Annotated in this window: 52 protein-coding genes and 1 tRNA gene (1 of these 53 running past the window's edge); 19 read left to right on the top strand and 34 right to left on the bottom strand. The window is 65.3% G+C overall.

Going from position 1 to position 56,684, the window contains the following annotated elements; all coding sequences use genetic code 11:
* The 7 genes from ACQR07_RS17310 to ACQR07_RS17280 all read right to left on the bottom strand — a co-directional run.
* A protein-coding gene (locus ACQR07_RS17310) for a TonB family protein (RefSeq protein ID WP_434903445.1) crosses the window boundary here: on the bottom strand, nt 1-123 show its 5' portion. The gene continues 672 nt to the left of window position 1, outside the view; the window shows 123 of its 795 coding nt (coding positions 1-123); the start codon lies at nt 121-123; its stop codon lies off the left edge, out of view.
* A gap of 29 nt (nt 124-152) precedes the next feature.
* Nucleotides 153-617, bottom strand: a complete 465-nt coding sequence (locus tag ACQR07_RS17305) for a biopolymer transporter ExbD (protein ID WP_434864517.1) — start codon at nt 615-617, stop codon at nt 153-155.
* Between the two features lie 6 nt (nt 618-623).
* The gene (gene exbB, locus ACQR07_RS17300) at nt 624-1,559 is read right to left on the bottom strand and encodes a tonB-system energizer ExbB (protein ID WP_434903444.1); all 936 of its coding nucleotides are present in this window, start codon (nt 1,557-1,559) and stop codon (nt 624-626) included.
* A gap of 11 nt (nt 1,560-1,570) precedes the next feature.
* Nucleotides 1,571-2,260 (bottom strand): Fe2+-dependent dioxygenase, encoded by a 690-nt coding sequence (locus tag ACQR07_RS17295; RefSeq protein ID WP_434903443.1) that lies wholly within the window; start codon nt 2,258-2,260, stop codon nt 1,571-1,573.
* Nucleotides 2,261-2,262: 2 nt separating this feature from the next.
* Nucleotides 2,263-4,677 carry a TonB-dependent receptor gene (locus tag ACQR07_RS17290; RefSeq protein WP_434903442.1) on the bottom strand — a complete coding sequence of 805 codons (2,415 nt, stop codon included), beginning with the start codon at nt 4,675-4,677 and terminating at the stop codon, nt 2,263-2,265.
* Nucleotides 4,678-4,925: 248 nt separating this feature from the next.
* Entirely contained in the window at nt 4,926-5,186 is a 261-nt protein-coding gene (locus ACQR07_RS17285) for a hypothetical protein (protein WP_434864521.1), read from the bottom strand.
* Nucleotides 5,187-5,567: 381 nt separating this feature from the next.
* Nucleotides 5,568-6,029, bottom strand: coding sequence for a MarR family winged helix-turn-helix transcriptional regulator (locus ACQR07_RS17280; protein WP_434903441.1), 462 nt, complete (start codon nt 6,027-6,029; stop codon nt 5,568-5,570).
* Between the two features lie 155 nt (nt 6,030-6,184).
* Here ACQR07_RS17280 and ACQR07_RS17275 point away from each other — a divergent pair, with 155 nt between their 5' ends.
* Complete coding sequence (locus ACQR07_RS17275) at nt 6,185-7,354, top strand: efflux RND transporter periplasmic adaptor subunit (RefSeq protein ID WP_434903440.1); 1,170 nt, start codon at nt 6,185-6,187, stop codon at nt 7,352-7,354.
* Nucleotides 7,351-10,497 carry an efflux RND transporter permease subunit gene (locus tag ACQR07_RS17270; RefSeq protein ID WP_434903439.1) on the top strand — a complete coding sequence of 1,049 codons (3,147 nt, stop codon included), beginning with the start codon at nt 7,351-7,353 and terminating at the stop codon, nt 10,495-10,497. Before ACQR07_RS17275 ends, ACQR07_RS17270 begins: the two co-directional genes overlap by 4 nt.
* 21 nt (nt 10,498-10,518) lie before the next feature.
* On the opposite strand, the gene ACQR07_RS17265 is transcribed toward ACQR07_RS17270, so the two are convergent.
* Complete coding sequence (locus ACQR07_RS17265) at nt 10,519-12,795, bottom strand: arylsulfatase (RefSeq protein ID WP_434903438.1); 2,277 nt, start codon at nt 12,793-12,795, stop codon at nt 10,519-10,521.
* A gap of 157 nt (nt 12,796-12,952) precedes the next feature.
* On the opposite strand from ACQR07_RS17265, the gene ACQR07_RS17260 reads away from it, so the two are divergent.
* From ACQR07_RS17260 to ACQR07_RS17245, 4 genes are all read left to right on the top strand, one after another.
* Nucleotides 12,953-13,660, top strand: a complete 708-nt coding sequence (locus tag ACQR07_RS17260) for a TetR/AcrR family transcriptional regulator (protein ID WP_434903437.1) — start codon at nt 12,953-12,955, stop codon at nt 13,658-13,660.
* 224 nt (nt 13,661-13,884) lie between these two features.
* Nucleotides 13,885-13,958 (top strand) — tRNA-Gln (locus ACQR07_RS17255).
* Between the two features lie 206 nt (nt 13,959-14,164).
* A complete protein-coding gene (locus ACQR07_RS17250) occupies nt 14,165-16,396 on the top strand; it encodes a tetratricopeptide repeat protein (protein ID WP_434903436.1) in 2,232 nt (743 codons plus the stop codon).
* 189 nt (nt 16,397-16,585) lie between these two features.
* Nucleotides 16,586-16,744 (top strand): hypothetical protein, encoded by a 159-nt coding sequence (locus ACQR07_RS17245; RefSeq protein ID WP_434903435.1) that lies wholly within the window; start codon nt 16,586-16,588, stop codon nt 16,742-16,744.
* Nucleotides 16,745-16,789: 45 nt separating this feature from the next.
* Here the strand turns inward: ACQR07_RS17245 and ACQR07_RS17240 are convergent, their stop codons facing one another.
* Nucleotides 16,790-17,299: a hypothetical protein gene (locus ACQR07_RS17240; protein ID WP_434903434.1), complete on the bottom strand. Its 510-nt coding sequence runs from the start codon at nt 17,297-17,299 to the stop codon at nt 16,790-16,792.
* 473 nt (nt 17,300-17,772) lie between these two features.
* On the opposite strand from ACQR07_RS17240, the gene ACQR07_RS17235 reads away from it, so the two are divergent.
* Entirely contained in the window at nt 17,773-18,222 is a 450-nt protein-coding gene (locus ACQR07_RS17235) for an NUDIX hydrolase (RefSeq protein ID WP_434903433.1), read from the top strand.
* Nucleotides 18,223-18,234: 12 nt separating this feature from the next.
* Here the strand turns inward: ACQR07_RS17235 and hpaD are convergent, their stop codons facing one another.
* Together hpaD and ACQR07_RS17225 are read right to left on the bottom strand one after the other, a co-directional pair.
* Complete coding sequence (hpaD, locus tag ACQR07_RS17230; protein ID WP_434903432.1) at nt 18,235-19,152, bottom strand: 3,4-dihydroxyphenylacetate 2,3-dioxygenase; 918 nt, start codon at nt 19,150-19,152, stop codon at nt 18,235-18,237.
* A gap of 162 nt (nt 19,153-19,314) precedes the next feature.
* The gene (locus ACQR07_RS17225; protein WP_434903431.1) at nt 19,315-19,836 is read right to left on the bottom strand and encodes an Hsp20/alpha crystallin family protein; all 522 of its coding nucleotides are present in this window, start codon (nt 19,834-19,836) and stop codon (nt 19,315-19,317) included.
* A 462-nt stretch (nt 19,837-20,298) separates the two neighbouring features.
* Between ACQR07_RS17225 and ACQR07_RS17220 the strand changes: the two genes are divergently transcribed.
* Together ACQR07_RS17220 and ACQR07_RS17215 are read left to right on the top strand one after the other, a co-directional pair.
* Complete coding sequence (locus ACQR07_RS17220; protein ID WP_434903430.1) at nt 20,299-22,071, top strand: ATP-binding protein; 1,773 nt, start codon at nt 20,299-20,301, stop codon at nt 22,069-22,071.
* 138 nt (nt 22,072-22,209) lie between these two features.
* On the top strand, nt 22,210-22,794 hold the full coding sequence (locus ACQR07_RS17215) for a peroxidase-related enzyme (protein WP_434903429.1): 585 nt from the start codon (nt 22,210-22,212) through the stop codon (nt 22,792-22,794).
* Between the two features lie 5 nt (nt 22,795-22,799).
* Here ACQR07_RS17215 and ACQR07_RS17210 read toward each other — a convergent pair whose 3' ends face one another.
* Nucleotides 22,800-23,423: a ParB-like protein gene (locus ACQR07_RS17210; protein WP_434903428.1), complete on the bottom strand. Its 624-nt coding sequence runs from the start codon at nt 23,421-23,423 to the stop codon at nt 22,800-22,802.
* Nucleotides 23,424-23,617: 194 nt separating this feature from the next.
* Between ACQR07_RS17210 and ACQR07_RS17205 the strand changes: the two genes are divergently transcribed.
* The 7 genes from ACQR07_RS17205 (at nt 23,618) to ACQR07_RS17175 (ending at nt 28,942) form a co-directional block, all read left to right on the top strand.
* Nucleotides 23,618-23,968, top strand: coding sequence for a hypothetical protein (locus ACQR07_RS17205; RefSeq protein ID WP_434903427.1), 351 nt, complete (start codon nt 23,618-23,620; stop codon nt 23,966-23,968).
* A 216-nt stretch (nt 23,969-24,184) separates the two neighbouring features.
* Nucleotides 24,185-24,466 (top strand): acyl carrier protein, encoded by a 282-nt coding sequence (locus tag ACQR07_RS17200; RefSeq protein WP_006609130.1) that lies wholly within the window; start codon nt 24,185-24,187, stop codon nt 24,464-24,466.
* A 9-nt stretch (nt 24,467-24,475) separates the two neighbouring features.
* Nucleotides 24,476-24,946: a 3-hydroxyacyl-ACP dehydratase FabZ family protein gene (locus ACQR07_RS17195; RefSeq protein WP_434864537.1), complete on the top strand. Its 471-nt coding sequence runs from the start codon at nt 24,476-24,478 to the stop codon at nt 24,944-24,946.
* A complete protein-coding gene (locus tag ACQR07_RS17190; protein WP_434903426.1) occupies nt 24,943-26,145 on the top strand; it encodes a beta-ketoacyl-ACP synthase in 1,203 nt (400 codons plus the stop codon). Before ACQR07_RS17195 ends, ACQR07_RS17190 begins: the two co-directional genes overlap by 4 nt.
* 39 nt (nt 26,146-26,184) lie before the next feature.
* On the top strand, nt 26,185-27,459 hold the full coding sequence (locus tag ACQR07_RS17185) for a beta-ketoacyl-ACP synthase (protein ID WP_434903425.1): 1,275 nt from the start codon (nt 26,185-26,187) through the stop codon (nt 27,457-27,459).
* A 16-nt stretch (nt 27,460-27,475) separates the two neighbouring features.
* Nucleotides 27,476-28,408, top strand: a complete 933-nt coding sequence (locus ACQR07_RS17180) for a lipid A biosynthesis lauroyl acyltransferase (RefSeq protein ID WP_434903424.1) — start codon at nt 27,476-27,478, stop codon at nt 28,406-28,408.
* Between the two features lie 156 nt (nt 28,409-28,564).
* Entirely contained in the window at nt 28,565-28,942 is a 378-nt protein-coding gene (locus tag ACQR07_RS17175; protein ID WP_434903423.1) for a VOC family protein, read from the top strand.
* 103 nt (nt 28,943-29,045) lie between these two features.
* Here the strand turns inward: ACQR07_RS17175 and ACQR07_RS17170 are convergent, their stop codons facing one another.
* The 14 genes from ACQR07_RS17170 to ACQR07_RS17105 form a co-directional block, all read right to left on the bottom strand.
* Nucleotides 29,046-30,152 carry a polyamine ABC transporter substrate-binding protein gene (locus ACQR07_RS17170; RefSeq protein ID WP_434903422.1) on the bottom strand — a complete coding sequence of 369 codons (1,107 nt, stop codon included), beginning with the start codon at nt 30,150-30,152 and terminating at the stop codon, nt 29,046-29,048.
* A 12-nt stretch (nt 30,153-30,164) separates the two neighbouring features.
* A complete protein-coding gene (locus ACQR07_RS17165) occupies nt 30,165-31,328 on the bottom strand; it encodes an aminotransferase (protein WP_434903421.1) in 1,164 nt (387 codons plus the stop codon).
* Nucleotides 31,329-31,337: 9 nt separating this feature from the next.
* A complete protein-coding gene (locus ACQR07_RS17160; RefSeq protein ID WP_434903420.1) occupies nt 31,338-31,667 on the bottom strand; it encodes a rhodanese-like domain-containing protein in 330 nt (109 codons plus the stop codon).
* A gap of 109 nt (nt 31,668-31,776) precedes the next feature.
* Nucleotides 31,777-33,699 (bottom strand): potassium transporter Kup, encoded by a 1,923-nt coding sequence (locus ACQR07_RS17155; protein ID WP_434903419.1) that lies wholly within the window; start codon nt 33,697-33,699, stop codon nt 31,777-31,779.
* Between the two features lie 156 nt (nt 33,700-33,855).
* Nucleotides 33,856-35,754: a potassium transporter Kup gene (locus ACQR07_RS17150; protein ID WP_434903418.1), complete on the bottom strand. Its 1,899-nt coding sequence runs from the start codon at nt 35,752-35,754 to the stop codon at nt 33,856-33,858.
* A gap of 279 nt (nt 35,755-36,033) precedes the next feature.
* On the bottom strand, nt 36,034-36,864 hold the full coding sequence (locus ACQR07_RS17145) for a flagellar motor protein MotB (protein WP_434903417.1): 831 nt from the start codon (nt 36,862-36,864) through the stop codon (nt 36,034-36,036).
* A 38-nt stretch (nt 36,865-36,902) separates the two neighbouring features.
* Nucleotides 36,903-37,676: a motility protein A gene (locus tag ACQR07_RS17140; protein ID WP_434864548.1), complete on the bottom strand. Its 774-nt coding sequence runs from the start codon at nt 37,674-37,676 to the stop codon at nt 36,903-36,905.
* A 176-nt stretch (nt 37,677-37,852) separates the two neighbouring features.
* Complete coding sequence (locus ACQR07_RS17135; protein ID WP_434903416.1) at nt 37,853-38,215, bottom strand: Hpt domain-containing protein; 363 nt, start codon at nt 38,213-38,215, stop codon at nt 37,853-37,855.
* Entirely contained in the window at nt 38,212-40,407 is a 2,196-nt protein-coding gene (locus tag ACQR07_RS17130; RefSeq protein WP_434903415.1) for an ATP-binding protein, read from the bottom strand. Before ACQR07_RS17130 ends, ACQR07_RS17135 begins: the two co-directional genes overlap by 4 nt.
* Before the next feature lie 192 nt (nt 40,408-40,599).
* Nucleotides 40,600-41,316 carry a hypothetical protein gene (locus tag ACQR07_RS17125; RefSeq protein ID WP_434903414.1) on the bottom strand — a complete coding sequence of 239 codons (717 nt, stop codon included), beginning with the start codon at nt 41,314-41,316 and terminating at the stop codon, nt 40,600-40,602.
* An 82-nt stretch (nt 41,317-41,398) separates the two neighbouring features.
* The gene (locus tag ACQR07_RS17120) at nt 41,399-42,118 is read right to left on the bottom strand and encodes an RraA family protein (protein WP_434864553.1); all 720 of its coding nucleotides are present in this window, start codon (nt 42,116-42,118) and stop codon (nt 41,399-41,401) included.
* Between the two features lie 108 nt (nt 42,119-42,226).
* Complete coding sequence (gene pssA, locus ACQR07_RS17115) at nt 42,227-43,114, bottom strand: CDP-diacylglycerol--serine O-phosphatidyltransferase (RefSeq protein ID WP_434903413.1); 888 nt, start codon at nt 43,112-43,114, stop codon at nt 42,227-42,229.
* A gap of 87 nt (nt 43,115-43,201) precedes the next feature.
* Nucleotides 43,202-43,918 (bottom strand): phosphatidylserine decarboxylase, encoded by a 717-nt coding sequence (locus tag ACQR07_RS17110; RefSeq protein ID WP_434865119.1) that lies wholly within the window; start codon nt 43,916-43,918, stop codon nt 43,202-43,204.
* A 102-nt stretch (nt 43,919-44,020) separates the two neighbouring features.
* A complete protein-coding gene (locus ACQR07_RS17105) occupies nt 44,021-45,964 on the bottom strand; it encodes an ABCB family ABC transporter ATP-binding protein/permease (protein WP_434903412.1) in 1,944 nt (647 codons plus the stop codon).
* Nucleotides 45,965-46,190: 226 nt separating this feature from the next.
* On the opposite strand from ACQR07_RS17105, the gene ACQR07_RS17100 reads away from it, so the two are divergent.
* Nucleotides 46,191-46,793, top strand: coding sequence for a TIGR00730 family Rossman fold protein (locus ACQR07_RS17100; protein ID WP_434903411.1), 603 nt, complete (start codon nt 46,191-46,193; stop codon nt 46,791-46,793).
* Between the two features lie 3 nt (nt 46,794-46,796).
* Here the strand turns inward: ACQR07_RS17100 and ACQR07_RS17095 are convergent, their stop codons facing one another.
* The 5 genes from ACQR07_RS17095 to ACQR07_RS17075 form a co-directional block, all read right to left on the bottom strand.
* A complete protein-coding gene (locus ACQR07_RS17095) occupies nt 46,797-47,174 on the bottom strand; it encodes a VOC family protein (protein ID WP_434903410.1) in 378 nt (125 codons plus the stop codon).
* 37 nt (nt 47,175-47,211) lie between these two features.
* Complete coding sequence (gene cimA, locus ACQR07_RS17090; protein WP_434903409.1) at nt 47,212-48,810, bottom strand: citramalate synthase; 1,599 nt, start codon at nt 48,808-48,810, stop codon at nt 47,212-47,214.
* A complete protein-coding gene (locus ACQR07_RS17085) occupies nt 48,807-49,307 on the bottom strand; it encodes a GNAT family N-acetyltransferase (RefSeq protein ID WP_434903408.1) in 501 nt (166 codons plus the stop codon). Before ACQR07_RS17085 ends, cimA begins: the two co-directional genes overlap by 4 nt.
* A gap of 114 nt (nt 49,308-49,421) precedes the next feature.
* Nucleotides 49,422-50,918: a cysteine--tRNA ligase gene (cysS, locus tag ACQR07_RS17080; protein WP_434903407.1), complete on the bottom strand. Its 1,497-nt coding sequence runs from the start codon at nt 50,916-50,918 to the stop codon at nt 49,422-49,424.
* A gap of 42 nt (nt 50,919-50,960) precedes the next feature.
* Nucleotides 50,961-51,248 (bottom strand): hypothetical protein, encoded by a 288-nt coding sequence (locus ACQR07_RS17075; RefSeq protein ID WP_434903406.1) that lies wholly within the window; start codon nt 51,246-51,248, stop codon nt 50,961-50,963.
* Between the two features lie 53 nt (nt 51,249-51,301).
* On the opposite strand from ACQR07_RS17075, the gene ACQR07_RS17070 reads away from it, so the two are divergent.
* Both ACQR07_RS17070 and ACQR07_RS17065 read left to right on the top strand, forming a co-directional pair.
* Nucleotides 51,302-51,610 (top strand): hypothetical protein, encoded by a 309-nt coding sequence (locus ACQR07_RS17070; protein WP_434903405.1) that lies wholly within the window; start codon nt 51,302-51,304, stop codon nt 51,608-51,610.
* A 152-nt stretch (nt 51,611-51,762) separates the two neighbouring features.
* Nucleotides 51,763-52,914 carry a DUF2865 domain-containing protein gene (locus ACQR07_RS17065; protein ID WP_434903404.1) on the top strand — a complete coding sequence of 384 codons (1,152 nt, stop codon included), beginning with the start codon at nt 51,763-51,765 and terminating at the stop codon, nt 52,912-52,914.
* Between the two features lie 16 nt (nt 52,915-52,930).
* On the opposite strand, the gene ACQR07_RS17060 is transcribed toward ACQR07_RS17065, so the two are convergent.
* Genes ACQR07_RS17060 through ACQR07_RS17050 form a run of 3 tightly spaced genes read right to left on the bottom strand, consistent with a single transcriptional unit; the run spans nt 52,931 to nt 56,031 of the window.
* Entirely contained in the window at nt 52,931-54,277 is a 1,347-nt protein-coding gene (locus ACQR07_RS17060) for a nitrilase-related carbon-nitrogen hydrolase (protein WP_434903403.1), read from the bottom strand.
* A gap of 12 nt (nt 54,278-54,289) precedes the next feature.
* On the bottom strand, nt 54,290-54,643 hold the full coding sequence (locus ACQR07_RS17055; protein ID WP_434903402.1) for a diacylglycerol kinase: 354 nt from the start codon (nt 54,641-54,643) through the stop codon (nt 54,290-54,292).
* A complete protein-coding gene (locus tag ACQR07_RS17050) occupies nt 54,643-56,031 on the bottom strand; it encodes a class II 3-deoxy-7-phosphoheptulonate synthase (protein WP_434903401.1) in 1,389 nt (462 codons plus the stop codon). Before ACQR07_RS17050 ends, ACQR07_RS17055 begins: the two co-directional genes overlap by 1 nt.
* Nucleotides 56,032-56,684: the final 653 nt, after the last annotated feature.

Raw genomic sequence — 56,684 nt, 5'->3', positions numbered from 1 at the left:
CTCCTCCACGCTTGCCCTGGTCAGGGCGAACGCCACGCCGCAGACGTGCAGAACGACGGCGACCAGGGCTGCGATCAGCCAGGCCGCGCGCGACGTGGTTGGTGATTGGTCGAGGTCGCTCATCCCGGGTACATCGAATTCGGTGATATCGATCAGGGTTGTGCCGCCGGAGCGGCGTCGCCGGTGGTGCCCGGCACACGTTCCAGCGCCACCAGCTTGAACTTGTAGCCCGCCCCGCGCAGCAGCTCCAGCACCTCCATCACCTCGCCATAGGGCGCGGCGCGATCGCCACGCAGGAACACCGTGCGATCGTCGGCGGCGTGGTCAGCCATCGCCTTGTTCAGCTCCGCCAGCAGATCGACCCGCTTCACCGGCGTCTCGCCGATCGCGAGCGTGAGGTCCGGCTTGATCGACACGTAGGTCGGCTTGTCCGGCTTCTTCTGCGGCGTGGCGCTGGAGGACGGCAGATCGATCGGCAGGTCCACGGTCGACAGCGGCGCCGCCACCATGAAGATGATCAGAAGCACCAGGATGACGTCGATGAACGGCGTCACGTTGATGTCGTGGGTCTCGTCGAAATCATCGTCGAGATCGGCTTCGGAGAGCGAGACGGCCATTGCCTGCTACTCCGCCGCGCGCGCGTGAACGCTGCCGTGGCTGCGGTCGAGATCGCGCGACAGCAGCCGGCCGGCCGCGCCAGAGGCGCGGTTGACCTGCTCGAGATAGCCCTTCGTGACGCGCGAGAAGTGGTTGTAGATGATGACCGCCGGGATCGCGGCAGCCAGTCCGATCGCGGTCGCCAGCAGCGCTTCCGCAATGCCCGGCGCGACCACCGCGAGGTTGGTGGTCTGCGATTTCGAAATGCCGATGAAGCTGTTCATGATGCCCCAGACGGTGCCGAACAGTCCGACGAAGGGCGAGATCGCGCCGACGGTCGCCAGCAGGCCCATGCCGACGCGGACGCGGCGCGCCTCGGCGCGGACGATTTCGCTGAAGCTCGATGCCGCGCGCTCCTTGATGCCCTCGTCGCTGGCGAGCCCTGCCGACAGCCGCGCTTCGGCAATCGCAGCCTGCAACAGCACGGCCGCGACGTTGCCGGATTGTTTCCTGCCCTGCCCGAGCGCGACCTGCGCTTCGGCCAGCGATTTCGCGGCCGTCAGCTTGCGCAGCGCGCCGCCGAGCTTGCGGCGCAGGACCGAGAATTCGATGCTCTTGGCGATCAGGATCGTCCAGCTCGCCACCGAGGCCAGCGCCAGCGCGATCATGACGGCTTTGACGATAATGTCGGCCTTGAGAAACATGCCCAGCGGCGACAGCTCGTCGAGCCCGGTGGTAATCGACTTTCCGGTGCGGGCGCCGTTCTCCGTCCCCGGTTGCGATGCCGTCGCAACAGCCTGATTTGCCGGGGCCGCCTTGGCATCGCCCGGCGCCTGCACGGAGACGTCGGTCGAAATTGCCGGGGCTGACTGCGCAATCTGCTGGGCGGCCGCGGGCGCCACGGTCGATGCCGCCAGATACGACAGGACGATGAGCCGAACGAGGAACGATGTCATGTCCATATCTCGGCCCACTATACCTCGGCCCATTGCCGGATCAGATTGTGATAGATGCCGGTCAGCTTGACAGCATCGGGATCATCCCTCCCGAGACGGTCCGTCAGACTCTGGATCGCCGTGTCCAGATCGAAGATCATGCTCCGGATATGGGCATCCCGTACCATGCTCTGCATCCAGAAAAAAGAGGCGACCCGGGCGCCCCTGGTCACCGGCGTGACCATGTGAAGGCTCGACGACGGGTACAGCACCGCATGCCCCGCCGGCAACTTGACTTCGTGTGAGCCATAGGTGTCCTCGATCACAAGCTCGCCACCGTCATAGGTGTCCGGCTCGGCCAGGAACAGCGTCATCGAGATGTCGGTGCGGATGCGCAGGCCCGTGCGCTGGTCGCCCCGCACGGCGTTGTCGACATGGATGCCGAAATGATCGCCGCGCGAGGCGGTGTAGCGGTTGAACAGCGGCGGAAAGATCTGCAGCGGGATCGCCGCGGAGAGAAAGCGCGGGTTCTTGGTCAGCGCGGTGATGATTCGCTGACCCAGCATCCGCGCCGCCTCGCCGTCCGGCGGCAACTGCTCGTTGCGCTTGACCATGGCCGATTGCGCCCCGGCCGTGGAACGGCCATCCTCCCAGTCCGCCGCATCCATGATGCGGCGGAATTCGGCGACTTCGTCTTTGGACAGCACGTCCGGGATGCAGATCAGCATGTTCAGAACTTCGCAGTGGTGATGATGTAGAAGGCGCGACCCGGGGCGACGGCGACGAACGGCACCGCGCTCCGATACAGCGTGTCGTAATAGAGCTTGTTGGTCAGGTTCTGCGCATAGAGCTTCATCGTCCAGTTCTTGTCGATCTGCTTCTCGACGAAGGCGTCGAACCGCCAGTAGCTCGGCAGTTCGTTGCCGGTGTTGGCCGCGAAGGTGCCGCCATAGACCTTGGAGCGGTACACCGCCGTGCCGCCGATCTCCCAGCCATTGTCGAGCTTGTACTTCGACAGCATGCTGAAGGACTGGTGGGCGATGTTGGCGAGCTGCAGGCCGATGTTGGAGGCAATGCCGCTCTGCGTCACCTTGGACTGCATCAGCACCAGGCCGCCGAAGATGCTCCAGCGGTCGGTCAGCTTGCCTTCCGCCTCGATGTCGATGCCCTGGATGCGGTAGGCCGCGCCGGAGGTGAGCAGGTTGTTGACCGTCTCGCGCGCATTGTCCTTGGTGGTCTGGAACAGCGCGGCCGAGACCAGCAGGTGACGATCGACCAGCTCCCATTTCGTGCCTAGCTCGGCCGCCTTGTTGCGCTCCGGCCCAAGCAGGATGAGGCTGTTGGCGGGCACGCCGCCGTAATCGGTGCCGGTGGCGTCGAGCTCGGAGCCGAACGGATTGGCCGACGTCGCATAGGCGGCGTAGATGCTGCCGATCGGCATCGGCTTGTAGACCACGCCGACATTGTAGTTCACCAGGTCGGCGTTCATCTTCAGATAGCTGGTGTTGTTCGACGAGCCCATGTTGTAGCCGTCGTAACGCACGCCGCCGTTGACGATGATCGTATCCCGCCAGTTGGCGGTATCCATCACATAGACACTGTTGGTGTTGACGCCGTAGCGCGTCGGATTGCCCGTCAGCGAGGGTAGCGTCGTGTACTGCCTGTAGGTGTACTGCGGCGAATAGAGATTGACGCCAGTGACAGCGGAGGTACTCGTCGAGCCGGCGCCGAACAGCTCCGCCGCCAGACCGGTGTAACGGTCGATCGAGATGTTCTCGTTGGAAAACTCGGTGCCGACCACCGCGGTGTGCTTCACGCCCCACGTATCGAGCTTGAAAGTGGCGTCGTTCTGGTTGGCCCACACGTCGACGGTCTGAAAGCGGCTCTGCGTGCTCGCCGTCGTGGTCCAGAGCAGCGGATTGGAGCTGGTCGTGTTCGGGTTCTGCGGCAGCGTGCCGATGTAGTTCAGCACCGAGTTTTCGCCGCGGAACTTGCTCGTGAGCGTGATCGCCTCGTTGACCTTGTACTCGGCCGTGGCCGTGCCGAAATCCTGCCGCGCCGTCTGGAAGTCGCGGTTGAGGAAGCCGTACCAGGTCCCGCGCGGTATGCCCGCCGAGGTCACCGGCACATTGCCCTGCTTGTAGTAGGGCACGCCGAAATCTGGATAGCCGGAGAGATCGGTGTGGACGTAGTTGGTCGTGATCTTGAGATCCTCGAGCGGCGTCCACTTGGTCGAGAGGAAGGCGCCCCAGCGGTCGTCGGTGACGAAGTTGCGCCCGGCGACGTTGGAATCCTGAAACAGGCCGCCGGTGCGCACCGCAAAGGTCGGCGAGATCGTCTGATTGACGTCCAGCGTCACGCGCTTCTGCTGGTCGGTGCCGAACTCGGTGTCCATCCGCTTGAAGTTGGTGTCGCCGGCCTGCTTGGTGACGATGTTGATGGCGCCGCCGGCGGTGCCGCGGCCGGCGTAGGACGAGGCTGGACCGCGCAGGATCTCGATCTGCTCGGTGAAGAAGTTCTCGCGGATCGACACGGCGGGATCGCGGATGCCGTCGATGAACACGTCGTTGCGGGCATCGAAGCCGCGGATGAAGAAGCGGTCGCCGAAGGCGTTGCCGCCCTCGCCCGAGCCCAGCGTGACGCCGGCGGTCGAGCGGCCGATCTCCTTCAGCGCCGTGACGTGCTTGTCGGCAAGCACCTCCTTGCTCATCACCGTGATCGTCTTCGGCGTGTTCAGCAGCGGCTCGGGAAACTTGCCGGACGCCTGGACACGGTTGACCTTGTACGGCTCGGCGGCGTCGGCATAGGGGTTGGCGTCGGGAGCCGCGAGCCCGCCCGCGTTCGGGAAGGCCACGGCAGCCTGCTGTGCGCCCTGCTGGCGTGCCGCGCGGCGCAAAGCATTGCGGGCCCGGACCTGATCGGCGGTCGGCTTGGAGGACGTCGGCTTGGCGCGCGCGATCGGCGCATCCACGTTGACCGGCGGCAGGTCGGATGCGGGCTGCGCTTCCGCAGACGACACCGAGGCCACGGCCATCAGGCCGGCGACTGCCGATACTTTGGTGACGAGGGCCCCTTCTCCTCGTCCGTCAACGACCTTCATCGCTGCGCCCTCGCGCAGCGAACGCGGTGCTCTCACATGTCCCATCGAATTCACACGCCCCAGATTTTTCATTCCACATCGCGAACGCGGATCATTCGCGTTGCAACGATGCGTCGTTGGTATCGGGCGTGTTTCAGGAGTGCAATTTGAGGAGCCCTAATTTGGCCTTGAATAGTTCCAGATCAAAACAATTCTAAATACGATCAACTAACAACAGACGGAACTTGAAATCGTTCTAAACAGCGCGAGCCGACTCGCGCTGCCGAACAATCGCTCATCATCGTGCAACCGCATCACTTCGACGCATCGGCCGCATCGTCGCTGCTCGGCGGCTTCATCAGCGAGAACAGCTCGTCGACGGTCTGCACGGCGATCTGACGCACGCGATCGGAATCATCGATGCCGGCAATCCGTACGCCCTTCACCACGGCCCTGATCTCGTCGCGGAAATCGGTCAGGAACCGCAGCGGATCACGCTGCTCGTTGGCGACGCGCGCGATCAATCCTGTCACCAGGATCTGGCACGCGAGCATCTTTCCATTCAACTCTTCCATCGTCCGCTCCACGTCTCGTTGCCATCGCACGCCGAATCATCCGCGTGTCGGACGATGCAGCTGTGCTCGGTTGAATTCTGCCGATTGCCGACGCGCCGTCACGGCCGCCGGAGTCATCCGCTTCTAATCAGCTCTCATCGGCCGCGACAAGACGGCGACAATAGGTCGAAGCATCACCTGGTGACGGAATCGAACAGCGGTGATCGCCTGCGAGACCATCGCGTCTCCCAGGTTGTGCATCGGACTGGAGCCGCGCGTCGCCAGCGAAGCGGGCGTCGAGCCTGGCGCTGACCCCGCAAGCGCCCGTCTCGCACAAAGGATGTTGTTTAACTCAATAGCAACCAAAGATCAGCGTGCGTGACCAACGCGGCGCCGAGCAGGCTACTTGGCCACCACGCCGGTGTCGGCGTCGGACAGCGCCTTGATGCGCTCCTTGATCTCGCGGAGCGTGGCAAGGCTGGTTGCAACCACGTCGTCCGGAATGCCCCGCAGAACGTCGCCCGCGATGGCATCACGCAGCTCGTCGAGATCGTCGACGAGCTTGCGGCCCGCCGCGGTGAGGTAGACGCGATTCGCGCGCCGATCCCGGGGATCATGCCGGCGCTCGAGGAGGCCCTGCTCCACCAGCCGGTCCAACAGGCGAACCAGCGAAATCGGCTGCAATTCCAGCACTTCTGCGAGATCGACCTGTGACAACCCCTCCTGCGCGCGGAGCCGAAACAGCACCACCCATTGCGCGCGCGTCGTGCCGCGTTGTTTGGCACGATGATCGATATAGTTGCGCAGAATGCGCGAGCTTTCGACAAGCTGCGTGACGAGCTGCCGTCGTTGATCCAGCGACATGGCCGTGCAGTCCTCGGGTCCTCGAAGCTTGCGAATTGTTTAGGTTTGTCCACGCGCTCGTGTGTTTACACATTAATTGCGTGCGTACTATATCTGGGCGGCTGGGAATGGTTTTAAAGACCGGTTATCTTGTTCGTCTCAGCATACGGGCCAGCATGAAAACATCTCGAACCATCACATGGATCCTGCTGGTCGCGGCTCTCGGCGGCGCCGGCTATTACGGCTGGCAGCGTTATCAGGACGCAGACGCAGCGAAGAAGACCGCCGCACAAAAATCGGGGCGGCCGCCTGCCGTTCGGGTATCGACCGCGCCGGTCGAGAAGACCGATTTCCCGGTGTTCCTGACCGGCCTCGGCACCGTGCAGGGCTTCAATACCGTGCAGGTGCGCAGCCGCGTCGACGGCCAGATCAACCGGATCGCCTTCACCGAAGGCCAGCTGGTGAACGAAGGCGACCTGCTGGTCGAGATCGATCCGCGGCCCTATCAGGCGGCACTCGACCAGGCCAAGGCGAAGCGGGCGCAGGACGAGGCCAACCTCAACAACGCCACGCTCGACCTGCAGCGCTACACCAAGCTCGGCGAGTTCGCGACCCGGAAGCAGGAAGACACCCAGCGCGCCACCGTCGAGCAGTTGACGGCCCAGGTCGCCGCCGACGTCGCCGCCATCTCCAACGCCCAGACCCAGCTCGGCTACACCCAGATCAAGTCGCCGATCTCCGGCGTCGCCGGCCTGCGCCAGGTCGACATCGGCAACATCGTCACCGCCTCGAGCCAGACCGCCATCGTTTCGATCGCCCAGATCGAGCCGATCGCGGTGATCTTCACCGCGCCCGAGGAGCAGCTGCCCTACATCAATGCGGCGCAGAAGGCCGAGCCGCTGAAAGTGATCGCCTTCACCACCGACGGCAAGAAGCAGCTCGCCGAAGGCAAGCTGATGGTGGTGAACAACCAGGTCGACACGAGCAGTGGAACAATCCGGCTGAAGGCGGTGTTCGACAATAAGGACCACGTGCTGTGGCCGGGCCAGTCGGTGTCGACCCGCCTGCTGGTGCGGACCTTGAAGGACGCAACGGTGGTCCCGGACGATGCGGTCCAGCATTCGACCAGCGGTCTCTATGCCTACACGGTGAGCCAGGACAGCAAGGCCGAGCTGCGCAAGGTGAAGGTGGGCGCCTCGATCGACGGCCGCACGGTCGTCGAGGAGGGTCTCACCCCGGGCCAGCAGGTGATCACGGGCGGTCAATACAAAGTGCAGCCAGGCTCCGTCGTGACCACCGCAGTGGCCAGCTCGGATCCGGCGCCAGCTAAGGTCCGACAGGAATGAACGGCGGCGGCATCTCGGCACCTTTCATCAAGTACCCCATCGGCACCTCGCTGCTGATGGCGGGCATCCTCTTCATCGGCTTGGTCGCCTACCCGCTGCTGCCGGTCGCGCCGCTGCCGCAGGTCGACTTTCCGACGGTCCAGGTGACGGCCAACCTGCCGGGTGCCAGCCCGGAGACGATGGCGACGTCGGTCGCCCAGCCGCTGGAGCGGCAATTCGCCCAGATCCCGGGCATCGCCCAGATGACCTCGACGAGCTACCTGGGCACCGCTGCGATCACGATCCAGTTCGACCTCAACCGCAACATCGACGGCGCCGCCAACGACGTCCAGGGCGCGATCAACGCCGCCGCCGGCCAGCTGCCGAAGAACCTGCCGTCGCCCCCGACCTACCGCAAGGTCAACCCGGCCGATTCCCCGATCCTGCTGCTGTCGGCGACCTCAGAGACACTGCCGCTGACTGCCGTCAGCGACGCCGTCGACGCCGGCCTCGCCCAGCAGATCAGCCAGATCTCGGGCGTTGCCCAGGTGATCATCGGCGGCCAGCAGAAACCGTCCATCCGCATCCAGATCGATCCGGCCAAGCTCGTCGCCAAGGGCCTGTCGATGGAGGATGTGCGCAGCCAGATCGCAATCACCACGGTCGACGCCCCCAAGGGCAACATCGACGGCGAGCGGCGCGCCTACACCATCTACGCCAACGACCAGCTCACCGACTCGAAGGACTGGAACGACGTCATCATCGCCTACCGCAATGGCGGGCCATTGCGCATCCGCGACATCGGCCGGGCCGTGACCGGCGCCGAGGACGCCAAGCAGGCGGCCTGGGCCAACGGCAAGCGCGGCGTGTTCCTGGTGATCTTCAAGCAGCCGGGCGCCAACGTCATCGAGACCGTGGACCGCATCAAGGGGCTGCTGCCGCGGCTGGTCGCGGCGATCCCGCCGGCGATCAAGATCGACCTCATCTCCGACCGCACCACGACGATTCGCGCCGCGGTGGAAGACGTCCAGTTCACGCTGATCCTGACCATCTTCCTGGTCGTCATGGTGATCTTCGTCTTCCTGCGCAGCTTCTGGGCCACAGTGATTCCGACGATCACGGTGCCGCTGGCGCTGCTCGGCGCCTGCGCCATGATGTGGGGCGTCGGCTACACGCTCGACAATCTGTCGCTGATGGCGCTGACGATCGCGGTCGGCTTCGTGGTCGACGATGCCATCGTCATGCTCGAGAACATCTCGCGCTATGTCGAGGAAGGCGAATCGCCGATGGCCGCCGCCTACAAGGGCGCCAAGGAGATCGGCTTCACCATCGTCTCGATCTCGATCTCGCTGGTCGCGGTGCTGATCCCGCTGCTCTTGATGGGCGGCATCATCGGCCGTCTGTTCCGCGAGTTCGCGGTCGTGCTGGCGATGACCATCTTCGTCTCGATGGTCGTGTCGCTGACGCTGACGCCGATGATGGCGTCGCGCTTCCTGCGCAACGAGCACGCCGTCCAGCATGGCAGGTTCTACAAGTGGAGCGAAGCCGCCTTCGACGGGTTGCTGCGCGCCTACGAAAAGGGCCTCGACCTCGCCTTGCGCTGGCGCTTCACCACGCTGATGGTGTTCTTCGCAACGCTGGGCCTCTCGGTCTACCTGTTCATCCTGATCCCCAAGGGCTTCTTCCCGCAGCAGGACGTCGGCCTGATCACCGCGACCTCGGAAGCTTCGCAGGACATCTCGTTCAAGGCGATGCAGTCGCGCCAGGAGGCGCTCGCCAAGATCGTGCTGGCCGACCACGACGTCGCCAGCATCGCGATGAACATCGGCGGCTCCGGCCGCGCCGGCAACAACGGCAACATGTTCATCACGCTGAAGCCCCGCGAGGAGCGCGAGGCAACCGCACAGCAGATCATCGCCCGGCTGCGGCCGCAGCTCGAGAGGGTCGAAGGCGCGCGACTGTACATGCAGGCGGCGCAGGACATCCGGCTCGGCGGCCGGCCATCCCGCACCCAGTTCGAGTTCACGCTGCAGGATCCCAACACGGCCGAGCTCAACGAATGGGCGCCGAAGATCCTGGAGAAGATGCGCTCGCTGCCGCAGCTGCGCGACGTCGCCACCGACCAGCAGGCCGACGGCACCACCGTGCAGCTCGCCATCAACCGCGACACGGCCGCGCGCTACGGCATCACGCCGCAGCTGATCGACGATACGCTGTATGACGCGTTCGGCCAGCGCCAGGTCGCGCAGTACTTCACCCAGCTGAACTCGTATCGCGTGATCCTGGAGATCCTGCCCGAGCTGCAGGGTAATCTCGACACGCTCAACAAGCTCTACGTGAAATCGCCGACGACCGGCGACCAGGTGCCGCTGTCGACCTTCGCCGACTGGACCACGGCGCCGGTTCGGCCCCTGTCGATCAGCCACCAGGGCCAGTTCCCGTCGATCACGATCAGCTTCAACCTCGCCCAGGGCGTCGCGCTCGGACAGGCGACCGATGCGGTGAAGCAGGCGATGGTGGAGATGAACGCGCCCTCGACGTTGAATTCGAGCTTCCAGGGCACCGCGCAGGCCTTCCAGCAGTCGCTGTCGACCGTGCCGCTCCTGATCCTCGCGGCACTCGTCGTGGTCTATCTGATCCTCGGCATTCTCTACGAGAGCTACATCCACCCGATCACGATTCTCTCCACCCTGCCGTCGGCCGGTGTCGGCGCGCTCGCGATCCTGATGATGTTCGGCTACGAGTTCAGCCTGATTGCGCTCATCGGCGTGATCCTGCTGATCGGCATCGTGAAGAAGAACGGCATCATGATGGTCGACTTCGCCATCGCCGCCGAGCGCGACCAGCACCTGGCGCCGGAACAGTCGATCCGCCAGGCCGCCCTGCTCCGCTTCCGCCCGATCATGATGACCACCATGGCCGCGCTGCTCGGCGGCGTGCCGCTGATGCTCGGCAACGGCACCGGCTCAGAGATCCGCCAGCCGCTCGGCTACGCGATGGTCGGTGGACTGATCTTCAGCCAGATGCTGACCTTGTTCACGACGCCGGTCGTCTACCTCTATCTCGACCGCGTCAACAACGCCTTCGCACGCTGGGGCCGCGCCCATATCGACCACGAGCCCGAGGCTGCGGCCGCTGGCCCGGTCAAGGAAGCGGCGGAGTAATCCGCCGCTCCGACCTGCGGGTTACTGCCGGGCCATCTCGGCGTTGCCCACGCTCTCATTGTCCAGGCTCTGCTCGGTCTGCATCATCACCGTGACGTGCGACAGCCGTCCGGTGAAGGCGAACGGCGCCGCGTAGTCCGACACCGGGCTGCCGCGGTCGTGGCCGATGTCGAGTCCCGACCAGGAGATCAGCGTGTGGAAGGCGAGCTGCGTCGTCAGCGCACCGGCCTCCTCGCCATCGATCAGCAAGGTGTATTGGCTCATGCCAGTGCGCGCGCCCTTGGCCGGCTCGCTCTCGCGCCTGAGGCGCTCGACGCGCAGGCCGAGGCGATGGGCGCCCGCCGGCACCGGACGCGTCGAGCGGACGATCTCATGGCGGCCGCCGATGTTGAGATCGTGCACGAGACGGCCGTCCTTGACGTAGAGGCTGTAGCCTGACGTCGCATCGCCATGGGCGATCAGCACGCCGCTCGTGCCTTCATCGATCTCGACATGGGCCTCGATCAGGTAGTCGCGGCTGCGCACATCGGGCGCGACGTCGGTCGGCACATGGCCCATGCCGGCGTGGAACGTGAAGCGCGTGCGCGCGCCGTGGAAGCGCGCGGCGTTCTCGGCGAAGCGCGGACCGAAGCGGTCATCGAGCGGCAGCACCTGGTGCGCCTCGGCCTGCTCCCACCACAGCTTCACCAGCGCGGCGAGCCGCTCCGGCTCGGCGGCGGCGAGATCATGCGTCTCGGAGAAATCCTGAGCCAGATGGAACAGCTCCCATTTGTCGTTGTCGAACGGCGTGCCCGAGGGGTGGAAGGCGACCGCCTTCCAGCCGTCGTGCCAGAGCCCGCGATGACCGAACATCTCGAAATACTGCGCGGCCGGCTTCGACGGCGCAGCCGCATCGGTGATCGAGGCCGCGAAGCTCACGCCTTCGAGCGGCATCTGCGGCACGCCCGCGATCGTGGCCGGCGGCGCGATGCCGATCAAGTCGAGCAGGGTCGGCACGAGGTCGCAGGCATGGACGAACTGATGGCGGACTTCGCCGCGCGCGGCGATCGCCCGCGGCCATGACAGGATGAAGGGATCTCGGATGCCGCCGCCATGGGTGTTCTGCTTGTAGCGCCGCAGCGGCGTGTTCGATGCCATCGCCCAGCCGTGCGGAAAGTTAGAATGCGTGTCCGGGCCGCCGATGTCGTCGATGCGCGCGAGTTTCTCGGCGATCGGCTCCGGCTTGAAGTTGAACGGCCCCATCGCGTTGACGAAGCCGAGCGGCCCGCCCTCCTGGCTGGCGCCATTGTCGGACATCACGATGACCAGCGTGTTGTCGCGCTGGCCGGTCTTGTCGAGGAACGCCAGCAGCCGCGCCAGGTGCTGATCGGCATGATCGAGCATGCCGGCAAAGGCCGATTGCAGCCGGGTGAAGACGCGCCGCTCATCGTCGGAATGCGTCTCCCAGGCCTTCACGCCGTCATTGCGCGGCGGCAGGTCCGTCGTCTCCGGCACCAGCCCCATCGCCTTCTGCCGCGCCAGCCGCTGCTCGCGCTCGGCGTCCCAGCCCTGCGCGAACACCGGGTCGTAGCTCTCGATGATCTCGCGCGGCGCCTGATGCGGGGCGTGGCAGGCGCCGAGCGCAAGCCAGGTCAGCCACGGCAATTCAGGCCGGTCGGCGCCGTGATCGGCGATGAAGCGGATCGCCTGGTCGACGAGATCTTCAGTCAGGTGATAGCCGTCGGCGTAGCTGCCGGGCGGCGGAACATGCGTGTTGTCGAGCACGAGCTCCGGCGCATATTGGTCGGTCTCGGCATCGAGGAATCCATAGAAGCGGTCGAAGCCGCGGCCGAGCGGCCAGCCATCGAACGGCCCGGTCGCGCCGCTCTCGGTCAGCGGCGTCACGTGCCACTTGCCGACCATGTAGTTGCGATAGGCATGGGCGCGCAGCATCTCGGCCAAGGTCCCCGCCTCGCGCGCGATCTTGCCGCGATAGCCGGGATAGCCGGAATCGAAATTGGCGAGGCAGCCGACGCCGACCGAATGATGGTTGCGGCCGGTCAAGAGCGCCGCGCGCGTGGTCGAGCACATCGCGGTGGTGTGGAAACCTGAATAGCGCAGCCCCTGCGCCGCGAGCGCGTCGATCGCGGGCGTGCGGATCGGCGAGCCGTAGCAGCCGAAATCGGAGAAGCCGACATCGTCGAACAGCACGATCAGGATGTTCGGCGCGCCCTTGGGCGGCTGCGGCGGCGCCGGCCACCACGGCTTGGAGTTCGCGATCGTCCTGCCGATCGTGCCGCCGAAGGCTGGCTCGCTCATGGCTCGTCCTCCCTGTCGCTCGCGTCCTCGCCGCATCGCGGCCGGCGCTACTCTGTTTCGCTCTGCATCGGGTCGCAGCGTCATGCCGGACGGGCCGGCACGCTTGCTCCGAATGATAATCATAATTATGATTATGGTTCCAGAGGGAGAGCGCGCCATGCCCCAGCGCAGCGCACAGGTCGACCTGCCCGGCGTCACGCCGTCGCGGCAGCAGCGCAGCCGTGAGACGACGAAGGCGCTGTTCGCAGCCGGCGCGGAGCTGTTGTGCACGCGCAGCCTGGCGGAGCTCTCGATCAGCGACCTCTGCGCCCATGTTGGCGCCACGGTCGGCGCCTTCTACAGCCGGTTCGACAGCAAGGAGGCCTATTTCAACGCCCTGCTCGCGCTGACCCTGAGCGACGGCCGCGAGCAGTTGCTGAAGCTGCCGCACGCCGATGCGGCATCCGGAGGCGATTCTGACGAACGGTGCCGGCTGCTGGTTCGCGCCATCGTGCTGTGGATGCGCCGGCACAAGGGCGTGCTGCGGGCCGCCCTGGTGCGGAGCGAGCACGGGGCCAACAACTGGACCGGGTTCAAGGACCTCGCGCAGGCGCTTTCGGCGCGCGCGACCACTGTCCTGCTCTCCGTGGTGCACGGCCCGGCTCCGGCGCGACGGCGCTCCGGAACGGCCGACGAGCGGCGCACGGTCGCCTTCGGCGTGCAGGTGGTGCTCGGCACGCTGGTCAACGCCATCCTCAACGATCCCGGCCCGCTGTCGATCGACGATGACGAGATCGCCGACCGGCTCGGCGAATGCCTGCTGCTGCTGCTTCACGTCGGTTCTCCGCCCCGGCCGCAACGGCCGCGGGCTGGCCGCAAGCGTTAGCGAGATGGTCCTGGGTCAGCCGATCCGGTCAGCCGCGCCAACCGGCCCAGAAGCCCGCCGCCGCCACCGGCAAACCGTGTTGGAAATCCGTCATCCAGCGGCTTGCCAAAGCCTTGGACATGCGGGTAGAAGGACGCGTCGTCGCCGCCGCGCTGTGTCGCGGGCGGCTCGCAGGACGGTGCCAGACAGTTCAGCAATCCATTGAAACTGCACGGCAATCCGTTTGGGGAATGGTGTAACGGTAGCACAACAGACTCTGACTCTGTTTGTCTTGGTTCGAATCCAGGTTCCCCAGCCAGCTTGATCTCGGCGTGACAGCCCGCACCTCATCCTCGTGACCTCTTTCAATCCCGGCCGGTCTGGCACGCACGCCTGATCGCCGGCCTCCGCATCACCCCGCTGGTGCTCCCGCCTGTTCGGCGCTCGTTAACCTCTGCGCATTGCGAATCGGCGAGAACGGAACAACCATTCCGAGCGTCGGACCGCGTCTGAGGAGGACGGCACTTGCAAAGCAGCGTCGGCTCGCGGGCCTTTCAGAACGCACGTCACCAGAAGCGGGCCAAGAAGCAGGCCGAGGTGCTGTTGCCGGCCGCGATCAAGGCCTATCGCGAGGGCCGGCATCCGGAGGCGCAGGCGCTGTGCCGGCAGATCCTGCAGGACCTGCCGGAGCATTTCAGCGCCCTGCATCTGCTCGGCGTGTCCGAGCGGGAGTGCGGCCGGTTCGATCAGGCCGTGCTGCTCCTGACGCGGGCCGTCGAGATCGACCCGCGCTCGGCCGATGCCCAGTCCGATCTCGGCGTGTCGCTGTCCCGGCTCGGCCGCCACGAGGACGCGCGCGCCCGCTTCGAGCGCGCCATCGCGCTCAAGCCGAACTTCCCGACCGCGTTCACGCATCTCGGCAATGCGCTGATGAGCCTGTTCCGTTTCGACGAGGCGATTTCGGCGCATGACCGCGCCATCGCGCTGAAGGCCGATTATGCCGAGGCCTACGCCAATCGCGGCATGGCGCTGATGTTCACGAGCCGCAACGCCGAGGCCGGCCAGAACTTCGACCGCGCGCTGTCGCTGCAGCCGCGGTTGCTGTCCGCGCTGTTCGGCAAGGCCGTCGCCAGCATGAACCTGCGGGATTTCGACGCCGCGCTGACCGCGCTGAATGCAGCGCTGGCGATCAATCCGAAGGCGGCCGCCGTGCTCGCCCAGCGCGGGCGGGCGTATCAGGAGTTGGGCAAGTTCGACCAGGCGGAAGCCGATTTCGACGCCGCGCTCGCCCTCGAACCGCTGCTGGAAGTCGCACTTTGCGGCAAGGCCGAGATGACCCTGGTCAATGGCAACATCGCGCTGGCGATCTCGGTCACCAACAAGGTGCTGGCACAGAACCCGAACTCGGAGATCGCCTGGACCCTGCTCGGCGTCTGCGCCGCGGCGCAGGGCGACACCGCCGCGGCGATCGACCATTACGACCGCGCGCTGGCGATCCGGCCGAACCATGAGGACGCGATCACCAAGAAGATCTTTGCGCTGGATTTCCTGCCCGATACCGGGGTGGAACGTCTGCAGGCTGCGCGGAGATATTGGTGGGAGGCGATCGGATCGCGGATAGAACGCCGCGCGCTCGGCGTGCGAAACTTCGACCCGGACCGGCGGCTCGTCGTGGGCTACGTCTCGTCCGATTTCCGCGACCATTCGGCGGCCTTTGCCTTCCTGCCGATCTTGCGCCACCACGACCGTGCGAAGTTCGAGATCCTGGCGTATTCCTGTTCGCCGATGAAGGACGCCAAGACCGAGCTCTGCCGCTCGCTTGTCGATCGCTTCGTCGACGCCTCGCTGTGGAGCGACGACCGGCTCGCCGATCAGATCCGGGACGACAAGGTCGACATCCTCGTCGACCTCTCCGGGCATTCCGCGGGCCACCGGCTCACGATGTTTGCGCGCAAGCCTGCCCCGATCCAGGTCTCGGCCGTCGGCAGCGTCACCGGCACGGGCCTGCCCGTGATGGATTATCTGCTGGCCGATCCGGTGACGATCCCGGCCGAGGTCCGGCATCTGTTTGCCGAGAAGATCTACGACCTGCCGTCGCTGATCACGATCGAGCCGCCGCCGCCGATTCCGCCATCGCCGCTGCCGATGCTGCGCAACGGCCACGTCACCTTCGGCGCGTTCAACCGTATCGACAAGCTTTCCGAGCCCTGCCTCGCGCTCTGGTCGCAACTGCTGGCGGCGACGCCGGGCTCGACCATCGTCGTCAAGAACCACTCGCTGAGCGATCCCCTGCTGCGCGACCGATTGATTGCGCGCTTCGTCGCTCACGGCATTGCCGCTGAGCGCGTCCGTTGTGAAGGAAAGACGACGCGCCAGGAGCATCTTGCGATGTTCGCCGACATCGACATCTCGCTCGATCCGTTCCCGCAAAATGGCGGCATCTCGACCTGGGAGTCGCTGCAGATGGGCGTGCCCGTCGTCACCAAGCTCGGCAGCGGCCCCGCCGCCCGCGCCGGCGGCGCGATCCTCAAGGCGATCGGCCTCGACGACTGGGTCGCCGACGACGATGCCGGCTATCTCGCAACGGCGCTGGATTTCTGTTCCCGGCCCAGCGAGCTCGCCGCGCTGCGCGCCGAGTTGCCGAGCAGAATCCTGAACTCGGCCGCCGGCGACGGCGCGCTCTACACGCAGCATGTCGAACAGGCCTACCGCACGTTCTGGCACGACTATCTCGCGAAGGTGACGATCAGGACCTGAGCGTTCACGGCGCCGAAGCGCAGCCGGCCGAAACGTCTGTGGCATTGCCCCCGCGGCCGCATTCCGCTCTGGTCCGCCACGGCGCTACGCTGTGCGGCCGGTCACAGTTTTAACCCGGCATTCACCACGATCCTGAGCCCGCGGGAACGATGCAATTTGCATCAACTTGTTCGGACGAGGAGACGGGACATGAGCAAGCTGCAGGATCTCGAAGACCAGATCATGCGAGCCGAACGGCTCGAGCGGAGCATCACCGACATGCTCACCATCGAGCGGCTGCGCCAGTTCGCCGCCGAGTGCCGGCGCGAAGTCGAGCGGCTGTCGCATCGCCCGCGCTGTGCGGCCTGATCACGCGTGCAGCCATCGCGCGGCGGAGCCGATGACAATGTGCGTTCAGGAGCAGGTTGTGACCATGTTGGTGCACAGCTGCCGGGTCCAGCCGATCCCCTTCTTGACGCGGACCTTGGCGAACGCACCGGAGCAGCCGAGCAGTTCGACGGCCTGATCGCCGCTCGCATGGGGATCGAGCTTCGGGCTCGCCGTGTCATGGTCGCGGTAGATGACCGCGCCGTTCTGCAGCCCGCTCGCGCCGACGACGCTTCGGTGCACGAAGCCCCGCCCCTGAAAGATCACGCTCTCCCGGTCCTGGTCGACATCGATCAACGTCGCCCGGTCGATCTCGAACCAGTCGTCCTGCTGCGCCGTCAGATGCACGACGATCCAGCCATTGCTGGTCGGGTTCTTCAGCGCCGCGACGATACTGCCGCCAGGAGCGGCCCGCACATTGGCGCCGTGCGGATCCTGATCGGTGATGTCGACAGCGACGTTGCACGCCTCACGCACCGCCCCTTGAGCCGAGGCGTAGCCGGGGACCGCGAGCAGCGCGGCGAGCAAACAGACCATCTTGTGCATCATCACAGCGTTCAATCCTGACCAAGGTCCGAATTGGTCGCCGACGCGGCTTCGAAGTTCAACCTGCAGAATGCCGGCATGCCACCCGCGAAGCGTCCCAAACGCCAAACTCGGGGCGCGCGCCCAGGCGGATCAGGCTCAGGCGTTGGATGGACTGCCGGCAGAGGCCGTGCCCGGCCGATCGGACGCAGCGTTGCCAGCGCACGCTGATGCGACCAACGCGCTTCGCTTCGATGTGCCGCCGCACCTCTTCTCGTCGATGTCTGCCCGTCGGGCTGGCGATCATGGAACAGCCCTTGCGCCGCCGGGCAAATCGCATTCATTTTCTTGCGCGCCCGCGCTCGTCATGAGGCGCTTCGCGATCGTTGCGGATGCGGAGTGCGGGATTCGATGGCACGTAGGCATTGCGGGACGCGGCACGATCCGACACCGTGCGTAGCGATCCTGGCGGAAAGCTTGGTCACATGCGTGAACGCCCCTCCTCCCGCCTGCTGGTGCTCGATCCCGAGGACCGGCTACTGCTGTTCAAGTTCGTGCACATCGCGGGCGCGCTGCAGGGGCAGCAGTTCTGGGCGACGCCGGGCGGCGGGCTCGATCCCGGCGAGAGCTACGAGGCGGCGGCCTGCCGCGAGATGTTCGAGGAAACCGGCATCCGGATCGAGCATCCCGGGTCCCAGATCGCCCGCCGGTTGGTGGCCTTCACCATGGTCGATGGCGAGCAAGTCAGCTCGGACGAGCGCTACTTCCTCGTCAGGGTGTCGAGCACCGACATTGCATCGACGCATTGGACCGAGCTGGAACGCGCCGCGATCGCGGCCCAGCGCTGGTGGCATCCGGCAGACCTCACGGCGACGACTGAGCAGGTCTTTCCCGAAGACATTGTCGAGCTGCTCAAGCGAGTGGGCGCCTGGTAAGGCAGCGGCGTGCTACAGCCGCCCGCCCGCCAGCGCGGCGGCGCGCGGCCGGCCGATGTCGTCGATCGCACTGGGCATCGGCGCGACCGGAAAGATCGCATTGATCTGTCCGGTGCCGGACGACGGGAAGAACGGCGTCACGACCTCGACACCGCGGTCATAATGGTTCCAGCCGAGCGCGCCGAGCAGCATGGCGGTGTCGTGCATGAAGCCCTCGCCGTGACCCTTGCTGGCGTATTCCGGCAGCATGTCGCAGAAGTCGGGCCACTCGGCCTGCTCCCACATCTGGATCACCTCGTGGTCGAGCCGCTCCAGGAACGGACTGAACATCTTGTCGCGATATTCGTCGGTCGTGCCGTTCTGCGCGAAACGGTGGCTGAGGGAGCCCGAGGCGAAGAACGCCACCGTACCGTCGTAATGATCCTCGACGGCGCGGCGGAACGCCCAGCCGAGCTTGGCGCTGTCGGCGAGATAATGCGAGGTGCACAGCGCCGACACCGAGACCACCTTGAAGTGGCGGTCAGCGTTCATGTAGCGCATCGGCACCAATGTGCCGTACTCGAGCGCGAGCGACGTCGCGGCATGCGCCATGGTGGCGACGCCGTGGTCGTTGGCGCCCTTTGCCAGGATATGGCCGAGCTCCGGATTGCCGTCGTATTCGTAGGTCATGTTGGCGATGAAATGCGGCAGTTCGTTCGAGGTGTAGAGCCCCTGGAAATGCGGCGCGCAATTGATGTGATAGCCGGCATTGACCAGCCAATGCGTATCGAACACGACGATGGTGTCGACGCCGGCCTCGCGGCAGCGCCGCCCGATCTCGAGGTGACCATCGATCGCCGACTGGCGCTTGCCCTTGGCCGGCCCATCGATCTCGCTGAGATACATCGAGGGCACATGCGTGATCTTGGCCGCCAATGCGAGCTTGCCCATTGCCTCGTCTCCCTTCACGTCGTTCCCCCGGTCCGGCATCGCCGACCGCTTGCTTGACCGTCAGATTAGCCGGGCAGCCCAGCGAAAAAAAGGGCCGCAATCGCGGCCCTTTTGCCTATCGAAGCCGCCGCTGTCACATGATCATGGGACAGCGACGCGCGATCAGGCCGCCTTGATGTCGATCGTCTTGGCGGCCTTCTGGACCTCGGGCTTCTTCGGCAGGGTTACCTTCAGCACACCCTGCTTGAACACGGCCCCGATCTTGTCGGTGTCGACGCCATCCGGGATCTGGAAGGAGCGCTCGAACGCGCCGAAGCTGCGCTCGCGGACATGGTAGTCCTTGCCCTTTTCTTCCTTGTCCTCCTGCTTCTCGCCCTTGATCGACAGCACGCCGCCCGCGACCTTCACCTCGACGGCCTTCTCATCGAGACCCGGCAGCTCCGCCGAGATCTCGTAGGCATTGTCGTGCTCGGCGACGTCGACGGCCGGGGCCGCGGCGAAGGACCGCGCCCGCGCCAGGCTCGGCAACTGGTCGAACAGCGACGGCGTCCGCCAGATCCCGCTGTGGAAGTCTTCGAAGACGCGATCGATCTCGCGTCGCAGGTTCTCGAACGGCCGCCATCCTTGCACGGAAGGGGCATTCGCCTTGTCGGTGTTGACGGGCAGTTTGGTGGGTTCAGCCATGACATCATCCTCCTGCTTGACGCGAGGATCGGCTGTGCAGCGGGATGGCGCGGCGATCGCGCTCGACGAGACCGGCCGGGCTCCGCTCCCTCGCGCTTGGGGTGAGAAATATACCGGCCGCACCCGCGTTCCAGATTGATCGCGATCAAATCCTGGAGCGGCCGCATCGCCGCGCCCTCGGCGTCGGCGCCGCCCTCGTTCGATGCGCGCGCAAAGCTGAACGGGCGCTTGAAATGGTAAACCGGACGTTACCTGCAGCGGCTTGCGCAACGCTTTAGGCGAGAATGCAGAAAGCTTTATGCGCCAATGCCTTACGCCTATTTCAGAAAGCGTGCATAGAGCGGCGCGCTTAGCGTCCAGCGTGCGCAAAGCGGCCAGGCCGCGCCGACAATTGTGAACCGTTTAACAGATTCTCCAGTCCCTCGGGCGAAGGTGTCAGCTCAACAATTCACCACAGGTTTCATGACCGTGACATCCTTCGGACGCGTGATCTCGGTGCGAGGCTCACAAGCCCGCGTCGGCATTCTGCCGACCAGGCAGATGACCGTCTCCGACATCCGCGCGACAGTCGGCCGCTTCATCAGCATCCGCTGCCCCAGCGCCACGATCATCGCGATCATCACCGAGGTCACCAGCGAAGACCTCTCCCAGGCCAAGGAATACGTTGCGACCGCGTCGGTCGATCTGCTCGGCGAGATCCTCGGTCCCGCCGAGCGGCCCAAATTCCAGCGCGGCGTCACCCACTATCCGACCATCGGCGACGCCGTCGACATGATCACCAGCCAGGAGCTGCGCACGATCTACACGCCGACCGCTGGCGACCACATCGACATCGGCGCGCTGCAGCAGGACACGTCCGTGCGCGCCTGCGTCAATGTCGAGGAGATGCTGTCCAAGCATTTCGCGGTGCTCGGCTCGACCGGCGTCGGCAAATCGACTGGCGTATCGCTGCTGCTCAACGAGATCCTGAAGGCGCGGCCGAACCTGCGCATCTTCCTGCTCGACGTCCACAACGAATATGGCCGCTGCTTCGGCGAGAAGGCGCTGGTCTTGAACCCGCGCAATCTGAAGCTGCCGTTCTGGCTGTTCAATTTCGAGGAGATCGTCGACGTCCTGTTCGGCGGCCGTCCCGGCGTGCCCGAGGAACTCGACATCCTCGCCGAGGTGATCCCGCTCGCCAAGGGCATCTACACCCAGTACCAGAACTCCGAGCGCATCGGCCTCAAGCGCATCGACCCGAAGACCGTCGGCTACACCGTCGATACACCCGTTCCCTACCGCCTCGTCGACCTGATCAACCTGATCGACGAGCGCATGGGCAAGCTCGAGAACCGCTCCTCGCGCATCATCTATCACAAGCTGATCTCGCGCATCGAGACGGTGCGCAACGACCCGCGCTACGCCTTCATGTTCGACAACGCCAATGTCGGCGGCGACACCATGGCCGAGGTCATCAGCCATCTGTTCCGCCTGCCCGCCAACGGCCGGCCGATGACGGTGATGCAGCTCGCCGGCTTCCCGGCCGAGGTGGTCGATTCCGTGGTCTCGGTCGTGTGCCGCATGGCGTTCGATTTCGGCTTGTGGAGCGACGGCGTCTCGCCGCTGCTGTTCGTCTGCGAGGAAGCGCACCGCTACGCCTCCGCCGACCGCTCGATCGGCTTCGGCCCGACCCGCAAGGCGATCTCGCGCATCGCCAAGGAAGGCCGCAAATACGGCGTCTATCTCGGCCTCGTCACGCAGCGGCCGGCCGAACTCGACGCCACCATCATCTCCCAGTGCAACACGCTGTTCACGATGCGCCTCGCCAACGAGCGCGACCAGTCGCTGCTGCGCTCGGCAGTGTCGGACGCCGCCGCCAACCTGCTCTCCTTCGTCCCCTCGCTCGGCACCCGCGAGGTGCTGGCGTTCGGTGAAGGCGTCGCGCTGCCGACCCGGCTGCGCTTCAAGGAGGTGCCGCTGCATCAGCTGCCGCGCAGCGAGGCCACGATCGCCACCGTGCGCTCGGTCAATGCCGGACACGACATGCATTTCGTCAGCGCGGTGCTGGAACGCTGGCGCGGTGCCACCTCGAGCCGGGACAACTCGGGCGGCGACGGCGGCGTCGGCAGCCTCGGCGACCGTCCCAGCCTCGGCGAACGTCCGAGCCTCTCCGCCTCGCTGGATGCGCCCATGCTGCAGCCGTCGCTGGGTCTCGACCCCGACCGCTTCTCGCTGCTGAAGAAGCCGCTGCGCTGAGCAGCTCCGTCTGCCGGCGCTTCGAGCTCGAGGCGGACGGTCCGCCGCGCTCGGGCACCGAACTGCGCCTGACAGGTTGCGCGCCCTCTCCGATCGACTAAGGTTCGCGTCCCCGAGACGCCAGCCGGACCCGTTGCCATGACCCAGCCCGCCATCAGCCGCTTCCCCGTCCCCGCCATCGACGCGCTGCCGGACGACATTCGCACGCGCCTGCTCGGTGTGCAGGAGAAGAGCGGCTTCGTGCCCAACGTGTTCCTGACCCTGGCGCACCGCCCCGACGAGTTCCGCGCGTTCTTCGCCTACCACGACGCGCTGATGGAAAAGGACGGCGGGCTGACCAAGGCCGAGCGCGAAATGATCGTGGTGGCGACATCCAGCGCCAACCAGTGCCAGTATTGCGTCATCGCGCATGGCGCGATCCTGCGCATCCGCGCCAAGAATCCCGTCATCGCCGACCAGATCGCGATCAACTACCGCAAGGCCGACATCACGCCGCGACAGCGCGCAATGCTCGACTTCGCGATGAAGGTGGCGCTGGAGGCGCAGACCGTCGGCGACGCCGACTTCAAGGCGCTGGCCGGCCACGGCTTCAGCGACGACGACATCTGGGACATCACCGCCATCGCGGCGTTCTTCGCGCTGTCGAACCGGATGGCCAATGTCACCGGCATGCGCCCCAATGACGAGTTCTACTTGATGGGACGGCTGCCGAAGGCGAAGTAAGCGGATCAGTCGTCCGACGCCGGCCCGCACCAGCCGGGCAGGTAGACGGCGTCATGGCTCTTGGCGAGCGCCAGCGCGTGCTCCATGGCAACGCCGAAGCGATCCTCGACCGTCTTGCGCTTGACCTTGCGGCGCAGGAAATCGGCCCACAGGAACTCGCTGAACGGCGTGGTGTCCTTGGCGAAGCCGCCGGCGCGGCGCAGCTCGCCGGCCAGGCTGCGGAACGGATCGTCCTTCAGATCCGCGACCGTCTTCGGCAGGTCCTTGAAATGCCGCCGCTCGCCCTTGGCATCGTAAGGATAGACCCAGCGCTTGTTGTCCATCACGCCCCAGAACGCCTCGCGATCGACCATCGTGAGGTCGCCGATCACGCTGACGAGCACGTCCTTGACGCCCTCGTCGTGAAGCGCACGGGCGAGGTGATGGTGGTCCACCACGTAGTGCCGCTGGTCCGGGCCGAGCACGACCGGGATCATGTGCTTGCCGAGCAGCTCGGCCTGTTTCGTCTTTTTGTGCGCGCGCCAGCGCTCGCGCTTCTCCTTCACCTCGCGCATTCCGACGGTCATCTGCGTCGGGCGCAGCGACAGGATCGGCACGGGATGCAGCAGCGGCTCGCGGGTATTGGCCATGGGTTTGGCTCCAACGGATTTCGCGGCAATCCCCGGCTGGATTAGCGCCGGCGCGGGTTCCCTCGATATACCAAATGCGGCTGCTACGACACAGCCGCAAGGCGACACGCTCGTCTGATACAGCTCAACAGCGGCAAAGTTTCTTTGTGGGAGGCTGTTCTCGCGTGCTAAGTAAAGAGCATCGGAGTCGAGGCATGAAGACCCAGCGCCCCATGGCAGTGGAGGAAGAGCATCGCGTGGTGCCGTTCCGGCCGCGCAGTGGTCCGGCGCGGCACGTGACCGAAGGCGGGGGTCCGCCGGTGCCTCTGCATCGCCGCCCGCCGGCGGCGCTCGATCTGTCCCGCTACGAGCAGCCGCGCGAGGAGGCCGACGACTTCCGTCACCGCATCCTCGCCAACATCGCCGCCATCGCCTTCACCATCGCCCTCACCGCCATCGGCATCTGGCTGGCGGTGAGCATCGCCGATCTGCGCAAGACCCAGGATTGCCTCCTCACCGGACGACGCGATTGCGCCCGCATCATCACCGAGACCTACACCCCCTGACCCTCACCGACACGGCGGAGCCACCGCCGGTGGCGCATCACAATCCCGCCACAACCGGCGTGCCCGGCTCCATTGAACTCACCGCGACGCTCCGATATACGGGCACACGACTCCTGGGCGACGGGGGTAAAAGGGCTCGCATCAGCGCCTTTCGGGGGCGCGGTGTCCTCTCGTTGCCCTTATCCGGATTAGCTCCAATATATCAAAGGCTTAGTGATGTCCTCAACATTCGATCAGGTCGCCACGATCATCGCTGAAACCTGCGACATCCCGCGCGACACGATCACGCCGGATAGCCACGCCATCGACGATCTGGGCATCGACAGCCTCGATTTCCTCGACATCGCGTTTGCGATCGACAAGGCCTTCGGGATCAAGCTGCCGCTCGAGAAGTGGACGCAGGAAGTCAACGACGGCAAAGCCAGCACCGAGCAGTATTTCGTGCTGAAGAACCTGTGCGCCCGCATCGACGAGCTGGTCGCCGCCAAGGGCGCCTGAGCGCCCGCCATGCAGATCGAATACTTCAAGCTCATCGACCGCATTCTCGACCTCAAGGCGGACGAGAAGACAATCACCGTCGAAGCCAGGGTTCCCACCGAGAGCACGATTTTTGAAGGGCATTTTCCGGGACATCCGATCATGCCCGGCGTGCTGCTGATCGAATCGATGGCACAGACCTCGGGCTGGCTCCTGCTGGCCCTCATGAAGTTCGAGCGGATGCCGTTTCTCGCCGCGGTGAAGGAAGCCAAGATGCGCGGCTTCGTGACGCCTGGCGAGGTGCTGACGGTGGAAGCCAACGTGATCCACGAAGGGTCCGGCTACGCAATGACGGAAGCGCGGGTGAAGGTCGCCGGCAAGCTGCGCTCGAACGCGAGCCTGACCTTCAGCCACGTCCCCTTCCCCAATCCGGAATTGCGCGGACACATGGACGCCGAGGCCAAGCGCATCGGCTTTCCGCAACAGGCGCTGCAGCGATGAGTGAGACCACAGCCGTGACCGAGCCCGTGGAAGTCTGGATCACCGGCATTGGTCTTGCGACCTCGCTCGGCGAAGGCCTCGATGCGAACTGGCAAGCCCTCAACGCCGGCCAGATCAATGTCGACGAGACGGGCTTCGCGCCCTACATCGTGCATCCCTGGGCGAAGGTGAACCTCGAAGCGCAGATCCCGAAAAAGGAACAGCGCCAGATGGAGGCGTGGCAGCGCATCGGCACCTATGCCGCCGGGCTTGCGCTGGATTCCGCGGGCCTCAAGGGCAACAAGGACATCCTGTCCCGGATGGACATGATCGTCGCCGCCGGCGGCGGCGAGCGCGACATCTCCGTCGACACCGCCATTCTCAACGCCGAGGCGCAGGGCAACTGCACGCCGGGCTTCCTCAACGACCGGCTGATGAGCGACCTGCGCCCGACGCTGTTCCTGGCGCAACTGTCCAATCTGCTCGCCGGCAACATTGCGATCTCGCACGGCGTCTGCGGCACGTCGCGCACCTTCATGGGCGAAGAGGTCGCCGGCGTCGACGCTTTCAAGATCGCGCTGGCGCGCATCGCCGGCCGCCAGAGCGACATTGCGCTGGTCGGCGGCTCGCACAATGGCGAGCGCAAGGACCTGCTCGTGCTCTACGAGTTCGGCGACTATAATCTGAAGAACCAGTTCAAGCCAGTGTGGGCGCGCCAGGACCATCCGGGCTTCGCGCTGGGATCGGCCGGCGCGTTTCTGGTGCTGGAATCCAGGCCGCATGCGGAGGCGCGCGGCGCCAAGCCGCTGGCGCGGCTGAGCAAGGTCGTCGCCGACCGCGCCCGCCGCAAGGAGGCAGGCGCCGTGACCGGGACGCTGGACCGGCTGTGGTCGGCACTCGACGTTCACGAGGCGCCGGGCGCCATCATCACCGGGGCCACCGGGGCCGAACCCGTGACATCAGAGGAGCGCGCCTTCCTCGATCACCACAAGTCGTTCGCCGTCCGGTCGAGCGGCACCCGCTTCGGTCATACGATGGAGGCGCATTTCGCGCTCGATCTTGCACTTGCCGCGCTCTCGATTTCTCGCGGCGCACTGTTCGCGCCCGGTGACACTTCGGGTGTCGAGAGCGAGATGAAGGAGGCTCCGACCCAGATCGTGGTGGTCGGCGCCGGCCATTACCGCGGCGAAGGCATGGCCTTGGTCGAAGCTGTCAAGTGAACGCGGCGCGCGGCTAGAGACGACGCGACGGGGGACATCATGAGTGTACGCGACAAGTTTGGACGCCCCATCGTGGTCGTGACGGGCATGGGCATCGTCACTTCGCTCGGGGCCGGCAAGTCGGACAATTGGAGCAAGCTGGTGGCTGGCGAGTCCGGCATTCGCACCATCACGCGCTTCCCGATCGACGGCTTGAAGACGACGATGGCCGGCACGGTCGACTTCGTGCCCGTGGCGCCGTTCACGTCGACGGGACTGTCCGAGCGGCTCGGCCACATGGCCGTCGAGGAAGCGATCGCGCAGGCCGGGATCGGCTTCAAGGGCGATTTCCCGGGCCCGCTGTTCCTGGCCGTCGCGCCGGTCGAGATCGAGTGGCCGCAGCGGCTCGAGCTCGCCCATGAGGTCGGCGGGACGAACTTCAGCTATGATGATCTCCTGAAGGTCTGCGGCGGCGGCAAGTTCGTCAACTATCACCACCGCTTCCTGTTCGGCTCGGTCGCGGATTCGCTGTCCGACACGTTCGGCACCAAGGGCTCGCCGATCTCGCTGTCGACCGCCTGCGCCTCCGGTGCGACCGCGATCCAGCTCGGCGTCGAGGCGATCCGGCGCGGCGAGACCGATGTCGCGCTGTGCGCGGCCACCGAAGGCTCGGTGAACCCGGAAGGCCTCGTTCGGTTTTCGCTGCTGTCGGCGCTGTCGACGCAGAACGATCCGCCGCAGGCCGCCTCCAAGCCGTTCTCCAAGAACCGCGACGGTTTTGTCATGGCCGAAGGTGCCGGCGCGCTGGTGCTGGAGAGCTACGACGCGGCGATCGCGCGCGGCGCAAAAATCCTCGGCGTCGTCGCCGGCTGCGGCGAACTGACCGATTCCTTCCACCGCACCCGCTCCTCGCCCGACGGCAAGCCGATCATCGGCTGCATCCGCAAGGCGCTGGCCGACGCCGGCATGGCACCGGAGCAGATCGACCACATCAACGCCCACGGCACCGCGACGCCGGAGAACGACAAGATGGAGTATGTCGGCGTGTCTGCCGTGTTCGGCGAGCGCGCGAGCAAGATCCCTGTGTCGTCCAACAAGTCGATGGTCGGCCACACCATCTCCGCGGCCGGCGCGGTCGAGGCGATCATCTCGTTGCTGACGCTGGAGCATCAGCTGATCCCGCCGACCATCAACTACGACATTCCGGATCCAGCGATCCTGTTCGACGTGGTCGGCAACACCGCCCGCGAGGCGCGCGTGACTGCCGTGATGTCGAACTCGTTCGGCTTCGGCGGCCAGAACGCCTCGCTGATCCTGACCCGCGAACCGGCCTGATCCGCCTGTCGCATCGATGAGTCTCATTCCCCTCCGGACCAAGCTCGTCATCCGTCAGAAGGTGAAGTCGCTTGGGTCCTCGGCCGTCGGCGCGCTCACGGTCGGGATGCTCAAGACGACGCGCTATTTCGATCCGCAGAAGACGGCCGACCGCTTCGCGCACATCGCGCAGTGGATCGGCCCCAAGCTGCGCGAGCAGCGCATCGGCCGCGATAATCTCACCAAGGCCTTCCCGGAGAAGTCGCCGGAGGAGATCGAGCGGATCCTCGCCGGTGTGTGGGACAATCTCGGCCGCGTCGGCGCCGAGTTCGCCCATCTCGACAAGATCTGGGACTATGACGAGGAGCATCCCGAGCGCAGCCGGATCGAGCTGACACCGCGGACACACGAGCTGTTTCATCAGCTCCGCCTCGACGGCAAGCCGGCGCTGATCTTCGCCAGCCACCTCGCCAATTGGGAGATGCCGGCGCTTGCGGCGGTCGCCCACAAGCTCGACACCGCGATCCTGTACCGCCGGCCCAACATCGCCGCCGCCGACCGCATCATCCAGGAGATGCGGCAGGTCAAGATGGGCACGCTGGTGCCCGCCGGCCGCGACGCTCCGCTGCGGCTCGCCGAGGCGCTGAGGGCCGGCCAGCACGTCGCAATGCTGGTCGATCAGTACCTGACCGGCGGCGTCGAGGTGACGTTCTTCGGCCGCAAGACACGGGCTAATCCGATGCTGGCGCGCCTCCTACGCCAGGTCGAATGCCCCGTGCATGGCGTGCGCATCATCCGCCTCCCCGGCAACCGCTTCCGCGCCGAGCTGTCGGAGGAGGTAAAGCCGGTGCGGACGGCCGATGGCCAGATCGACATCCAGGGTACGACGCAGGCGGTCACCGACGTGGTGGAAAGCTGGGTGCGCGAATATCCGGAGCAATGGCTCTGGCTGCACCGGCGCTGGCGGTAGTCGGCGCAGTAAATTCCGCTACAGGGAAGCAAAACTGCAGTATCATTTTCCGCTGGCGGGCTATTCGAAGAAAATACTTACCTCTTCTGCCGGCGCTCGCTACCTTGGCGCCGTATCCGACAAGCTGTTCGGAAGCGTCAGGGAGGATGAGCGCGAATGTTTTCGCATGTGATGATCGGCACCAACGACCTCGACAAGGCCAAGGCCTTCTACGACAAGCTGCTCGGCACGCTCGGCGTGAGACCGGCCCGCGTCGACGGCCACCGCATCTTCTACATCACGCCGACCGGTATCTTCTCCGTGTCGAAGCCGATCAACGGCCAGCCGGCAACGCCGGCCAACGGCGGCACGATCGGTTTCGCTTGCACCTCTTCGGAACAAGCCGACGCCTGGCATGCGGCGGGCCTCGAAGCCGGCGGCACCACCTGCGAAAACCCGCCCGGCATCCGCGAGGGCTCGGCCGGCAAGCTGTATCTCGCCTACCTGCGCGACCTCGACGGCAACAAGCTGTGCGCCATGCACCGGCTGGCGTGAGCTCTCGCTGACGTCATTGCGAGGAGCAACGCGACGAAGCAATCCAGGATCTCGGTGTCGGCCCTGGATTGCTTCGCGTCGCTCGCAATGACGGCAGTGCGAACTAGCGCCCCGTCTTCACCTTCGTCCAGAGCCGGTTGATGATCCGCTGTGTCGCCGGCTCGCGGGCGGTGATGACGAACAGCTTCTTCAGCGTCGCGTCGTCCGGGTAGACGTTCTTGTCGCCGAGGATCTTCGGGTCGATCAGCTTCTGGCTGGCCAGGTTGCCGTTGGCATAGGATAGGAAGTCGGAGTTCTTGGCGGCGACCTCGGGGCGATAGAGGTAGTTGATCAGCGCATACGCCTCGGCTGCGTGCGGCGCATCGGCGGGGATGGCGAGATTGTCGAAGAACATCTGCGCGCCCTCTTTCGGGATCGCGTAGCCAATCTCGATGCCGTTCTTGGCTTCCTCGGCGCGGCTGCGCGCCTGCATGATGTCGCCGGACCAGCCGACGACGAGGCAGATCTCGCCGGTGGCGAGCGCGCTCAGATATTCCGAGGAATGAAACTTGCGCACGGAGGGTGCGACCTTGCCGACCACCTCGGCGGCCTTCTCCAGGTCTGCCTGCTTGGTCGAGTTGGGATCGAGGCCGAGATAGTTCAGTGCCGCCGGGAAGATGTCGTCGGCGGAGTCCAGCATGTGGACGCCGCAATCCTTGAATTTGGCGAGGTTCTCCGGCTTGAACACCATGTCCCAGCTGTCGACCCGCGCGCCAGCGCCCAGGACCTTCTCGATGGCCTTGACGTTGTAGCCGATGCCCGTCGTGCCCCACATGTAGTTGGCGGCAAACTGGTTGCCGGGATCGTAGATGGCGAGACGCTCGGTCACGACGGGCCAGGCATTGGCGAGGTTCGGCAGCTTCGCCTTGTCCAGCGGCTGGAAGATCCTGGCCTTGATCTGGCGCTGCAGGAAGTACGCGGTCGGCACCACGACGTCATAGCCGGACTTGCCGGCGAGCAGCCGCGTCTCCAGGGTCTCGTTGGCGTCGAAGGTGTCGTAGACGACCTTGATGCCGGTTTCCTTGGTGAAGTCGTCAAGGACACCGGGCGCCATGTAGTTCGACCAGTTGTAGAAGTTCACGACGCGCTCTTCAGCCCGGCCAGCCGACGCCGAAAGCGTCAGCACCGCGGCGGCCAGCGCCACAGCCGAACGAATACAGCCGCGCATCATGGAGCTCGTCTCCTAGCGTCGATGAATGGCGTCGGACAGGCGCTCCAGCGCCGTATCGAGGGTCGCATCCTTCTTGGCGAAGCAGAACCGGACCACTGATGTCACCGGGTCCTTCTCATAGAAGGCCGACACCGGGATCGCCGCCACCTTGTAGTCGTGGACGATGCGCCGGCAGAACTGCTCGTCGGTTTCGTTGAGACCGAGCGGCGACAGGTCCACGGTGAGGAAATAGGTTCCCTGTGCCTTCAGGACGGGAAAGCCGAGACGTTCGAGCCCGGCAGTGAGCCGGTCGCGGCTGCGCGCCAGCTCGGCGCGCATGTCGACGAAATAGTCGTCGGACTTGCCGAGCCCATAGGCGACGGCCATCTGCAGGTTCGGCGCGGTCGTGAAGGTCAGGAACTGATGCACCTTGGCGGCGACCCGCAGCAGCTGCGGCGCGGCGCAGACGAAGCCGATCTTCCAGCCGGTCAGCGAGAAGATCTTGCCGGCAGAGCCGACCTTGATGGTGCGGTCGCGCATGCCGGAAATGGTGATCAGCGGAATGTGCTCGCGGCCGTCGAACACGACGTGCTCCCAGACCTCGTCGCAGATTGCGACCGAATCGAACTCCTGGCAGAAGCGCGCCAGCAGCTCGAGGTCTTCGCGCGGATAAACCACGGCCGCGGGGTTGAGCGGGTTGTTGAACAGCACCGCCTTGGTCTTCGGCGAGAACGCCTGCCGCAGCATCTCCTCCGACAGCCGCCAATGCGGCGGCTCCAGGCGCAGCAATTTTGGAATGCCGCCGGCTTGGCGGATGATCGGCAGGTAGGAATCATAGACCGGCTGGAAGCAGATCACCTCGTCGCCCGGCTCGACCACCGACAGGATCGCCGAGGTCAGCGCCTCGGTGCCGCCTGAGGTGACCATCACCTCGCTCATCGGGTCGAGATCGAGTCTGTGCCAATGCTTGTAGTGCGCTGCGATCGCCTGGCGCAGCTCCGGCAGGCCCATCATCGAGGGATACTGATTGTAGCCGTTCAGCACCGCATCGGCCGCGGCGCGGCGGATGTCCTCGGGGCCGGGATCGTCGGGAAAGCCCTGCCCCAGATTGATCGCGTTGTTGTCGCGCGCGAGCTGCGACATCTGCTCGAAGATCGTGACGGGCAGATCGGCGAAGACCTTGTTCTGCGAGATCATGATGCCCTGTCAGCCGCCGGACTTGATCGGCAGGCCGGCCGCTTTCCAGCCGAGCATCCCGCCTTGCAGATGCTTGTCATACGGCAGGCCGGCCGCCTGCGCGGCCATCGACGCGGTGACGGAGCGCTTGCCGGAGCGGCAGGCGAACACAACGTCCTTGCCTTGGGGATCGGGGATCAGCTTGGGGTCGAAGCTCGACAGCGGAACAACAATGCCGTCCGGATAGGCTTCCGCAGCAACTTCGTTCGGCTCGCGTACGTCGACCAGAAGGATCTTTCCCTCGGCGATCCCCTTGGCCACGTCCTGCGGGGTCAAATCGTGCACAACAGCCACGCCCATCCTCCAAGCCTTCACTGGAGCCGTATCAGGCCCCGAACCGGCGCCAAACTCGCCCCAGACGCGGGGAAAATCAAGCGCTTCGGCAAGCTCTCGACAGCCGTCCGCACGGTCAGATCGTGACCTGCGTGCCGACCTCGACGACGCGTCCGCTCGGGATCTGGAAATAGTCGGTCGCATCGTTGGCGGACCGGCTCAGGGAGATGAACAGATGGTCCTGCCAACGCGGCATGCCCGAATGCGCCGCCGGCTTCAGCGCACGGCGCGACAGGAAGAACGACGTCGACATGATGTCGAACTGCCAGCCGAGCTTGCGCGCGATCGCCAGCGCCCGCGGCACGTTCGGTGATTCCATGAAGCCGAAGCGCAGGGTGACCTTGGAGAAGGTCGGGCTGATCTGCTCCAGGCGCACCCGCTCCGACGGATCGATGCGCGGCGTCGGCGCGGTCTCGATGGTCAGGATGACGTTCTTCTCGTGCAGCACCTTGTAGTGCTTGAGGCTGTGCATCAGCGCGGTCGGCGCGCTCAGGGGATCCGAGGTCAGAAACACGGCCGTGCCGGGCACCCGCTGCGGCGGACGCTTCTCGAGCATCGCGACCAGGTCGGCGAGCGGGAATTCCAGCTTGCGCGACTTGTCGAACAGCAGCCGGCTGCCGCGCCGCCACGTGTACATCAGCGTCATGACGAAGCCGCCCAGCGCCAGCGGCACCCAGCCGCCCTCCAGCACCTTCAGGAGGTTCGCCGACAGGAAGGTCAGGTCCAGGAACAGGAACGGCGCGATCAACGCGGCGGCCGCCAATGGCGACCACCTCCAGACCTTCCAGATCACGACGAAGCCCATCATCGCCGTCACCACCATGGTCCCGGTGACCGAGATGCCGTAGGCGGACGCCAGCGCGCTGGAGGATTTGAACAGCAGCACCAGCAGCACCACCGAGACCAGCAGCAGCTTGTTGATGCGCGGAATGTAGATCTGGCCGGAATGCGACTCGGAGGTGTGGCGGACCTCGAAGCGCGGCAGCAGGCCGAGCTGGATCGCCTGCCGGGTCAGCGAATAGGCGCCGGTAATGACGGCCTGGCTGGCGATGACGGTCGCCACGGTGGCCAGCGCCACCATCGGGATCAGCGCCCACTCCGGGAACATCAGAAAGAACGGGTTCTCGATTGCCTTGGCATCGGCAATCACCAGCGCGCCCTGACCGAGATAATTCAGCGCCAGCGACGGCAGCACGACGAACAGCCAGGCGGTCTGGATCGGCCGCTTGCCGAAATGACCGAGGTCGGCATAAAGCGCCTCGGCCCCCGTCACCGCCAGGAACACGGCGCCGAGCGTGATGAAGCCGATGATGCCGTGATGCAGCATGAAGGTCACGGCGTTGAGCGGGTTGATCGCCCACAGCACCTCGGGATGGTGTAGAATCGGCGGCAATGCCGCGATTCCGATGACCGCGAACCAGATCAGCATGATCGGGCCGAAGAACGCCGCCACCTTGGCGGTGCCGCGGACCTGGACCGCAAACAGCATGACCAGGATGATGATCGTGAGCGGCACGACATAGGGGTCGAACGCGGCCGTCACGAGCTTGATACCCTCGATGGCCGACAACACGGACAAGGCCGGCGTGATCACCGCGTCGCCATAGAACAGCGCGCCCGAGATGATGCCGAGAAGAACGATGATGCTGGCGCCGCGGGCCACCCCGCGCTGGGCCAGCGCCATCAGCGCCAGCGTGCCACCCTCGCCATGGTTGTCGGCACGCAGCAGGATGACGACGTATTTCAGGGTCACCACGACGATCAGCGCCCAGAGAATCAGCGACACGACGCCCAGGACGGCATGCGGTGCGGCCTCGCCGCCGCTGCTGGCGGCCATCACGGCTTCGCGCAGCGCGTAGAGCGGGCTGGTGCCGATGTCGCCATAGACGACGCCGATGCTCCCCAGGGTCAGCGCGGTGAAGCTGGCCGTGGAATGGGCATCGCCATGCCCGTTGGCCGCCGGCGTTTCCGCGGGCGTTGCTGCGACATCAGCTGTCATTTGGAGGTAGCCCTTCGAGGCCTCGTTGATGCTTCACTGCACAAAATGGCAGAGCGCGCGGCTTATAGCTGTAGGGGTCTTATAAAGACCCGCAGATATTGCAGGCCAGAACCGCAGTTTGACATAGCTGAAGCTTAGCGGAGGTGGAGCCCCCGATCAGATCGTTACCTGAGTACCGACCTCGACCACCCGCCCCGTCGGAATCTGGAAATAGTCGGTCGCATCGTTAGCCGACCGGCTGAGGCCGATGAACAGGTGATCCTGCCAGGCCGGCATACCCGACTGGGACGACGGCTTCAGCGAGCGCCGCGAGACGAAGAACGACGTCGACATGATGTCGAACTGCCAGCCGAGTTTTCGCGCCACTGCGAGGGCCCGCGGCACGTTGGGCGACTCCATGAACCCGAAGCGCAGCCGCACCTTGGAGAACTTCTCGCTGATCTTCTCCATGCGCACCCGCTCCGAGACGTCGACGCGGGGCGTCTGCGCGGTCTCGATGGTCAGGATGACGTTGTGCTCGTGCAGCACCTTGTTGTGCTTGAGGTTATGCAGCAGCGCCGTTGGCACAGAGGTCGGATCGCTGGTGAGGAACACCGCGGTCCCCTTCACGATGTGCGGCGGCCGCTTCTCCAAGCTCGCAATCAGGTCGTCCAGCGGCACCTCGATCTTGCGAGTCTTGAGCATCAGGATTGACGAGCCGCGACGCCAGGTCCAGATCGTGGCCGCCATGGCAGCGCCGAACAGCAGCGGCACCCAGGCGCCCTCGAACAGCTTGAGCAGGTTGGCGGCGAAGAACGTCATGTCGACGACGACGAAGGGAACGATGATCGCAGCCGCCACTGCGGCGCGCAGGTTCCAGAGCTTCCAGATCACCACGAAGCCCATGATGCCGTCGGCCACCATGGTGGTCGACACCGCGATACCGTAAGCGGACGCGAGGTTGCTGGAGGTCCTGAACAGCAGCACCAGCAGCATGACACCGATCAGCAGCAGCCGGTTGACGCGCGGCAGATAGATCTGCCCGGCGTGGCTTTCCGAGGTGTAGCGGACCTCGAAGCGCGGCAGCAGGCCGAGCTGCACCGCCTGGCTGACCAGCGAATAGGCACCGGTGATCACCGCCTGGCTCGCGATCACGGTCGCGGCCGTCGCCAGCACCACCAGCGGCAGCAGCAGCAATTCGGGCACCATCCGGTAGAACGAGTTCTCGATCGCGGCCGGGTCGGACAGCACCAGCGCGCCCTGCCCGAAATAGTTGATCAGCAGCGACGGAAGCACGAAGAACAGCCACGCCGACTGAATCGGCTTGCGGCCGAAATGACCGAGGTCGGCGTAAAGCGCCTCGCCGCCGGTGACCGCGAGAAACACCGCTCCCAGGGTGACCAGGCCGATGGTCCCATGCGACAGCATGAACTGCACCGCATAATAGGGATTGATCGCCGCGAGCACGGACGGGTCGTCGCTGATGTGAACGATCCCCATCACGGCGAGGCTTGCGAACCAGGCGACCATCACCGGCCCGAACGCCGTCGCAACCCGCGCCGTTCCCTTGCTCTGCACGGTAAACAGCACAACCAGGATGAACACGGTGAGCGGTACCACGTAGTGCTCGAGCGCAGGCGCCGCGAGCTTGAGGCCTTCCACCGCCGAGAGCACCGAAATCGCCGGCGTGATCATCGAATCGCCGATGAACATCGAGGCACCGATGACGCCCAGCGCCATCAGGAACATACTGCGGCGGCCCAGCGCGCGCTGGCCGAGCGCCATCAGCGACAGCGTTCCACCCTCGCCGTTGTTGTCCGCCCGCAGCAGCAGCAGCACGTATTTCGCGGTCACCACGATGAACAGCGACCAGAGGATCAGGGAGAGCACGCCCAGCACGATGATGCGCGACACCGGCTGTCCCTGGGCAGCGCCCGTGGCGGCCTCGCGGAAGGCGTAGAGGGGCGAGGTACCGATGTCGCCGAAAACGACGCCGATGCTGCCAAGCGTCAGCCCCCAGAACCCTGAGGCCGTCGCGGTTTCCTGTCCTTCGGTCGATGTCGCCGTGGCCGTCATGTCGCTTGGAACGCATTTTCCCGTTTGGCCCGGCGCGTGTGAACGCAGACCGGCCGCAGGTCAAGTCTCTACCATAGCAGACCTCGGGTCCCGGCCTGTCAGCGAACAGACTGGCGTGCACAGATGTCTCGTGCCGCACCGCAGGAGGTCGCTCCGCGGCGAAAGGCTTGCAGCAGCGAATGTTGGGACAGTCACCAGCAAATCAAGGGCTTGGCAGCAACATCGATTCCGTTCGCAAAACGTCCGTGCGGCAATGTGATGCAGCGGGACGAGGTACGACTAAGGCTTCAGGTCCGGAGGCAAGGGCGGATCTTCCCGCATTAGGGTGATCGTCACGCGGCGGTTGGCGGCCAGCGAGGGGTCGTCGGGGAACAGCGGCTGGGTATCCGCCTTGCCGGAGACCGCGAAGATATGGCCCGGCGGCAGCCCTTCCCGCTCCAGAATCTGGCGCACGGCGTTGGCGCGATCCGCCGACAGGTCGAAGCCGCCATAGTCGCTGCGGGCTGGAACGAAGCCGGCAGCCGTATGCCCGGTGATCTGGACCCGAAGCGGGGTCGCCTTGAGCGGGCCGGCCAGCTTCTCGATCAGGCGCCGCGTGCGATCATAAGGCACCTTCGACCCGTCCGCGAACATCGAGCGTCCGTCCTGATCGACGATCTCCAGGTTCAGCCCCTGCTTGGTCTCCTCGAACATGATGTGCTTGGAGATCTCGGTCATCTCCGGCATGTCCTGCAAGGCCTGACGCAGCGAAGCGGAGGCCAGCGCGAATTGCCGGTCGGTCTTGAGCTTGGCGCCGTTGGTATGCTGGCGCTCCTCCTGCTCGGGGCTCGGATCGCGCGCCGTCTCCTCCGGCGAAATATGGGCGGCGTTCTTCAGCTTCGGGCGGGTCGGCAGGCCGTCGGATTCAACGATACCGGAATAGCGCGACTCGTTCTGCACACCAAAGGCCTCGCGCATCGAGCCGGCGACGATCTTCAGCTTGTTGTTGTCCATGGTGGAGAACGCGACGAGCATCACGAAGAAGCTCATCATGAGACCCATCAGGTCGGCGAAGGTCACGAACCAGCCGTGCCCGCCGCCATGCGCGTCGCCCCGTTTCTTCTTGGCCATCCCCTAGCTCCGGTGCACGCCCCCACCCCGACGACGGCCTAGGCCGGCACCGGCTCCCCTTCGGCATGGCGATGCTTCTCAGGCAGGTAGGCCAGCAGCATCTCCCGGACCAGCGCTGGGCTCTTGGAGTCGCGGATCATCAGGATGCCGTCGATGATCAGCGTGCGATTGGTCTCCTCGTCGAGCAGCTTGCCGTGCAGCTTGTCGGCGATCGGCAGACAGAACAGGTTCGCGACCAGCGCGCCGTACAGCGTCGCGAGCAGCGCGGTCGCCATGAATGGGCCGAGCTTCGAGGGGTCGGTCATGTTGGCGAACATCTGCACCATGCCGATCAGGGTGCCGATCATGCCGAACGCCGGCGCGCAATCGCCGATCGCGCGGTAGATCTTGCTGCCCTCGTCGAGGTGCATCAGGAAATTGTCGCGGTCGCGCTCGAGATTGTCGCGGATGAATTCGAGGTCGTAGCCGTCGGCCACGTAGCGGATGCCCTTGGCGAGGAACGGCTCGTCCGTCTCGACCTTTTCAAGCCCGACAGGCCCCTGCTTGCGGGCGATTTCGGCAATGCGGGCGAGCTCGTCGACCAGGTCGCGCGCTGAAAGCCGGCTCATCGTGAAGGCGAACTTGGCGCCGAGCGGCAGGCCGTGCAGCATCGCCCCGAGCGGGAAGCGGATCATGGTCGCCGCGATCGAGCCGCCGAAAATGATGATCATGGCGTGCTCGCTGACGAACATCTCGACGTCGCCGCCGAGCAACATCATCGTCGCGATCACGATGAAGCCGGCGACCAGCCCGGCGCCCGTCATAATATCCATGAGCCAACTCCACCCGCTTGACCGAACCAGCGTCCGTGCTGGACGGACCCCCGGCACAAATGCTGCCGCGCAGCCCGACATTACGTCTGCGCCATTAAGGACGCGTTACTGAATTTGGTAGGCATAATGAGAGGTTAACGGACGACGGCCGCGCAGCTTACATGCGGCCGTCGCACTCAGGCTGCCGCCGCGCCGGGCTTGAGCAGGTTCGCTTCGGCGAAATCAACCGCCTGCTCGAACGACTTCTGCATCTTGTTGACGATCTCGAGCATCTGCGCCGGCTCCATCGTCGCCGAGCCCAGCTCGAGCTCGCGAGACAGCCGCGACAAGGCTGAGAATCCGAACGTCGCCGACGAGCTCTTGATCGAATGCGCCTCGCGCTTCATTTCCAGGCGATCTTCGAACTTGCTCGCGAGCTTGCCGAACTTGCTGGACGTATCGTCGAGGAACGTCCGCAGCACTTCCAGCGCATCCTCCTCGCCGAGCTCGGAAATCAGGATCTGGTAGACGGTAGCGTCAAACTGCACCAAGTCGGTCATGCGACAAGCCTTTCCTTGTGTGTGGCAGCGGCCGCGCGGAGCAGAGCGGCGTTCAGTCGATCACGCGTGACCGGCTTGGTCACGAAGTCGTTCATGCCGGCCTCCGTGCAGACCAGATGATCCTGGCTGGTGGCGTTGGCCGTCAGAGCGATGATGTAGATGTCCTGACCGGGCGGCGGCAGCGAGCGGATCATCCGCGTTGCCGTCACGCCATCCATCTCCGGCATCATCATGTCCATGAGGATGAGGTCGTAAGCCTGCTTCTGCACGGCGGCGACCGCCTGGGTGCCGTTCTCGACGAGCTCATAAGTATGGCCGAGCTTGTCCAGCAGCTTCTTGATCACGAACTGATTGGTCAGATTGTCTTCCGCGACGAGAATATTGAGCGGCTCGACGCTGGCCGGACGCTCCTCCTTGGCGGCCTCGCCGGCGGGCACGATGGTCGCCTCGGGCGCGCCGACCTGCTCCACCTCCGGCTGCGGCTGTGGCTGGACCTCGATCGTAAACGTGAACGTGCTGCCTTCGCCGACCTTGCTCTGGACCTTGATGTCTCCGCCCATGCAGGTGACGAGGCGCTTGCAGATCGCGAGTCCGAGACCAGTGCCGCCGAAGCGGCGCGAGATCGAGTTGTCGACCTGGGAGAACTGCTTGAACAAGCGCCCGACCGCTTCGGCCGGAATTCCGACGCCGGTGTCGGCAACCGAAAACACCAGGGTGAGGTCCGGTCCGGCGAGGTTCTCGGCTCGCACGTCGACATGCACGCTGCCGGCCTCGGTGAATTTGAGCGCGTTGCCGACGAGATTGAACAGCACCTGGCGCAGCCGGGCGGGATCGCCCACCACGTAGTTCGGGACTTCAGGCGCGATCGACGTCGTCAGCTGAAGCCCCTTCTCCTTGGCGCGGGAGGCCAGAAGCTCGGCCGTCGCGGTGACGGAGCGGTGGAGGTCGAATTCGATATGCTCGATCTCCAGCCGGTCGGCATCGAGCTTCGAAAAATCGAGCACGTCGTTGAGCAGCTGCAGCAGGTAGTCCGCCGACTCCCGCAAGGTCGTGGCGATCTTGCGCTGCTCCGGCACCAGATCGGCCGACAGCAGCAGGTCGGCAAGTCCGATGACGCCATTCATCGGGGTGCGGATCTCGTGGCTCATCATCGCCAGGAACTCCGACCGCGCCCGTGTGCCGGCCTCGGCTGCATCGCGTGAGGCGGCGAGACCGGCCTGATAGCGCGCGATCAGGATGGTGATGATGCCGATGACCACCGTCAGCAGCCCCCCGATCAGCAGAGCGCGATCGCGATTGAGTTTGAAGCTGGCGAAGACCTCGTCGGCCGCCTGGCCGACGATGACGACCAGCGGCTGCCCCTTGATCTGCTGGAAGGAGTAGATGCGGGTGACGCCGTCGATCAGACTGCTGATGGTGTAGGAGCCGCTGCTCTTTTGCTGGATCGCGGTCATCACCGGGCTGTTCGCGAGCGAGGATCCGACGCCGGCCGAACCGGCGGAAGCACGCGCGCGCACGATGCCGTCGAGGCCGATGAGGGTGACGTTGCCCCTCTTCCCGAGATCGACCGAGTTGTAGAAGCTCGACAAGTATGCAGGGTCGAGCGAAACGACCACGACTCCTCCGAACGAGCCGTCGGACAAGATGATCCGGCGGGTCAGCTGGATCGACCATTTGTTGGAGACCCGGCCGAGGATCGGCTTGCTGATGAACAGGAAATCATCCTTGCCATCGGCGTGGACGCGGAAATGCTCGCGATCGTGGAGATCGAGGCCACGCATCTTCGGATCGATGTTGCTGGACAGCATGATGCCGTCCTTGCCGATCACCACGACCTGGAACGAGACGTCGGAGAGGAACTGGCTGTTCTTCCACCACAGCGACATATCGAAATTCTGCGGATCCCTGGCATAGGAATCGCGGACATAGAGCAGCGTCTGATCCGCGGCACGGATCGAGCGGATGATCTGCTCCTCGAAGACGCGCGCAAGGTTGGCGCCGTTCTTCAGCGCCGACTGCTCGGTGCGCGAATAGTCCTCGGAGATCGTGTAGAGGATGCCCGCCCATACCAGCGCGATCGCCGACAGGCCAATCACGGCGCTGCCGAAATGGCCGACCATCCGGACCATCTTGTCGACGGACTGGTCGATCCAGCCGAACAACGGCATCGATTTGGATATCAGCCTGCGCATGTGCTTCGCCCTCGAGCGACATGCGTACCGGGACAGGCTAGCGATCAGGTAAAGCTTGATGGATAAAATCTTCTCAACGGGCGAGATCTGCTTAACCTTGGGCCCGAGAGACGGCATTATGGGTATTTGGTAACCGCGGCTGCGACGCCCCCGTAATCATCCGGATGAGCTTCGATCGGGAAAGCGGCCCCGCTATTTCAGCCTGATCTTCGGAATGCTGGACTGGCTCAGCCGCTCCATGGATGGGAGGCCGTAGACCTCCACGATCGTCTCCTGATCTTTCTGGTAGAGCAGCATCACCTTGTCATCGGCAATCTGCTGGACGGCATCCAAACGCCCCACTCCATCGAGCAGCTTTCTGAAGCCGCCGCCCTGCACGTCGCTCACCGCGACCGAGACGGCGTCCTTGCTCGTCAATCGTCCGTCGCCGTTGGAGTCCTTTTCGACGACCGCGTAGATGATGCCGACTGCTTGGCGCGGCTGCTCCGGCACGGACCGCATCTGGCGGAACAGGAACTGGCTCGACACGATCAGCTGGCCGCCGGTTGGGAACAGCCACCGCGGCTGGCTGACCGACGGATCGAGGAACAGATAGTTGACGACGTTCGTGTCGCTGGTCTTGTCGTAGTAGAGGGACCCGCCGAACGATTGACTCCGGTAGAGAGGTATCTGGACGTAGGAAGTGCCGTCGATGATGGACGGGCGGCCGAGGACGAGATCCTCGGAGATCTTGTCCTGCTCGCTGACGTTCACCACGTTCGTGACGCGGCGATCGCGCGTTTCCTCCTTGAAGATGCGCAACATCGCATAGCAACCGATGACGAGAAACACGAGCGCGCCGATTGCAATCGCCAGCGCATTGAAGCGCCAGACATATCGGAAGAACACCCGGCCGCTTCGTATCGCCATGCCATTCATCTCCCGCCCTCCCTGCAAAAATGCCCTCACCTTCAACGTGAGGGCATTTTCGTCGTCACCCGCAGCGAGGGCGTCAGTGGATCTCGGCCGACCGCTTCAGCGCGTCCTTCAGCTTCTCGAGCGAGAAATCGGCCGAGCGCGCGATCTCCAGGATCGGCGTCTCCCGGCGGCCGCAGAGTTCGGCCGCTTCGGGCAGCTTGGCGGCGATGTCGGCCGGGATCACGATGGCGCCGTGACGATCGGAATGGATGAGATCGTCGGAGCGCACCGTCATTCCGGCGACACGGACCTGGCCGCCGAAGCTCTCGGCATGCACCCAGGCATGCGACGGCCCGATCGAGCCGGCCAGCGCCTGGAATCCCGGCGCCCATTGCGGGACGTCGCGGACGGAGCCGTCGGTGATCACGCCGAGGCAGCCGAGCGCCTTGTGCACATTGCTCTGCACCTCGCCCCAGAACGCGCCGTAGCCGATGTCGGGACCGTCGACGTCTTGGATCACCACAATGCGCGGACCATGGCCGGTGCCGACATACTCGTAATAGGCGATGCGTTGCCGGGCCTGCTCATCGGCCGGAAGGCTCGATTTGACGACGGAGCGGATCGTCGCGGTGCGCGCATAGCCAACCATCGGCGGCAGATCGGGGAATGGGCAGACCAGCGGCTTGGTCGTGTAGCCGATCAGGCGGCGCTCGGGGGCCACGATCTCCATCGCATTGCAGATCGTCGGCGTATCGTAGCGCGCGAGGGCCTCGAGGACCGAGGGGGCGAGCGGCGCGGCGGCAGGACTTGTCACTGGCGTTTTCTCCGGATGATGGGCGGCATTCAAAGGCCGTCCCTGTCATCCGGTATAGACGAGGCCTCACCGGCCGGCAAAGCGCCGGCGGGTCTGCCGGCCCTGCGTTCAGTGCAGCCGTTCGGGCGGACGCTGCTCCTGCTCGGCTGCAGGCGCGGTCGGAGCGAACGGCGCCGCCGACGGTGCGGGCGCCTGGGACGCGGCCGCCGCAGTGCCGAGCGCCGCTGCATGCTTGGCGGCCTGCTGGCGATACATGCGCCAGCCGAACGGCAGGCCGAGGATGTAGAGGATCGAGCCCGCCGACAGGATCTGCCAGGGATAGACCACGAGCAGCGCGACGAAGAACACCACCGATGCGAACACCGGCAGCACCAGCTCGGGCGACACCCGCATCCGCGTCGTCTTGCCGGAGAACACCGGCAGACGGGAGACCATCAGGAACGCGATCAGCAGGGTGTAGAACGCCGTCAGCAGCGCGGGCGGCTTCGGCACGCCCAGGAAGGCCAGATAGACCGGCAGCAGCACCGTGATCGCGCCGGCCGGCGCCGGTACGCCGGTGAAGAAGTTGGCGGCGAACGGCGGCTTGTTGGGATCGTCGATGCTGGCGTTGAAGCGGGCCAGCCGCAGGCCGCCGCTGATGGCATACATCATGGCGGCGATCCAGCCGCCGTCGCGCAGCTCATGGAGCTGCCAGAAATACAGGATCAGGCCCGGTGCGACGCCGAAATTGACGAAATCGGCAAGGCTGTCGAGCTCGGCGCCGAATTTCGACTGCCCCTTGATCAATCGCGCGATGCGGCCGTCAATGCCATCCAGGAAGGCGGCAAACACGATGGCGCCGACCGCGAGTTCCATGCGGCCCTCGGTCGACAGCCGGATCGCGGTCAGCCCGGCGCAGATCGCCAGCAAGGTGATCATGTTCGGCACCAGCAACCGCACCGGGATCGGACGGAAGCGGCGACGGCGCAGTTCGGAAGAGGTCGGATCGAAGCTCATGATCACACCGCAGAGTGGCTGGTCTGGATCTTGTGCCGGAGTGCGACCCAAGGTCCCGTTAATGAGTCATTCCGAGCCCGTGAGGGTTCATTGGCTCCGGAACGTCAGGCCGGGCACGGCCACGTCGAAATCGGCCAGGATGGTTTCGCCGGCGATGGCGGTCTGTCCCTCGGAGACCAGAACCTCGGTGCCATCAGGAAAATAGACGTCGAGGCGCGAACCGAAACGGATCAGCCCGAAGCGCTCGCCTGCCCCGATGGTCTGGCCCTCGCGCACGAACGACACGATCCGGCGCGCCACAAGGCCGGCGATCTGGACGACGCCGATCTTGCCGTGAGGCGTCGAGATCGCCAGCGAGTTGCGCTCATTGTCCTCGCTCGCCTTGTCGAGCTCGGCGTTGATGAAGGCGCCCGGGCGGTAGGCGATCTTCTCGATCCGGCCGGCCACCGGGCTGCGATTCACGTGCACGTTGAACACGCTCATGAAGATCGACACCCGCAGCAACGGCCGGTCGCCGAGGCCGAGCTCGGCCGGCGGCAAGGCGCGGGTGATCATGGAGATGCGCCCGTCGGCTGGCGCGACCACGAGCCCCTCCCGCTGCGGCGTGACGCGGATCGGATCGCGGAAGAACAGCGCGCACCAGACGGTGAGCAAGGTGCCGATCCAGCCGAGCGGCGTGAAGATCCAGAACAGGATCAGGCTGACCAGGGCGAAGGCGCCGATGAACGGGTAGCCCTCGGGATGGATCGGCGGGATCTGGGCACGGATGGAATTGCTGATCGACATGGCCTGCTTCGTTGAGATGGTGTCCCTCTGACGTCAGAGCGGACCGCCGCCTTGACTAGGTCGCTGCGCGGCGAAGGTCAAAATGATTCCTTAACTGTGGATCAAGGCGGTTCGGAGGGCTCATTCGGCAGCGGTGGCCACCGGATCGGACGCCACGGGCGGATTGCGGTTCGGCGCGGCGGCCTCGTCGCCGATCTGGGCCAGCTTTTCGCGCGCCTCCTCCGCCTCGCGCTGCCGGTTCCACATGCCGGCATAGAGTCCGCCCTGCGCCAGGAGGTCGGCATGGGTGCCCCGCTCGGCAATGCGGCCGCGGTCGAGCACGATGATCTCGTCGGCCGCCACGATGGTCGAGAGCCGGTGCGCGATCACCAGCGAGGTGCGGTTACGCGACACCCCGTCCAGCGCCTCCTGGATCTCGTGTTCGGTATGGCTGTCCAGCGCTGAGGTCGCCTCGTCGAGCACCAGGATCGGCGGTCCCTTGAGGATGGTCCGGGCGATCGCCACGCGCTGCTTCTCGCCGCCGGACAGTTTGAGGCCACGCTCACCCACCTGGGTCTCGTAGCCCTTGGGCGCCATGCGGATCAGGCCGTCGATCTGGGCGAGCCGCGCCGCCTCCTCGACCGCGGCATCATCGGCGTCCCAGCGGCCGTAGCGGATGTTGTAGCGGATCGTGTCGTTGAACAGCACCGTATCCTGCGGCACCATGCCGATCTGGGCGCGCAGCGACACCTGTGTGACGTCGCGGATGTCCTGCCCGTCGATCAGGATGCGGCCGCCGGAGACGTCGTAGAGCCGGAACAGCAGCCGCGAGATCGTGGACTTGCCGGCGCCCGAGGGACCGACGATCGCAACCGTCTTGCCGGCCGGCACGTCGAAGCTCAGCCCCTGCAGGATCGGCCGCTCCGGCTCATAGGCGAAGCGGACGTCCTCGAAGCGGACATGGCCCGACGTCACCACCAGCGGCATGGCGTCAGGCGAATCCTTCACCTCGGCATCGCGCGTCAGCACGCCGAACATCTTCTCGATGTCGATGATCGCCTGCTTGATCTCGCGATACACCATGCCCATGAAGTTCAGCGGCTGGTAGAGCTGGATCATCATGCTGTTGATCATGACGAAGTCGCCGACGGTGTTGTGCCCGTCGCGCACGCCACGAGCGCACATCAGCATGGCCGCGGTCAGGCCGAGGGTGAAGATCACCGCCTGGCCGGCGTTCAGCACCGCAAGCGACGTGTAGGTCTTCACGCTGGCGCGCTCGTAGCGCTCCATCGAGCGGTCATAGCGCTCGGCCTCGCGCGCCTCGGCGCCGAAATACTTCACCGTCTCGTAGTTGAGCAGCGAATCGATCGCCTTGGTATTGGCCTCGGTATCGGAATCGTTCATGCGGCGCCGGATCTCGATGCGCCACTCGGTCGCGATGTAGGTGTAGTAGAGATAGGCCGCGACCATGGTCAGGGTCACCAGCACGTAGCGCCAGTCGAACTGCCACAGCAGCACGGCGGTCAGCAGCGAAACCTCGACGATGGTCGGGATCAGCTGCAGGATCACCATGCGCACGATGGTCTCGATCGCGTTGCGGCCACGCTCGAGCACGCGCGTCAGGCCGCCGGTCTTGCGCTCCAGATGGAAGCGCAGCGACAATTCGTGCATGTGGACAAAGGTGATGGTCGCGAGCTTGCGCACCGCATGCATGGCGACACGGGCGAAGATGCCGTCGCGCCATTGCGTCAGCACCGCCATCAGCACGCGCATGGCGCCGTAGCTCGCGGTCATGACGATCGGTGAGGCGACCAGCCAGAACGCCCAGTTGTCGGCGGCAACGGGCGCCGTGTTGGCGCCGGTCAGCGCATCGGTGGCCCATTTGAAGGTGAAGGGCAGCACCAGCGTCGCAACCTTGGCGGCGAGCAGCAGCACCACCGACCACAGCACTCGCATCTTCAGATCGGCGCGGTCGCTCGGCCAGATGAACGGCCAGAGATGCCGCAGCGTGCCGGCCAGCGTCCCCTGCTCGAGGGACGCGGGCGTCTCGGCGCCGCCGTGATGGGGGGATGAATCGGGGGGCATCAAGCGATCTGGAACAGTGGGGATCTTGACAAGTTATGACGCGGGGCGACCTGCTCCATATAGAGTGTTCGACCACCAAGTGCACCCGCACGCCAACAGATTCCGTTGCGGCGGCGCAGTAATTGCATAACTTGATTCAGATCGATCGAATTGCCCGTAGAACTCCGCGAACCACCCCATCCGCCCTCGTCTTGACGCCTTTCAGCGGCAGTGTCACACCCATCCCATGACTGAAATCCGCACCGTCTGTGTCTATTGCGGCTCCGGCCCCGGCACCAATCCCAGCTTCATCGAATCGGCGAAAACCCTCGGCAAGGCGCTCGCCGACAACGGCGTCAGGCTCGTCTATGGCGGCGGCTCCATCGGCATGATGGGCGCGGTCGCCAAGTCCGTGCTCGAGCATGGCGGCGACGTCACCGGCATCATTCCGGACTTCCTGGTGAAGAAGGAAGTCATGATGCCGCTGAAGGATCTCATCGTCACCCCCGACATGCACGAGCGCAAGCGTCTGATGTTCGAGCATTCCGATGCGTTCGTGGCGCTGCCCGGCGGTATCGGCACTCTGGAAGAGCTGGTCGAGCAGCTGACCTGGAAGCAGCTCGGGCGCCATGCCAAGCCGGTGCTGATGGCGAATATCGACGGCTTCTGGGAGCCGCTGTTTTCCCTTCTCGCCCACATGCGCGAGACCGAGTTCATCCGCCCGGGCTTCCAGATCGAACTCCTCAAGGCCGATCGCGCCGAGGACATCCTGCCGCGGTTGCGCGAGGCCGCAGCCAAGGTCGCGAAGGAAGAGACCGAGATGGCTCCGGAGATCGCCAAGCGCCTCTGAGCCCTACTCCGGCGGAAACGTCACGGCCTCGATCCGGTTGCCGTCCGGATCGAGCACGAAAGCCGCATAGTAGCGCACGCGATCATGCGGCCGCAGCCCCGGCGCGCCGTCCGAGGTGCCGCCCGCCTCCACAGCCGCCGCATGGAAGGCATCGACCTCGCCGATGGTCTTTGCGCGGAAGCAGAGATGCGAGCCGGTGTCGGCCGGCACGCGGGGCATGCCGGCGCGCAGGTTGATCCAGAACTCCGGATAGGCCTTGCCGAAGCCGACATTGGCGGGCCGTTCAATCAGCCGGGCCATGCCAAGCGGCGCCAGCGCCAGCTCATAGAAGCGCGCGCTGCGGGCGAGATCGCTGACACCGACGGAGATGTGGTCGATCATGCGTTTGCGCCCCGCCTCTCTTCGCCTTGCAACAAATTCACCCCGGCGCGCCCGACTTCACCAGCTTGTAGAACACCGAATCCATCAGGGCCTGGAACGAGGCATCGATGATGTTGGGCGAGACGCCAACCGTGGTCCAGCGTTCGCCCTTCTCGTCCTCGCTCTCGATCAGCACGCGCGTGACCGCCTCGGTGCCGCCGTTGAGGATACGGACGCGGTAGTCGATCAGCTTGAGCCCCTCGATGAAGCCCTGGTACTTGCCGAGATCCTTGCGTAGCGCGACGTCGAGCGCGTTGACCGGGCCGTTGCCCTCCGCGGCCGAGATCAGCCGCTCGCCGGCGACGTCGACCTTGACCACGGCCAGCGCCACCGTGACCCGCTCGCCGAGCGCGTTGTAGCGCTGCTCGACATTGACGTCGAACTGCTCGACCCGGAAATACTCCGGCACCGAGCCGAGCGTACGCCGGGCCAACAGCTCGAACGAAGCGTTGGCGGACTCATAGGCGTAGCCCATGGCCTCGCGCTCCTTCAGCTCCTCGACGAGGCGCGTCAGCTTCGGGTCGCTCTTGCTGAACGGGATGCCGCCGCGCTCCAGCGCCGCGATCACGTTCGATCTGCCGGCCTGGTCCGAGACCAGCACCTTGCGGCGGTTGCCGATGCGCTCGGGCAAGACGTGCTCGTAGGTCTGCGGGTCCTTGAGCACGGCGGAGGCGTGAATGCCGGTCTTGGTCACGAAGGCGCTCTCGCCGACATAGGGCGCATGCCGGTTCGGCGCGCGGTTGAGCATGTCGTCGAGGGTGCGCGACACCTTCATCAGCCCGGCGAGCTGCTGGTCGGAGACGCCGATCTCGAAACTGTCGGAGAACTCCGTCTTCAGCTTCAGGGTCGGGATCAGCGAGCACAGATTGGCATTGCCGCAGCGCTCGCCGAGGCCATTCAAGGTGCCCTGGATCTGGCGCACGCCGGCCCGCACGGCCGCCAGCGAGTTCGCCACCGCCTGCTCGGTATCGTTATGCGCGTGGATGCCGAGATGATCGCCGGGCACATGCTTGACCACCTCGCTTACGATGGTCTCGATCTCGTGCGGCATGGTGCCGCCATTGGTGTCGCACAGCACGATCCAGCGCGCGCCGGCCTCGTAGGCCGCGCGGGCGCAGGCGAGCGCGAACTGGGCATTCTCCTTGTAGCCGTCGAAGAAGTGCTCGCAATCGAGCATCACCTCGCGACCCGCCGCCTTCGCCGCCGTGACGCTGTCGCGGATCGAGGCTAGGTTCTCATCGTTGGTGGTTTCGAGCGCCACGCGCACCTGATAGGCCGACGATTTGGCGACGAAGCAGATCGCATCCGCTTTCGCATCCAGCAGCGCTGCGACGCCCGGATCGTTAGACACCGAGCGGCCCGCCCGCCGCGTCATGCCAAAGGCGGTGAAGCGGGCATGGCCGAGCTTGGGCCGCTCGGCGAAGAACTCGGTATCGAGCGGATTGGCGCCGGGATAGCCACCCTCGACGTAGTCGATGCCGAGATCGTCAAGCATACGCGCGATGACCTGCTTGTCGGTCAGCGTGAAGTCGACGCCGTTGGTCTGCGCGCCGTCGCGCAGCGTGGTGTCGAACAGATAAAGTCGCTCTCTGCTCATGCCTGCGCTCCGGCGCTAAGCGCCTTTTTCATCGTGGTGTTGGCGAGCCACTCGCCGTTCATCGAGACGCTGTTGCGCTGTTGCGCGACGTAGCCGCGCTTGCGGAAGAAATCGACCGCGGTGTCGCTGGCATCGACCGACAATCCCGTCGTGCCGCGTGCGCCGGCAAGCTTTTCCAGCGCGTCGCACAGCAGCGCGCCGACGCCCTGCCCGGCCACGCTCGGATGCACATAGAGCATGTCGATGTGGTCGTTGCCCTTCAGGGACGCGAAGCCGACCGGCGAGCCCTGCAGGGTCGCAATCAGGGTCAGCGCCGAGCCGAGCTTCTTGCCGAAGCTCGCCTCATCCTCGGCAGCGGCGGCCCAGGCCTCCTGCTGGTCCTCGCTGTAATCGTCACCGGTCAGTTGCTCGATGCTGGCAACGAAGATCGCGGCCAGCAGCGGCGTATCGGCGGGAAGGAACGGCCGCAGCGCGGCCTTTGGAAGAGATTGTCCCATATCCTCACCACATGCCGTAGAGCTTCGTGACCAGCGCGACTGCTCCAGCAATCAGCACCAGCTTCAGTCCGATGTAGTACAGCCAGTGTCGCGGGAATGGCGTGTCGGGCTTGCTCATCGTGCGATCTCCCAGGTCGTGACCGGCTTGCCGTCGGCGCCCTTGCCGTCCTTCAGCACCACGCCCATGGCCGCCAGCTCATCGCGGAGGCGGTCGGATTCCTTGAAGTCCTTGCGGGCGCGCGCGGCGGTTCGGGCCGCAATAAGCTCCAAAATCCTCGTTTGCTCGTCGGTTGAAATCCGAGAATTGACCTGCTTCTGTATCTTATCTGGGTCGTATTTATTGATATCAATTCCAAGTATTTCCAACCCGGCTGCCAATTGCTCGGCAGCGAGCCAATCATCACCGCTCATGATCGCTCCAGGACGTGACATTCGTTCTGTCAAATGCGCCTGACGGTTACGGGCGAGCTTAAGTAGTCGATGTAGCTCCGCTATGGCCCGAGGAGTGTTAAGATCATCGAGCAAAGCATCCAAAAACTCATTAGAAGGCTGCACATCCGGGTTGAACCGGCCAAACCTTTTGAAATAGCGCAAAGTAACCATCGCCTGCTCTAAGGCTTCAACGCTAAAATCGATCGGCTGTCGGTAGTTCGTACCGAGCATAGCTAGACGAATAATCTCGCCCTGCCACGGGATGCCCGCCCAACCGTCAAACAGTTCTCGAATCGTCACGAAGTTGCCGAGGCTCTTCGACATCTTCTCGCCCTGCACCTGCAGGAATCCGTTATGCATCCAGACATTGGCCATACGCGGGGTGTGAAAAGCGCAGCAGCTTTGCGCCAGCTCGTTCTCGTGATGCGGGAACACGAGATCGATGCCGCCACCATGAATGTCGAACGTTTCGCCGAGGTGCTTCCATGACATCGCGGAGCACTCGATGTGCCAACCGGGTCGGCCCTCGGTCTTGATACCGGCGGGTGACGGCCAGCCGGGCTCGCCGGGCTTCGAGGGCTTCCAGAGCACGAAGTCGGTCACATCTTTCTTGTAAGGTGCGACGTCGACGCGTGCGCCAGCAATCATCTCGTCCAGCGAGCGATTGGCGAGCGCGCCGTAGCGCGGGAGCACCTCATTAGCGGCGTTCATGGCTGCCGGAGAGAACAAGACATGATCCTCGGCGACGTAAGCAAAGCCGCCCGCGATCAGTTTTTCGATAATCGCTCGCATTTCAGCGATGTGCTCAGTCGCGCGCGGCTCGACGCTAGGTCTCAAGCAACCAAGCGCATCGACGTCCTCATGGAACTGACGCTCGGTCACCTCTGTGACCTTCCGAATCGCCTCGTTCAGCGGCAGGCCCGGAAAGTCGCGCGTGGCGCGTGCGTTGATCTTGTCGTCGACGTCCGTGATGTTGCGGACATAGGTGACGTGGTCGGCGCCGTAGACGTGGCGCAGCAGCCGGAACAGCACGTCGAACACGATCACCGGCCGCGCATTGCCGATATGGGCGAAGTCGTAGACCGTCGGTCCGCAGACATACATGCGGACATTGTTGCGATCGAGCGGCACGAAGGGGCGCTTCTCCCGCGAGGCGGTGTCGTACAAACGCAAGTCCATGGGTCCGTCCCCGAAATGCCAGTGCCTCCGCTTCGCCGGTCTTCACGGCGAAGCGCAACGGGTTCCTACGCCGGATGACGGCCCGCAGGCGGGCAGCCACGGCAAAAAATCGCGCTCGCGACCTGCCGGCCGGGCGTCCTGATCATCTCTGTTGAGAAAAGACGGCCTCAGCCAGCGAATCGCTAGCTCGTAATCTCGCGGCAAATGCAGCCGATGGCGAGGAAACCGTTCATGGGTTTCACCATGATCCAGCAGGGTGTTGCCGTCAAGAGCCGCAAAACGGCCGTTTTCGCCGCTCAAACGCTGCCGCCCTGCCTCATGGTTAATCATTTTTAACCTTTTTGACCTAACCGTGGGTTGTCTCCACCATCCACCGGTGCACCATGCGATTCTCCTCGGGCCTGCTCGCCTGCTGTCTCCTCCTCGCCGCTCCGATCACCGCATCAGCGGAGAGCCGCATCTTCATCATCGCCAACGAATCCGATGGCTATGGCGTCGACCAATGCCTCGCCAAAGGTGACAAGTGCGGCGCCTCCGCCGCGCGGTCCTACTGCCAATCACGGGATTTTGCTCAGGCCTCCTCCTACCGTCGGGTCGACCCCGAAGAGATCACCGGATCAGTGCCGAAAGCCGGAGCAAACTGCACCCACGGCGCCTGTAGCGAGTTCGTCGCGATCACCTGCCAGCGCTGACGGTGCCAGGGGCGGCGGTTCCGCCACCCCCCTGCCCCGGAAACGACGTGACGCTGCCGAACAAAGCGGCTATGGGATGCCCGCCGCTGCCGCGATTTTTCCGAATTCTGTGCTAGCTCCGCGGCAGCACCCATGGACCGGAATACCGCATCTTGATCGCTTCCTTGTCTCCGCGCCTGCTGGCCTACACTGCGTTGCTCGGACTGACCCTGACCGGCTCGCACGCGCTGGCGCAATCCAGCTCCGATTCCTATGCGCAAATGGCCCCCGGTCAGCCGCAGGCCGGCGTGAACCCGATCTGTCCGCGCCTCGAAGCCCAGCTCGCCTCGATCGATCGCGGCGCCGGCGGCGGGGATCCCGCGCGCGAGGACCAGATCCGGCGCTATCAGGACGCCGCCGCCAAGCAGCAAAGCGAGCTCGATCGCGTCAACACGCAGGCCAAGCGGATGGGCTGCGACAGCCCCGGGTTCTTCTCGATCTTCAACGGCCGCGCGGCGGAATGCCAACCGGTGAACAACCAGATCCAGCAGATGCGCTCGAATCTGGACCAGATCACCAGCAATCTGGAGCGGCTGCGCGGCGGCGGGTTCGGCGGCGAGCGCGACAATCAGCGCCGGTCGGTGCTCGCGGCGCTCGGCCAGAACAATTGCGGCCCGCAGTACCAGCAATATGCCAACCGCGGCGGTGGCGGCGGCGGCAATTTCCTGACCAACCTGTTCGGTGGCGGTGACAACAATCCAGCGGCATCGCTGCCGCCGCCGAGCGCCGATCTCGCCGCGCCTCAGGGCACCTATCGCACGGTCTGCGTGCGCAGCTGCGACGGCGCCTATTTCCCGATCTCGTTCGCGACCGTCCCTGGACGCTTCCCCGACGACGAACGCGCCTGCAAGGCGCAGTGCCCGGCGGCGGAGGCGACGCTGTTCACCTACCGCAATCCCGGCGAGGACATGAACCAGGCGGTGTCGATCAACGGCCAGCAATACAGCGCGCTCGCCAACGCCTTCAAGTATCGCACCGAGTTTAACCCGAGCTGCTCGTGCAAGGCCCCGGGCCAGACCTGGGCCGATGCGCTGAAGTCGATCGACGACCGGGCCGCGGCCGCCGAACAGGGCGACATCATCGTCACCGAGGAGAGCGCCAAGCGGATGCAGCAGCGCCAGACCGGCAAGCCGCCGGCGGGCGCCAAGAAGGGCGCTGCGCCCGCAGCTGAGGCGGCGGCGCCGCCGACCACCACCGCAGACACCACGACCGGCGCCGACAAGCAGATCCGCACGGTCGGACCGACCTTCATCCCGCCGCGCTGAGCCGCCTCGCATCCGCCTATCCATCGAACGCATCGATCGAACCCCGGTCGATGATGTCGGGCGAAATCACCTTGCCTGACGCCCCCAGCGCGCCGACAGGCCGCCAGCGGTTGCGCAGCGCGGCGAGACGAATCACCTGCGCCGGCGGGACGTCGTCGTCAGGCCCGTTCGATCCAACGAGGGCGAGCGCGCCGGACAGGCTCGCCAACGCACTCAGCAACGCCGCGCGCACCCGCGCCAGCAGGTCGCGATGGGCGCCGCTCGAAAGTCTTCCCGGAAGGACGCTTTCGAAGCCCGCGACGGCCGCCGCGATCGGCAAAACCTCGGCGACGATTCCGAGCCGCGCCGCGGCCGCGATCACCTCGTCCGCAACCTGAGTGTCCGATCCGGACAGCACCACGCCGCGCACCTTCGCCGGCCCCAGCGCATCGACGGCCATCGCCAATGACAGCATGGCCTCGACGTCTGCGGTAAGCTCGAGCACGACCCCAGTGAAGCCGTTCTTGGCGACGCGGTCACGCAGGCCGAGCACACGGGCCGCGTAGTCCGCCTCGTCGCCCTCGGGCAAGGATGCGACCGGTCCGCTGCGCCAGCGGTCATCGCCCCGCGCGATAGACAAGGTGGTGATCTGCTCGGCGAAGGCGGGCCATTGCGCAGCGAGCGACACGTCGGCATTGAGCGCGAACGACGCACCGTCGAACACGCGATCGTCGTGGCCGCCGATCTGGTTCAGATAGACGAGCGGCAGGCCGCTCTCGACGACCCGGGCGACCGCGAGCGACAGCCTGACGTCGCCGTTTCCGCGAGCAAAGCGGGAGCCGCTGGGCACCACGATGAGCTCGGCGCCGGTTTCCGCGAGCGTCTCGACCACGTTCTCGTAGCCTGCGACCTCTTCGGCGCCGATATCCTCACCGATCGCCACGCCGACCCGCCAACCGCGCACGCTCAAGGGGCCCGCGGCGCGGCCGCGCGCGAACAGGTGCTGCTGATCGAACGTGTCGTCATCCGGCAGATTGATCTTGAAGCGCGTGGCGGCGATGCGCCCGGCATCGAGCAGCGCGCAGGCGTTATAGAGCTTGCCGTCCTCGCTCCAGGGCGTGCCAATCAGCACCGCCGGCCCGCCATCCGCCGTCTCCAGGGCGAGCGCCTCGATCGCGGCGCGGCAGGCGGCCTGAAAGTCGGGCTTCAGGACGAGATCTCCGGGCGGATAGCCGGCAATGAACAGCTCCGGCAGCACGACGAGATCGGCGCCGTCGGCCGCGGCCTTGGCCCGCGCCTCGCGCGCCTTCGCGGCGTTGCCGGCGATGTCGCCGACGATCGGGTTGAGCTGGGCCAGCGTGATCTTGAAGCTGTCAGCGGCCATCGCTCAAGACACTCACAACAATCCGAGCCGCTCGGCGAGTGCGAACAGCCAGAAGCCGCCGGCCATCACGAGCGCGACGCCGACCGCCGCCGAGCCGAGATCCTTGACCTGCCCGATCTTCGGATCGTGCTCGGTGGTGACGCGGTCTGCGAGCTTCTCGATCGCGGTGTTGAGCAGCTCGACGGTCAGCACCAGCATCACGGCGCAGACCAGCTCGACGCGGCGCATCGGCGTGGCGCCGATGACGTAGGCGAGCGGCAGCGCCAGCACCAGCGCGATGATCTCCTCGCGCACCGCCTGCTCGGAGCGGAGCGCAAAGGCGAGGCCGTTGCGCGAGTTGACCGTCGCGCGCCACAGACGCAGCATCAGAAGCCCGCGACGGCCGGCATCGGAACTGACTTGCCGCCACGCTGCTGCTTCAGCAGCTCGGCGATCAGGAACGCCATGTCGATCGACTGCTCGGCGTTGAGACGCGGATCGCACACCGTGTGATAGCGGTCGTTGAGATCCTCATCGGTGATCGCGCGCGCGCCGCCGATGCATTCGGTGACGTCCTTGCCGGTCATCTCGAGATGGATGCCGCCGGCATGGGTGCCCTCGGCGGCATGCACCGCGAAGAACGCCCTGACCTCGGCGATGATGCGGTCGAACGGCCGCGTCTTGTAGCCCGAGGTCGAGGTGATGGTGTTGCCGTGCATCGGATCGCACGACCACACCACCTTGCGCCCTTCCCGCTGCACGGCGCGGATCAGTCCTGGCAGGTGATCGCCAAGCTTGTCGGCGCCGAAGCGGTTGATCAGCGTCAGCCGTCCCGGCTCGTTGTCGGGATTGAGGATGTCGATCAGCTTGATCAGCTCGTCCGGCTTCAGCGACGGGCCGCATTTCAGGCCGATCGGATTCTTGATGCCGCGGAAATATTCGACATGGCCGTGATCGAGCTGGCGGGTGCGGTCGCCGATCCAGATGAAGTGGCCCGAAGTCGCGTACCAGTCGCCCGTGGTGGAGTCGACGCGGGTGAAGGCCTGCTCGTAGCCGAGCAGCAGCGCCTCGTGGCTGGTGTAGAAGTCGGTGGCGCGCAGCTCCGGATGGCTCTCGAGGTCGAGGCCGCAGGCGCGCATGAAGTTGAGCGCCTCGGAGATGCGGTCGGCCAGCTCCTTGTAGCGGCGCGACTGCGGGCTATCCTTGACGAAGCCGAGCATCCACTGATGCACGCTGCCGAGATTGGCGAAGCCGCCGGTGGCAAATGCCCGCAGCAGGTTCAAGGTCGCCGCCGACTGCCGGTAGGCGTCGAGCTGGCGCTGCGGATTGGGGATGCGCGCCTCGGGCGTGAAGGCGGTGTCGTTGACGATGTCGCCGCGATAGCTCGGCAGCTCGACGCCGTTGATCTTCTCGGTCGGCGAGGAGCGCGGCTTGGCGAACTGGCCGGCGATGCGGCCGACCTTCACCACCGGCACCGCGCCGGCATAGGTCATGACCACGGCCATCTGCAGCAGCACGCGGAAGAAGTCGCGGATGTTGTTGGCGCCGTGCTCGGCAAAGCTCTCGGCGCAATCGCCGCCCTGCAGCAGGAAGGCCTCGCCGGCCGCCACCCGCGCCAGGGATTTCTTCAGGTTGCGCGCCTCGCCGGCGAACACCAGCGGCGGAAAGGTCGCAAGCTGCGCCTCGACCTCGGCCAGCGCCTTCTGGTCGGGATAATCAGGCACCTGCTGCACCGGCTTGGAACGCCAGCTCTCCGGGCTCCAGCGCTCGGTCATGGCTATCTACTCCCTCGTGAACGGCCGCGCGCTTGTCCCCGCCGCGGCGCGCGCCTTATACACAGCCTGCCGACGGACTGCCATCCGGAATTTAAGCCATTCCGCCAAGCCGTTGCGGATACGGATGGATTCCGGTTTGGCTGAGAGTCAGCGTGAACACCGTCAAGGCTCAGGACCAAGGCTCTTCTGTCCCCTGCGTCGTTGCGCGCGCTGCCAAGACAACCACCGCCGTCATCCCGGCGAACGCCGGGATCCACGACCACCGGCGCCGAGGGTGACACGAGATGGCACGACGTGCGCCAAACAATTGCGGCCGCGGAGTATGGGTCCCGGGTCGGCGCCCCGCCGCCGCTTCGCGCCGTCGCGGCTTGCCCGGGACGACGGCGGAGTTTGACGCGAAAGCTTCGCCCGTCGAACAGCGATGCGCGCCTCGAACGGTAGGGTGGGCAAAGGCGCGCCCGTGATGCATCTTAGCAATCGTTGACGCATCGCGCGCCGTGCCCACCGTCAGAGCATCGGTCGAGAATGGTGAGCACGGCGCCGCTACTCCGTCGCGTGCGGACCGAGCGGAGCAAGGCGGTCGCGGTAGGGACGCTCATTGCTGAGCGCCCCCCGCACAGAACCGTACGTGCGGCTTTCCCGCATACGGCTCC

The organism is Bradyrhizobium sp. HKCCYLS20291 (genome assembly GCF_051167715.1).
Taxonomy (GTDB): Bacteria; Pseudomonadota; Alphaproteobacteria; order Rhizobiales; family Xanthobacteraceae; genus Bradyrhizobium.
The sequence above is the reverse complement of the archived record's forward strand: the minus strand, read 5'-3'. Positions and strand labels throughout refer to the sequence as shown.

Bases quoted from the DNA above. Each gene is read 5' to 3' on its own strand.
- ACQR07_RS17260 (WP_434903437.1), top strand. From the start codon at position 12,953: ATGCCCCAGCGCAGCGCACAGGTCGACCTGCCCGGCGTCACGCCGTCG.
- ACQR07_RS17285 (WP_434864521.1), bottom strand. From the start codon at position 5,186: ATGGAAGAGTTGAATGGAAAGATGCTCGCGTGCCAGATCCTGGTGACA.
- exbB (WP_434903444.1), bottom strand. From the start codon at position 1,559: ATGGACATGACATCGTTCCTCGTTCGGCTCATCGTCCTGTCGTATCTG.
- ACQR07_RS17105 (WP_434903412.1), bottom strand. From the start codon at position 45,964: ATGCCCCCCGATTCATCCCCCCATCACGGCGGCGCCGAGACGCCCGCG.
- ACQR07_RS17055 (WP_434903402.1), bottom strand. From the start codon at position 54,643: ATGCTGCGTCTGTGGCGCGCGACGGTCAACTCGCGCAACGGCCTCGCC.
- ACQR07_RS17270 (WP_434903439.1), top strand. From the start codon at position 7,351: ATGAACGGCGGCGGCATCTCGGCACCTTTCATCAAGTACCCCATCGGC.
- ACQR07_RS17170 (WP_434903422.1), bottom strand. From the start codon at position 30,152: ATGATGCGCGGCTGTATTCGTTCGGCTGTGGCGCTGGCCGCCGCGGTG.
- ACQR07_RS17210 (WP_434903428.1), bottom strand. From the start codon at position 23,423: ATGGCCAATACCCGCGAGCCGCTGCTGCATCCCGTGCCGATCCTGTCG.
- ACQR07_RS17160 (WP_434903420.1), bottom strand. From the start codon at position 31,667: ATGGGCGTGGCTGTTGTGCACGATTTGACCCCGCAGGACGTGGCCAAG.
- ACQR07_RS17225 (WP_434903431.1), bottom strand. From the start codon at position 19,836: ATGGCTGAACCCACCAAACTGCCCGTCAACACCGACAAGGCGAATGCC.
- ACQR07_RS17245 (WP_434903435.1), top strand. From the start codon at position 16,586: ATGAGCAAGCTGCAGGATCTCGAAGACCAGATCATGCGAGCCGAACGG.
- ACQR07_RS17205 (WP_434903427.1), top strand. From the start codon at position 23,618: ATGAAGACCCAGCGCCCCATGGCAGTGGAGGAAGAGCATCGCGTGGTG.
- ACQR07_RS17100 (WP_434903411.1), top strand. From the start codon at position 46,191: ATGACTGAAATCCGCACCGTCTGTGTCTATTGCGGCTCCGGCCCCGGC.
- ACQR07_RS17200 (WP_006609130.1), top strand. From the start codon at position 24,185: ATGTCCTCAACATTCGATCAGGTCGCCACGATCATCGCTGAAACCTGC.
- ACQR07_RS17085 (WP_434903408.1), bottom strand. From the start codon at position 49,307: ATGGGACAATCTCTTCCAAAGGCCGCGCTGCGGCCGTTCCTTCCCGCC.
- ACQR07_RS17140 (WP_434864548.1), bottom strand. From the start codon at position 37,676: ATGGATATTATGACGGGCGCCGGGCTGGTCGCCGGCTTCATCGTGATC.
- ACQR07_RS17190 (WP_434903426.1), top strand. From the start codon at position 24,943: ATGAGTGAGACCACAGCCGTGACCGAGCCCGTGGAAGTCTGGATCACC.
- ACQR07_RS17180 (WP_434903424.1), top strand. From the start codon at position 27,476: ATGAGTCTCATTCCCCTCCGGACCAAGCTCGTCATCCGTCAGAAGGTG.
- ACQR07_RS17275 (WP_434903440.1), top strand. From the start codon at position 6,185: ATGAAAACATCTCGAACCATCACATGGATCCTGCTGGTCGCGGCTCTC.
- ACQR07_RS17165 (WP_434903421.1), bottom strand. From the start codon at position 31,328: ATGATCTCGCAGAACAAGGTCTTCGCCGATCTGCCCGTCACGATCTTC.
- ACQR07_RS17215 (WP_434903429.1), top strand. From the start codon at position 22,210: ATGACCCAGCCCGCCATCAGCCGCTTCCCCGTCCCCGCCATCGACGCG.
- ACQR07_RS17070 (WP_434903405.1), top strand. From the start codon at position 51,302: ATGCGATTCTCCTCGGGCCTGCTCGCCTGCTGTCTCCTCCTCGCCGCT.
- ACQR07_RS17050 (WP_434903401.1), bottom strand. From the start codon at position 56,031: ATGACCGAGCGCTGGAGCCCGGAGAGCTGGCGTTCCAAGCCGGTGCAG.
- ACQR07_RS17185 (WP_434903425.1), top strand. From the start codon at position 26,185: ATGAGTGTACGCGACAAGTTTGGACGCCCCATCGTGGTCGTGACGGGC.
- ACQR07_RS17130 (WP_434903415.1), bottom strand. From the start codon at position 40,407: ATGCGCAGGCTGATATCCAAATCGATGCCGTTGTTCGGCTGGATCGAC.
- ACQR07_RS17235 (WP_434903433.1), top strand. From the start codon at position 17,773: ATGCGTGAACGCCCCTCCTCCCGCCTGCTGGTGCTCGATCCCGAGGAC.
- ACQR07_RS17155 (WP_434903419.1), bottom strand. From the start codon at position 33,699: ATGACAGCTGATGTCGCAGCAACGCCCGCGGAAACGCCGGCGGCCAAC.
- ACQR07_RS17095 (WP_434903410.1), bottom strand. From the start codon at position 47,174: ATGATCGACCACATCTCCGTCGGTGTCAGCGATCTCGCCCGCAGCGCG.
- ACQR07_RS17175 (WP_434903423.1), top strand. From the start codon at position 28,565: ATGTTTTCGCATGTGATGATCGGCACCAACGACCTCGACAAGGCCAAG.
- ACQR07_RS17075 (WP_434903406.1), bottom strand. From the start codon at position 51,248: ATGATTAACCATGAGGCAGGGCGGCAGCGTTTGAGCGGCGAAAACGGC.
- ACQR07_RS17220 (WP_434903430.1), top strand. From the start codon at position 20,299: ATGACCGTGACATCCTTCGGACGCGTGATCTCGGTGCGAGGCTCACAA.
- ACQR07_RS17195 (WP_434864537.1), top strand. From the start codon at position 24,476: ATGCAGATCGAATACTTCAAGCTCATCGACCGCATTCTCGACCTCAAG.
- ACQR07_RS17280 (WP_434903441.1), bottom strand. From the start codon at position 6,029: ATGTCGCTGGATCAACGACGGCAGCTCGTCACGCAGCTTGTCGAAAGC.
- ACQR07_RS17135 (WP_434903416.1), bottom strand. From the start codon at position 38,215: ATGACCGACTTGGTGCAGTTTGACGCTACCGTCTACCAGATCCTGATT.
- ACQR07_RS17145 (WP_434903417.1), bottom strand. From the start codon at position 36,864: ATGGCCAAGAAGAAACGGGGCGACGCGCATGGCGGCGGGCACGGCTGG.
- cysS (WP_434903407.1), bottom strand. From the start codon at position 50,918: ATGGACTTGCGTTTGTACGACACCGCCTCGCGGGAGAAGCGCCCCTTC.
- ACQR07_RS17150 (WP_434903418.1), bottom strand. From the start codon at position 35,754: ATGACGGCCACGGCGACATCGACCGAAGGACAGGAAACCGCGACGGCC.
- ACQR07_RS17265 (WP_434903438.1), bottom strand. From the start codon at position 12,795: ATGAGCGAGCCAGCCTTCGGCGGCACGATCGGCAGGACGATCGCGAAC.
- hpaD (WP_434903432.1), bottom strand. From the start codon at position 19,152: ATGGGCAAGCTCGCATTGGCGGCCAAGATCACGCATGTGCCCTCGATG.
- ACQR07_RS17305 (WP_434864517.1), bottom strand. From the start codon at position 617: ATGGCCGTCTCGCTCTCCGAAGCCGATCTCGACGATGATTTCGACGAG.
- ACQR07_RS17295 (WP_434903443.1), bottom strand. From the start codon at position 2,260: ATGCTGATCTGCATCCCGGACGTGCTGTCCAAAGACGAAGTCGCCGAA.
- ACQR07_RS17060 (WP_434903403.1), bottom strand. From the start codon at position 54,277: ATGGCCGCTGACAGCTTCAAGATCACGCTGGCCCAGCTCAACCCGATC.
- ACQR07_RS17125 (WP_434903414.1), bottom strand. From the start codon at position 41,316: ATGGCGATACGAAGCGGCCGGGTGTTCTTCCGATATGTCTGGCGCTTC.
- pssA (WP_434903413.1), bottom strand. From the start codon at position 43,114: ATGAGCTTCGATCCGACCTCTTCCGAACTGCGCCGTCGCCGCTTCCGT.
- ACQR07_RS17240 (WP_434903434.1), bottom strand. From the start codon at position 17,299: ATGGTCTGTTTGCTCGCCGCGCTGCTCGCGGTCCCCGGCTACGCCTCG.
- cimA (WP_434903409.1), bottom strand. From the start codon at position 48,810: ATGAGCAGAGAGCGACTTTATCTGTTCGACACCACGCTGCGCGACGGC.
- ACQR07_RS17290 (WP_434903442.1), bottom strand. From the start codon at position 4,677: ATGGGACATGTGAGAGCACCGCGTTCGCTGCGCGAGGGCGCAGCGATG.